Origin of the sequence: uncultured Sulfuricurvum sp., from assembly GCF_937936435.1 — a bacterium.
Lineage (GTDB): Bacteria > Campylobacterota > Campylobacteria > Campylobacterales > Sulfurimonadaceae > Sulfuricurvum.
Map to the genome: position 1 here is coordinate 1 of NZ_CALDDG010000027.1, position 55,319 is coordinate 55,319.

The 55,319-nt window shown below is 42.1% G+C and carries 69 protein-coding genes, 4 tRNA genes and 1 pseudogene (1 of these 74 running past the window's edge); 29 read left to right on the plus strand and 45 right to left on the minus strand.

Features of this window, described 5'->3' with window-relative positions; genetic code table 11:
• Positions 1-577, minus strand: a 577-nt coding sequence (locus Q0389_RS03015; protein WP_298691485.1) for a class I tRNA ligase family protein, incomplete at its 3' end; no start/stop codon positions are given.
• Between the two features lie 109 nt (positions 578-686).
• Here Q0389_RS03015 and Q0389_RS03020 point away from each other — a divergent pair.
• The 5 genes from Q0389_RS03020 to Q0389_RS03040 all read left to right on the plus strand — a co-directional run bounded on the left by Q0389_RS03020 (position 687) and on the right by Q0389_RS03040 (position 2,210).
• Positions 687-1,781 carry a CinA family protein gene (locus Q0389_RS03020; protein WP_298691487.1) on the plus strand — a complete coding sequence of 365 codons (1,095 nt, stop codon included), beginning with the start codon at positions 687-689 and terminating at the stop codon, positions 1,779-1,781.
• 78 nt (positions 1,782-1,859) lie between these two features.
• Positions 1,860-1,935 (plus strand) — tRNA-Lys (locus tag Q0389_RS03025).
• Positions 1,936-1,950: 15 nt separating this feature from the next.
• A tRNA-Glu gene (locus Q0389_RS03030) sits at positions 1,951-2,026 on the plus strand.
• A gap of 22 nt (positions 2,027-2,048) precedes the next feature.
• A tRNA-Val gene (locus tag Q0389_RS03035) sits at positions 2,049-2,124 on the plus strand.
• Positions 2,125-2,133: 9 nt separating this feature from the next.
• A tRNA-Asp gene (locus tag Q0389_RS03040) sits at positions 2,134-2,210 on the plus strand.
• 37 nt (positions 2,211-2,247) lie between these two features.
• Here the strand turns inward: Q0389_RS03040 and Q0389_RS03045 are convergent.
• Both Q0389_RS03045 and Q0389_RS03050 read right to left on the minus strand, forming a co-directional pair.
• Complete coding sequence (locus tag Q0389_RS03045; RefSeq protein WP_298691489.1) at positions 2,248-2,493, minus strand: hypothetical protein; 246 nt, start codon at positions 2,491-2,493, stop codon at positions 2,248-2,250.
• Between the two features lie 16 nt (positions 2,494-2,509).
• Positions 2,510-2,791 carry a hypothetical protein gene (locus Q0389_RS03050; RefSeq protein ID WP_298691491.1) on the minus strand — a complete coding sequence of 94 codons (282 nt, stop codon included), beginning with the start codon at positions 2,789-2,791 and terminating at the stop codon, positions 2,510-2,512.
• A 168-nt stretch (positions 2,792-2,959) separates the two neighbouring features.
• Here Q0389_RS03050 and Q0389_RS03055 point away from each other — a divergent pair, with 168 nt between their 5' ends.
• A complete protein-coding gene (locus Q0389_RS03055; protein ID WP_298691493.1) occupies positions 2,960-3,517 on the plus strand; it encodes a LemA family protein in 558 nt (185 codons plus the stop codon).
• A gap of 9 nt (positions 3,518-3,526) precedes the next feature.
• Positions 3,527-4,492 carry a DUF3137 domain-containing protein gene (locus Q0389_RS03060; protein ID WP_298691494.1) on the plus strand — a complete coding sequence of 322 codons (966 nt, stop codon included), beginning with the start codon at positions 3,527-3,529 and terminating at the stop codon, positions 4,490-4,492.
• On the opposite strand, the gene Q0389_RS03065 is transcribed toward Q0389_RS03060, so the two are convergent.
• Positions 4,493-5,068 (minus strand): YigZ family protein, encoded by a 576-nt coding sequence (locus Q0389_RS03065; protein ID WP_298691496.1) that lies wholly within the window; start codon positions 5,066-5,068, stop codon positions 4,493-4,495.
• 38 nt (positions 5,069-5,106) lie between these two features.
• Between Q0389_RS03065 and Q0389_RS03070 the strand changes: the two are divergent.
• From Q0389_RS03070 to Q0389_RS03085, 4 genes and pseudogenes are all read left to right on the plus strand, one after another.
• Positions 5,107-5,355, plus strand: a pseudogene (locus Q0389_RS03070) (A/G-specific adenine glycosylase); the annotation flags it as partial.
• A gap of 176 nt (positions 5,356-5,531) precedes the next feature.
• Positions 5,532-5,870 (plus strand): DUF6516 family protein, encoded by a 339-nt coding sequence (locus Q0389_RS03075; RefSeq protein ID WP_298691498.1) that lies wholly within the window; start codon positions 5,532-5,534, stop codon positions 5,868-5,870.
• Between the two features lie 10 nt (positions 5,871-5,880).
• Positions 5,881-6,255, plus strand: a complete 375-nt coding sequence (locus Q0389_RS03080; RefSeq protein WP_298691500.1) for a MarR family transcriptional regulator — start codon at positions 5,881-5,883, stop codon at positions 6,253-6,255.
• A gap of 360 nt (positions 6,256-6,615) precedes the next feature.
• Positions 6,616-7,140 carry an antirestriction protein ArdA gene (locus Q0389_RS03085; RefSeq protein ID WP_298691502.1) on the plus strand — a complete coding sequence of 175 codons (525 nt, stop codon included), beginning with the start codon at positions 6,616-6,618 and terminating at the stop codon, positions 7,138-7,140.
• A gap of 84 nt (positions 7,141-7,224) precedes the next feature.
• Here Q0389_RS03085 and Q0389_RS03090 read toward each other — a convergent pair whose 3' ends face one another.
• The 3 genes from Q0389_RS03090 to Q0389_RS03100 all read right to left on the minus strand — a co-directional run bounded on the left by Q0389_RS03090 (position 7,225) and on the right by Q0389_RS03100 (position 11,936).
• Positions 7,225-8,955 (minus strand): AlwI family type II restriction endonuclease, encoded by a 1,731-nt coding sequence (locus Q0389_RS03090; RefSeq protein ID WP_298691504.1) that lies wholly within the window; start codon positions 8,953-8,955, stop codon positions 7,225-7,227.
• Positions 8,955-10,835, minus strand: coding sequence for a Dam family site-specific DNA-(adenine-N6)-methyltransferase (locus Q0389_RS03095; RefSeq protein ID WP_298691506.1), 1,881 nt, complete (start codon positions 10,833-10,835; stop codon positions 8,955-8,957). Before Q0389_RS03095 ends, Q0389_RS03090 begins: the two co-directional genes overlap by 1 nt.
• A 144-nt stretch (positions 10,836-10,979) precedes the next feature.
• Positions 10,980-11,936, minus strand: coding sequence for a replication initiation protein (locus Q0389_RS03100; RefSeq protein WP_298691508.1), 957 nt, complete (start codon positions 11,934-11,936; stop codon positions 10,980-10,982).
• Positions 11,937-12,065: 129 nt separating this feature from the next.
• Between Q0389_RS03100 and Q0389_RS03105 the strand changes: the two genes are divergently transcribed.
• The 3 genes from Q0389_RS03105 (at position 12,066) to Q0389_RS03115 (ending at position 14,661) form a co-directional block, all read left to right on the plus strand.
• Positions 12,066-12,212, plus strand: coding sequence for a hypothetical protein (locus Q0389_RS03105; protein ID WP_298691510.1), 147 nt, complete (start codon positions 12,066-12,068; stop codon positions 12,210-12,212).
• 242 nt (positions 12,213-12,454) lie between these two features.
• Positions 12,455-12,901 (plus strand): hypothetical protein, encoded by a 447-nt coding sequence (locus Q0389_RS03110; RefSeq protein ID WP_298691512.1) that lies wholly within the window; start codon positions 12,455-12,457, stop codon positions 12,899-12,901.
• Positions 12,898-14,661 (plus strand): hypothetical protein, encoded by a 1,764-nt coding sequence (locus Q0389_RS03115; protein ID WP_298691514.1) that lies wholly within the window; start codon positions 12,898-12,900, stop codon positions 14,659-14,661. Before Q0389_RS03110 ends, Q0389_RS03115 begins: the two co-directional genes overlap by 4 nt.
• Here the strand turns inward: Q0389_RS03115 and Q0389_RS03120 are convergent.
• The 3 genes from Q0389_RS03120 to Q0389_RS03130 are packed head-to-tail and all read right to left on the minus strand — an operon-like array spanning position 14,656 to position 16,110.
• A complete protein-coding gene (locus Q0389_RS03120; protein WP_298691516.1) occupies positions 14,656-15,006 on the minus strand; it encodes a hypothetical protein in 351 nt (116 codons plus the stop codon). The two genes, Q0389_RS03115 and Q0389_RS03120, sit on opposite strands and share 6 nt — an antisense overlap.
• Positions 15,003-15,806 carry a hypothetical protein gene (locus Q0389_RS03125; protein WP_298691518.1) on the minus strand — a complete coding sequence of 268 codons (804 nt, stop codon included), beginning with the start codon at positions 15,804-15,806 and terminating at the stop codon, positions 15,003-15,005. The genes Q0389_RS03120 and Q0389_RS03125 overlap by 4 nt, the downstream gene beginning before the upstream one ends.
• Complete coding sequence (locus Q0389_RS03130) at positions 15,796-16,110, minus strand: hypothetical protein (RefSeq protein ID WP_298691520.1); 315 nt, start codon at positions 16,108-16,110, stop codon at positions 15,796-15,798. The genes Q0389_RS03125 and Q0389_RS03130 overlap by 11 nt, the downstream gene beginning before the upstream one ends.
• Positions 16,111-16,258: 148 nt before the next feature.
• Between Q0389_RS03130 and Q0389_RS03135 the strand changes: the two genes are divergently transcribed.
• The 4 genes from Q0389_RS03135 to Q0389_RS03150 all read left to right on the plus strand — a co-directional run bounded on the left by Q0389_RS03135 (position 16,259) and on the right by Q0389_RS03150 (position 19,047).
• On the plus strand, positions 16,259-17,614 hold the full coding sequence (locus Q0389_RS03135; RefSeq protein WP_298691522.1) for a DNA adenine methylase: 1,356 nt from the start codon (positions 16,259-16,261) through the stop codon (positions 17,612-17,614).
• 171 nt (positions 17,615-17,785) lie between these two features.
• Positions 17,786-18,202 (plus strand): hypothetical protein, encoded by a 417-nt coding sequence (locus Q0389_RS03140; RefSeq protein ID WP_298691524.1) that lies wholly within the window; start codon positions 17,786-17,788, stop codon positions 18,200-18,202.
• Between the two features lie 75 nt (positions 18,203-18,277).
• Positions 18,278-18,778, plus strand: a complete 501-nt coding sequence (locus Q0389_RS03145; protein ID WP_298691526.1) for a hypothetical protein — start codon at positions 18,278-18,280, stop codon at positions 18,776-18,778.
• A 35-nt stretch (positions 18,779-18,813) separates the two neighbouring features.
• Entirely contained in the window at positions 18,814-19,047 is a 234-nt protein-coding gene (locus Q0389_RS03150; RefSeq protein ID WP_298691528.1) for a pyocin activator PrtN family protein, read from the plus strand.
• 34 nt (positions 19,048-19,081) lie between these two features.
• Here the strand turns inward: Q0389_RS03150 and Q0389_RS03155 are convergent, their stop codons facing one another.
• The gene (locus Q0389_RS03155; RefSeq protein ID WP_298691530.1) at positions 19,082-20,368 is read right to left on the minus strand and encodes a tyrosine-type recombinase/integrase; all 1,287 of its coding nucleotides are present in this window, start codon (positions 20,366-20,368) and stop codon (positions 19,082-19,084) included.
• A gap of 150 nt (positions 20,369-20,518) precedes the next feature.
• Here Q0389_RS03155 and mutY point away from each other — a divergent pair, with 150 nt between their 5' ends.
• Both mutY and Q0389_RS03165 read left to right on the plus strand, forming a co-directional pair.
• The gene (mutY, locus tag Q0389_RS03160) at positions 20,519-21,505 is read left to right on the plus strand and encodes an A/G-specific adenine glycosylase (protein WP_298691532.1); all 987 of its coding nucleotides are present in this window, start codon (positions 20,519-20,521) and stop codon (positions 21,503-21,505) included.
• Entirely contained in the window at positions 21,499-21,939 is a 441-nt protein-coding gene (locus tag Q0389_RS03165; protein ID WP_298691533.1) for a hypothetical protein, read from the plus strand. Before mutY ends, Q0389_RS03165 begins: the two co-directional genes overlap by 7 nt.
• Here Q0389_RS03165 and Q0389_RS03170 read toward each other — a convergent pair.
• The 31 genes from Q0389_RS03170 to Q0389_RS03320 all read right to left on the minus strand — a co-directional run bounded on the left by Q0389_RS03170 (position 21,929) and on the right by Q0389_RS03320 (position 46,491).
• Entirely contained in the window at positions 21,929-22,660 is a 732-nt protein-coding gene (locus Q0389_RS03170; protein WP_298691535.1) for an ATP-binding protein, read from the minus strand. The genes Q0389_RS03165 and Q0389_RS03170 overlap by 11 nt on opposite strands.
• Before the next feature lie 16 nt (positions 22,661-22,676).
• Complete coding sequence (locus Q0389_RS03175) at positions 22,677-23,369, minus strand: 5'-methylthioadenosine/adenosylhomocysteine nucleosidase (protein ID WP_298691538.1); 693 nt, start codon at positions 23,367-23,369, stop codon at positions 22,677-22,679.
• 12 nt (positions 23,370-23,381) lie between these two features.
• Positions 23,382-24,140, minus strand: coding sequence for a nitrilase-related carbon-nitrogen hydrolase (locus tag Q0389_RS03180; RefSeq protein WP_298691540.1), 759 nt, complete (start codon positions 24,138-24,140; stop codon positions 23,382-23,384).
• A complete protein-coding gene (gene fabD / locus Q0389_RS03185) occupies positions 24,137-25,072 on the minus strand; it encodes an ACP S-malonyltransferase (protein ID WP_298691542.1) in 936 nt (311 codons plus the stop codon). The genes Q0389_RS03180 and fabD overlap by 4 nt, the downstream gene beginning before the upstream one ends.
• Positions 25,072-25,881, minus strand: a complete 810-nt coding sequence (locus Q0389_RS03190; protein ID WP_298691544.1) for a helix-turn-helix domain-containing protein — start codon at positions 25,879-25,881, stop codon at positions 25,072-25,074. Before Q0389_RS03190 ends, fabD begins: the two co-directional genes overlap by 1 nt.
• Entirely contained in the window at positions 25,829-26,350 is a 522-nt protein-coding gene (locus tag Q0389_RS03195; RefSeq protein ID WP_298691546.1) for a peptidylprolyl isomerase, read from the minus strand. The genes Q0389_RS03190 and Q0389_RS03195 overlap by 53 nt, the downstream gene beginning before the upstream one ends.
• An 85-nt stretch (positions 26,351-26,435) precedes the next feature.
• Entirely contained in the window at positions 26,436-27,311 is an 876-nt protein-coding gene (locus Q0389_RS03200; RefSeq protein WP_298691548.1) for a tetratricopeptide repeat protein, read from the minus strand.
• Positions 27,312-27,863 carry an OmpA family protein gene (locus Q0389_RS03205; protein WP_298691647.1) on the minus strand — a complete coding sequence of 184 codons (552 nt, stop codon included), beginning with the start codon at positions 27,861-27,863 and terminating at the stop codon, positions 27,312-27,314.
• A gap of 56 nt (positions 27,864-27,919) precedes the next feature.
• The gene (gene tolB / locus Q0389_RS03210; RefSeq protein WP_298691550.1) at positions 27,920-29,167 is read right to left on the minus strand and encodes a Tol-Pal system protein TolB; all 1,248 of its coding nucleotides are present in this window, start codon (positions 29,165-29,167) and stop codon (positions 27,920-27,922) included.
• Between the two features lie 4 nt (positions 29,168-29,171).
• On the minus strand, positions 29,172-29,915 hold the full coding sequence (locus tag Q0389_RS03215) for a TonB C-terminal domain-containing protein (protein ID WP_298691552.1): 744 nt from the start codon (positions 29,913-29,915) through the stop codon (positions 29,172-29,174).
• A gap of 35 nt (positions 29,916-29,950) precedes the next feature.
• Positions 29,951-30,340 (minus strand): biopolymer transporter ExbD, encoded by a 390-nt coding sequence (locus tag Q0389_RS03220; protein WP_298691554.1) that lies wholly within the window; start codon positions 30,338-30,340, stop codon positions 29,951-29,953.
• Positions 30,341-30,342: 2 nt separating this feature from the next.
• A complete protein-coding gene (locus tag Q0389_RS03225; protein WP_298691556.1) occupies positions 30,343-30,909 on the minus strand; it encodes a MotA/TolQ/ExbB proton channel family protein in 567 nt (188 codons plus the stop codon).
• Between the two features lie 3 nt (positions 30,910-30,912).
• On the minus strand, positions 30,913-31,305 hold the full coding sequence (gene atpC / locus Q0389_RS03230) for an ATP synthase F1 subunit epsilon (protein ID WP_298691558.1): 393 nt from the start codon (positions 31,303-31,305) through the stop codon (positions 30,913-30,915).
• A 26-nt stretch (positions 31,306-31,331) separates the two neighbouring features.
• On the minus strand, positions 31,332-32,732 hold the full coding sequence (atpD, locus tag Q0389_RS03235; RefSeq protein ID WP_298691560.1) for a F0F1 ATP synthase subunit beta: 1,401 nt from the start codon (positions 32,730-32,732) through the stop codon (positions 31,332-31,334).
• 14 nt (positions 32,733-32,746) lie between these two features.
• Positions 32,747-33,634, minus strand: a complete 888-nt coding sequence (gene atpG / locus Q0389_RS03240; RefSeq protein ID WP_298691562.1) for an ATP synthase F1 subunit gamma — start codon at positions 33,632-33,634, stop codon at positions 32,747-32,749.
• 8 nt (positions 33,635-33,642) lie between these two features.
• Positions 33,643-35,160 (minus strand): F0F1 ATP synthase subunit alpha, encoded by a 1,518-nt coding sequence (gene atpA, locus Q0389_RS03245; protein WP_298691564.1) that lies wholly within the window; start codon positions 35,158-35,160, stop codon positions 33,643-33,645.
• Between the two features lie 20 nt (positions 35,161-35,180).
• The gene (locus Q0389_RS03250) at positions 35,181-35,717 is read right to left on the minus strand and encodes a F0F1 ATP synthase subunit delta (protein WP_298691566.1); all 537 of its coding nucleotides are present in this window, start codon (positions 35,715-35,717) and stop codon (positions 35,181-35,183) included.
• A complete protein-coding gene (locus tag Q0389_RS03255; RefSeq protein WP_298691568.1) occupies positions 35,718-36,233 on the minus strand; it encodes a F0F1 ATP synthase subunit B in 516 nt (171 codons plus the stop codon).
• 9 nt (positions 36,234-36,242) lie between these two features.
• Positions 36,243-36,665: a F0F1 ATP synthase subunit B' gene (locus tag Q0389_RS03260; RefSeq protein WP_298691570.1), complete on the minus strand. Its 423-nt coding sequence runs from the start codon at positions 36,663-36,665 to the stop codon at positions 36,243-36,245.
• 68 nt (positions 36,666-36,733) lie between these two features.
• Positions 36,734-37,576, minus strand: coding sequence for a ParB/RepB/Spo0J family partition protein (locus tag Q0389_RS03265; RefSeq protein ID WP_298691572.1), 843 nt, complete (start codon positions 37,574-37,576; stop codon positions 36,734-36,736).
• A 9-nt stretch (positions 37,577-37,585) separates the two neighbouring features.
• Positions 37,586-38,368, minus strand: a complete 783-nt coding sequence (locus tag Q0389_RS03270; RefSeq protein ID WP_298691574.1) for an AAA family ATPase — start codon at positions 38,366-38,368, stop codon at positions 37,586-37,588.
• Positions 38,365-39,000, minus strand: a complete 636-nt coding sequence (locus Q0389_RS03275; RefSeq protein WP_298691576.1) for a biotin--[acetyl-CoA-carboxylase] ligase — start codon at positions 38,998-39,000, stop codon at positions 38,365-38,367. Before Q0389_RS03275 ends, Q0389_RS03270 begins: the two co-directional genes overlap by 4 nt.
• Positions 38,981-39,892: a methionyl-tRNA formyltransferase gene (fmt, locus tag Q0389_RS03280; protein WP_298691579.1), complete on the minus strand. Its 912-nt coding sequence runs from the start codon at positions 39,890-39,892 to the stop codon at positions 38,981-38,983. The genes Q0389_RS03275 and fmt overlap by 20 nt, the downstream gene beginning before the upstream one ends.
• Complete coding sequence (gene proB / locus Q0389_RS03285) at positions 39,889-40,662, minus strand: glutamate 5-kinase (protein ID WP_298691581.1); 774 nt, start codon at positions 40,660-40,662, stop codon at positions 39,889-39,891. The genes fmt and proB overlap by 4 nt, the downstream gene beginning before the upstream one ends.
• Positions 40,659-41,756, minus strand: a complete 1,098-nt coding sequence (gene obgE, locus Q0389_RS03290; RefSeq protein WP_298691583.1) for a GTPase ObgE — start codon at positions 41,754-41,756, stop codon at positions 40,659-40,661. The genes proB and obgE overlap by 4 nt, the downstream gene beginning before the upstream one ends.
• Positions 41,757-41,905: 149 nt before the next feature.
• Positions 41,906-42,163, minus strand: coding sequence for a 50S ribosomal protein L27 (gene rpmA, locus Q0389_RS03295; protein ID WP_015654103.1), 258 nt, complete (start codon positions 42,161-42,163; stop codon positions 41,906-41,908).
• Between the two features lie 30 nt (positions 42,164-42,193).
• Positions 42,194-42,502 (minus strand): 50S ribosomal protein L21, encoded by a 309-nt coding sequence (gene rplU / locus Q0389_RS03300; RefSeq protein WP_015654104.1) that lies wholly within the window; start codon positions 42,500-42,502, stop codon positions 42,194-42,196.
• Between the two features lie 61 nt (positions 42,503-42,563).
• On the minus strand, positions 42,564-42,935 hold the full coding sequence (locus Q0389_RS03305) for a RidA family protein (RefSeq protein WP_298691585.1): 372 nt from the start codon (positions 42,933-42,935) through the stop codon (positions 42,564-42,566).
• 10 nt (positions 42,936-42,945) lie between these two features.
• The gene (locus Q0389_RS03310) at positions 42,946-43,341 is read right to left on the minus strand and encodes a thioredoxin family protein (RefSeq protein ID WP_298691587.1); all 396 of its coding nucleotides are present in this window, start codon (positions 43,339-43,341) and stop codon (positions 42,946-42,948) included.
• A gap of 25 nt (positions 43,342-43,366) precedes the next feature.
• Positions 43,367-44,464, minus strand: coding sequence for a succinyl-diaminopimelate desuccinylase (gene dapE / locus Q0389_RS03315; protein WP_298691589.1), 1,098 nt, complete (start codon positions 44,462-44,464; stop codon positions 43,367-43,369).
• Positions 44,465-44,466: 2 nt separating this feature from the next.
• A complete protein-coding gene (locus Q0389_RS03320) occupies positions 44,467-46,491 on the minus strand; it encodes a hypothetical protein (RefSeq protein ID WP_298691591.1) in 2,025 nt (674 codons plus the stop codon).
• Positions 46,492-46,635: 144 nt separating this feature from the next.
• Between Q0389_RS03320 and Q0389_RS03325 the strand changes: the two genes are divergently transcribed.
• The gene (locus tag Q0389_RS03325; RefSeq protein ID WP_298691593.1) at positions 46,636-47,049 is read left to right on the plus strand and encodes a PAS domain-containing protein; all 414 of its coding nucleotides are present in this window, start codon (positions 46,636-46,638) and stop codon (positions 47,047-47,049) included.
• On the opposite strand, the gene Q0389_RS03330 is transcribed toward Q0389_RS03325, so the two are convergent.
• The 3 genes from Q0389_RS03330 to Q0389_RS03340 are packed head-to-tail and all read right to left on the minus strand — an operon-like array spanning position 47,046 to position 49,878.
• Positions 47,046-48,350, minus strand: coding sequence for an MATE family efflux transporter (locus tag Q0389_RS03330; protein ID WP_298691607.1), 1,305 nt, complete (start codon positions 48,348-48,350; stop codon positions 47,046-47,048). The two genes, Q0389_RS03325 and Q0389_RS03330, sit on opposite strands and share 4 nt — an antisense overlap.
• An 11-nt stretch (positions 48,351-48,361) precedes the next feature.
• On the minus strand, positions 48,362-48,640 hold the full coding sequence (locus Q0389_RS03335) for a hypothetical protein (RefSeq protein WP_298691609.1): 279 nt from the start codon (positions 48,638-48,640) through the stop codon (positions 48,362-48,364).
• A complete protein-coding gene (locus Q0389_RS03340) occupies positions 48,637-49,878 on the minus strand; it encodes an MFS transporter (protein WP_298691610.1) in 1,242 nt (413 codons plus the stop codon). Before Q0389_RS03340 ends, Q0389_RS03335 begins: the two co-directional genes overlap by 4 nt.
• A 61-nt stretch (positions 49,879-49,939) precedes the next feature.
• Between Q0389_RS03340 and Q0389_RS03345 the strand changes: the two genes are divergently transcribed.
• The 8 genes from Q0389_RS03345 to Q0389_RS03380 all read left to right on the plus strand — a co-directional run.
• Complete coding sequence (locus tag Q0389_RS03345; RefSeq protein ID WP_298691612.1) at positions 49,940-50,335, plus strand: flagellar protein FlaG; 396 nt, start codon at positions 49,940-49,942, stop codon at positions 50,333-50,335.
• A gap of 83 nt (positions 50,336-50,418) precedes the next feature.
• Positions 50,419-50,799, plus strand: a complete 381-nt coding sequence (gene fliS / locus Q0389_RS03350) for a flagellar export chaperone FliS (RefSeq protein WP_298691614.1) — start codon at positions 50,419-50,421, stop codon at positions 50,797-50,799.
• Complete coding sequence (locus Q0389_RS03355; protein WP_298691616.1) at positions 50,780-51,034, plus strand: hypothetical protein; 255 nt, start codon at positions 50,780-50,782, stop codon at positions 51,032-51,034. The genes fliS and Q0389_RS03355 overlap by 20 nt, the downstream gene beginning before the upstream one ends.
• Before the next feature lie 88 nt (positions 51,035-51,122).
• Positions 51,123-52,337 (plus strand): argininosuccinate synthase, encoded by a 1,215-nt coding sequence (locus Q0389_RS03360; protein ID WP_298691618.1) that lies wholly within the window; start codon positions 51,123-51,125, stop codon positions 52,335-52,337.
• Positions 52,338-52,351: 14 nt separating this feature from the next.
• Entirely contained in the window at positions 52,352-53,083 is a 732-nt protein-coding gene (locus Q0389_RS03365) for a ferredoxin-thioredoxin reductase catalytic domain-containing protein (protein ID WP_298691620.1), read from the plus strand.
• 12 nt (positions 53,084-53,095) lie between these two features.
• Complete coding sequence (gene rplI, locus Q0389_RS03370; RefSeq protein ID WP_298691622.1) at positions 53,096-53,542, plus strand: 50S ribosomal protein L9; 447 nt, start codon at positions 53,096-53,098, stop codon at positions 53,540-53,542.
• The gene (gene era, locus Q0389_RS03375; RefSeq protein ID WP_298691624.1) at positions 53,535-54,413 is read left to right on the plus strand and encodes a GTPase Era; all 879 of its coding nucleotides are present in this window, start codon (positions 53,535-53,537) and stop codon (positions 54,411-54,413) included. Before rplI ends, era begins: the two co-directional genes overlap by 8 nt.
• Positions 54,410-55,319, plus strand: partial view of a L,D-transpeptidase family protein gene (locus Q0389_RS03380; RefSeq protein WP_298691625.1) — the 5' portion only. It continues 41 nt past the right edge of the window; 910 of the gene's 951 nt are visible here — the first part of the coding sequence; the start codon lies at positions 54,410-54,412; its stop codon lies off the right edge, out of view. The genes era and Q0389_RS03380 overlap by 4 nt, the downstream gene beginning before the upstream one ends.

The window sequence follows — 55,319 nt, forward strand, 5'->3', positions numbered from 1 at the left end:
GTTCCGCCCAGCTCCAGTAGACCGGCTTGGAACGCTCGATCAACAGCCCTTTTTTCGCTACAGAGCAAAGGGTGCGGTAGATGTTGGCCTCAAATTTGGAATCCATCGTCAGATACGGATTGTCCCAATCGGCAACGACACCCAATTTTTTAAACTCTTCACGTTGGATATCGATAAACTCTTTAGCATGATCACGGCACAATTGGCGTACTTCCGCCGTACTAAGAAGCTCTTTTTTCTGCTTTCCGCCCAGTTTTTTCTCGACTTGTTGCTCAATCGGAAGCCCGTGGCAGTCCCAACCCGGTGTAAATCGTACCGACTTGCCGTTGAAATAGTGGTATTTGACAATAATATCTTTAAGAATTTTATTCAAAGCATGCCCGATGTGGGTGTGACCGTTTGCGTACGGTGGACCGTCATGCAAGGTGAAACTTTGGGCACCTTGACGGTTGGCTTTCATTTTGCCGTATACATCTTTGGCAATCCACGATGCATAGCGGGAAGGTTCGTTTTGGACTAGATTTCCACGCATTTGGAATTCAGTCTGAGGTAACAGGAGGGTCTCTTTGTAATCCATTCGGATCCCTTATTTCATAGCGTATAAAAAGTGGTGCATTATAGCGCTCAGGTGATTAAATTTTGCTGTCACTGTGCTATACTATCCCAATTTTATACAGGAAGTGACTATGAAAAGAGACGTTATTTTTGTCGGAAATCGGTTGATTCTCAATGACGCGTTTGAACGTTATATTCTCCGAAGTATCAAAAATCGCCTCACTTCTATCGATTCTATCAGCTATTTTGATGAATCCGACAAAGGGTTGTTTCTCCACCTCGAAGCTCTGTTGAAAAATGACTCCAAACTCATCATCGTTACCACCAAAAACACCTTTACTATTGTTGGAAAACTGCTCAGTACCGTAACCGCCGACAATCAAATTCTCAAAGAGCAGATGCTGATCCCTTCTCGTGCCAACATTCTCGAACATGGCAGTTATCTCTTAAACCACAATAATTCCGAGATCAATGTACTCCTCGCAACGGAGGGGAAAATGCTTCCCCCTATTTTAATCGACGACGAATCCCGCCTGGCGACCATCCATCTCTTTAATGAAGAGCTTCTCAGTGCTCAAACGCTGTTAGAACCTTTAGCTCAGAATTTCGATGTCCGACTTGAATTCAGCGAACTTATCGAGGGGTGGCTCAAAATTAAAATTCACACCCGACGCCACGGAAATCTGGCACAATTTATCGCTTCGGCACGAGGGTTGATGCACCATAAGGTGATTGCAGCATCCAACATCGCCGCATTCATTATCGAACGGTTGGGAAGTCACCATAAAAAACTCTCCTTTGCCGAGAGTTGCAGCGGCGGCTCGCTTGCCCACTTTTTTACCTCCCAAAGCGGCGCTTCGGCCATTTTTGAAGGTTCCCTCGTCACCTATTCCAATACTTTGAAAGCCAATTGGCTGGCCGTCGATGACGAATCGATCGAAACTCACGGTGCTGTCAGTGCCGAAGTGGTGCTGCAAATGTCCGAGGGTTCCATGAATGTCAGTTTTGCCGACTACGCATTGGCGATCAGCGGTGTCGCGGGACCGACCGGAGGAACCGATGCCAAACCGGTGGGCACCGTCTATATCAGTGCCCGTTCAAAAACTTCTGTCCATACTGAGCGGTTTCATTTCGAAGGAGACCGCAATTATATTCAAGAACAAAGCGTCCTGATGGCGGTTAAAATGCTTTTAAATATTGATCGGGAAATGTTTTTTGCCGCTTAAGCAAATTTTGCTTGACAAATAGGGACTTTTCCCCTATAATTTCGCCCTCACAATCACCGAGTTTGGTTGGTTGAAGAGGTCTCGTTAGCTCAGCCGGTAGAGCATCTCACTTTTAATGAGGGGGTCGATGGTTCGAATCCATCACGGGACACCATGTGCGGTTTTAAGTGACCCTTTCGTCTAGTGGCCAAGGACACTATCACTTCATGGTAGGAACAGAGGTTCAAATCCTTTAGGGGTCGCCATTTGTTCGATGTTATATGACACGGGAGTTTAGCTCAGTTGGTAGAGCGCTACCCTTACAAGGTAGATGTCACAAGTTCGAGTCTTGTAATTCCCACCATTTTAGGTTGCAGCGGTAGTTCAGTTGGTTAGAATGCCTGCCTGTCACGCAGGAGGTCGCGGGTTCGAGTCCCGTCCGCTGCGCCACCTATCCTTTCTTCTTTATTTCATCTATTTTTTAACATTAATGCGTTTCGATCATACCGCGCGGATATACTTTTTTTCGCATTTCCATCCGTTCTTGCTTTAAAGCATCCTGCTTGGGTCTTTGCGATTCTTTAAAACTCTGTGCACGCTGTACATAACTCTCTTGCTCTACTGCTTTTCGCTTCATCCATATTTCATTACGTTCTTGCATACTTGCAGAAGGAACCTCACTGGCCATCAACGATGCTATCGACAAAGAAAAAGCGATCATCCATTTTTTCATATTCGTACCGTTTCCCTTAACTGCTTTGATATGCACTTTGTGCTTGTACTTTTGCATTTGCTGCCTGATACGTACTAGCAGCCTGTTGCCCTTCACTTCCGGCTAAAGCGGTCAAATCAATCGTGACCTGATTGCCCAATGTCGGATTCACGGTCGATTGATTCGGCACGGATGAAGATGGTTTTGTACTCTCTTGCGGCACCTGCGAATTGTTTTGCTGCTGCGCAGCCGGGTCCGGACGCCCCATTTGCATTGAACTCGGATAGGGAGATTGATAGATATAGGATGATACCGTCATAATATACTCCTCTTCATTGGATCATATAAAAACTATAATCCCATCTGCTGAAAAATAGGCTTAAATTTCTTGTTTAAATATAGCGTTTGATAACGCAAAACAATGGACTCTAATCGCCCTTTCAGAGAAATTCCTTTACAATGACCCATCTATTAGAGGGAGCAATGCATGAATATTGTTTTGATCGGTATAGTCCTAATCGTCGTCGTCACGATTTTACTTTACAATTCTCTGATCGCCAAAAAGAATCAGGTAGAGAATATTTTTGCCGGTGTCGATGCCGTTTTAAAAAAGCGCTATGACCTCATCCCCAATATCGTCGCATCGGTCGAACGCTATATGGAGCATGAAAAATCGACCCTAGAAACGATTACTTCGTTACGTTCCTCAGCAATGAAACCGGGAATCAGCGATGATCAGAAAATAGCATTGGATGCAAAACTCAGTGCCGCGCTCGGTTCCATCAGCGTCGCAATCGAGAACTACCCCGATCTGAAAGCCAACGAAAACGTTATGCACCTTCAACGTTCTCTCAATGAAATTGAAGAACAGATTTCCGCAGCGCGACGTGCCTACAACCAAGCTGTAACCGACTTAAACAATGCGATCGAAATGTTCCCGACCAATTTTATTGCATCATGGATGCACCTGGAGCGAAGAGCCGTTTTTGAAATCACCGAAAATGAACGCCGAAGTGTCGATGTAAATGCTCTTTTTAAACGCTGATGTGCCGTAATGAAATCGATTACGGAACTGACCGATTTTTACTATAACGAGCTTTACCCTTCTCTCAAAGAGCTCGAAGAGCAACGCCTGCAAATGGTCTGGAAAATTAAGCTGTACGGTAGTTTTTGGTTCATTTTCAGTAGCCTGATTCTCATCTACATTCTGAAACAGCGCGGATTTATCGATCCGATATTTTTTTTATTCTTATTTGGAACGATTATTCTGGGAGGTGTCATCTATGATTGGTTTTCAAAAGACTATCACGGCATCTTCAAAACAACCGTTATTGCCCCTATTGTCCGTGCTATTGACCCCTCCCTCCTCTATAATCCCGGCTTTCCGATTGCACAATCGTTATTCGAACGAAGCGGCCTTTTCCGTCATTCGATCGATTACTATAACGGAAACGATTATGTCAAAGGGACGATAGAGGGGACAGAGCTGGAGTTTTCAGACGTCCACGCAGAATACGATATAGAAGATGCCAAGGGGAGAAAACATCGTCAGACGCTTTTCAAAGGGCTGTTTATCGTCTCCGGTTTTAACAAACATTTCAAAGGCAAAACAATCATTCTCCCCGATTCAGCCGAGAATAATTTCGGCTCTCTGCTAGGAGGGTGGCTGCAATCGATGAATTTCAGCCGAGGTGATCTTGTCCGGATGGATGACCCCGAGTTTGAAAAATATTTTGCGGTTTACAGCAATGACCAGATCGAAGCGCGATACATTCTTTCCCACTCGATGATGAAACGGATCACCGATTTAAGAAAAAGACTCAACGTCTCTTTGTATATCTCCTTTATCAGTAATCAGATGCACGTCGCTATCGAAACCCGCAGAGACCATTTTGAACCGAATGTTTTTACCTCTTTGCTCGACTATCAACAGACATTGGAATACATCCGAACGCTTCAAAATACGATCGGTCTAATCGAAGAACTCAAACTCAATGAAAAACTGTGGAGCAAAGAGTAGTTAGAGCTTTTGTACAGCTCGCCCTAGTACGGTATAGAACTGTTCTAAATTTTCCGTAGTCCCTTCGATCGTAAAAATCGCACCCTTCTCTCCGAACTCTTTGGAGAGGATTCGAATATTTTTTTGAATGCTTTCATATTCAACCATGGAGACATTAGAGTAGTTACATTCGATTTTTTTAATAAAGAGTTTCTCATATGGCAATAACGTTGCTTGAGCATGCGCCGCGTTTGCAGCCTCGGCATAGGCACGCACCAATCCGCCGGGTCCCAGTTTCGTCCCGCCGAAATAGCGAACGGTTATGATCGCCGCATTAATCATTTCATGCCCCTGCAGTACCGCTAATGTCGGCTTGCCCGATGTCCCTTTAGGCTCGCCGTCATCGCCGGAGGATTCAACGATTTGATCAAATTCATTGAGACTTCGTGACGCACTTACCCAATGGACTGCTTTAGGGTGGAGTTCTCTCAAACGCTCCATTTCACTCTCAAACATACTAATCGGCATAAGATGGGCGATAAACTTCGATCCTTTGATCTCGATTGTATCTGAGCTTATCGCATTTACCGTAACCATCAATCCCCTTCTTAAAGGTGTAATTATATAATACCCGAATGAAATATTCTCCTCAGCAATCGCTTCTGATCTGGTACGAAAAAAACGGCCGTCATACTCTACCCTGGCGTCTTACCAAAGATCCCTATCCCATATGGATCAGTGAAATCATGCTTCAGCAGACACAGGTCAAAACGGTCTTAGAACGGTTTTATTTCCCCTTTTTAGAACGTTTCCCCTCACTTGAAGCATTAGCCGAGGCGCAACTGGACGATGTCCTCAAAATGTGGGAAGGGCTTGGTTATTACAACCTAACAAAATCAACAATAAAGTCCTATTTATAGGGATTTTATAAATATTTTTGCCACTTTTTTACCACTTTTTACTTTTACTTGCAATCATATAATTTGCTGCTAAACTATCGTCATCAAATACACTTTTACCATTAATGTGTTATCATTAGATGATAACAAAAGGAGACCCATTGGGTGATTTAGAAAACCTGCTGTTGTTAGACGGTGAAATTTTTCCAATGGACAACGGTTATTGGGTCAAATTTGAAGCCAAAACCATCGAACCCAGTGAAAACATTCCACATGGAGTTCGATATTCATTAACCCTGCATGATAAAAGCAATCATCGGGTTATCGGTTTTGACAACGCACACAGTTTCAAGCCCAGTGGCTTTCGATATGGTGCCCGAAAAACGACTTGGGATCATATCCATAAAAAGGAAGAAACTTTTCCTTATGAATTCGATTGTGCCGGAAAGCTGATGGAAGATTTCTGGAACAGCGTCAATTATTATCTTGAAAACCATTAAAGGAGCGAAGATGACTTCACGAATACTCTATGTCGGTATTATGAGCAAAGCCGATTACATCAAACGCACCATTGCTATTGCCAAAGGGGAATACAAACCCAAAGCGAATGAACCGAAAGTTTGGTTCGAGTCAATCAAATCACTGGCTCAAGTCCTCAGCAATGAAAATCAGGAGCTTTTGAAAATTATCGATGAAAAGCATCCAAAATCCTTGAGTGAATTGGAATCTCTAACAGGACGTAAAAAATCCAATCTCTCCCGTACTTTGAAAACACTCGAGCGGTACGGCATCGTTGAATTACAAAAAGAGAAGAATAATCTGATTCCAAAAGTAAATGCAACTGATTTCCGAGTCGAATTTGGATTTGGAAGTTCTGCGGCATAACCATCCATCGGATTGACAATCCTCGATTGTCTTTCCATCAATAACACTTTTTTCCCTTTGAAACCATCTACCCTTTCCTCTATCAAACATAATCTCCTGTATCCCCTTAGACTTATCGTTTATCCCATCATTAGCAGTTTTCCTACAAAGAGGTTGAAACACTCGTTTAAAGGTGTTTAAACGGTGATTTAAACCATCTTTGAAACTTTCCCATTCGAGATAAACGATAAGCCTAACGGACGGAGAAAACTTTGTTTGAAGGATAAGGGTGTCGATGTTTTCGAAAAAAAGAAAATAATCGAGATTCCGAAAACCTTCAAACAGAGAAAATCGTTTTTTTAAGATGAAGGAGAAAAACCTATGGAAATTTATATCACTGACTTAGCGGCATATAACAACGGATACCTTATTGGAGAGTGGGTATCTTTACCAATGGATGAAGATGATTTAAAATCTAAAATTACAGAAATTTTATCGATTGGTGCGGAAGCGTGTGGAGACGATGAGCACGAAGAAATATTCCTCACCGATTATGAGTGTGATTACTTGGAAATCGGAGAATATGACAACCCATTCAAACTTAATGAAATGGCAGAACAAGCCGATGAACTGAACGACCACGAAGTTAAGATGATTCGCTTCCTTCTCCGCAACGGTCTAGTAAAAGACTTCGAAGAAGCCCTCGAAAAATATGAGGATGTCATTATCCACGAAGATTCGACTATGGAAGATGTCGCTTATGATTTTATTGATGGATTTTACAATCTCAAAGATTTGCCTCCAATAATTGCCAACGCTATCGATTATCGCAAAATAGGGAGAGCACTTGAAATGGACGGTAGGTATTTTGAAGAAGATGGGGACATCTATGAATATTTGGGGTGATTTTGCTCCGAATTATAGATAAATAATGCAATTATCATAAGCAATCTGTGTAATAAATTTTTTCATATGAACAGCAATCATATTTTATGTATTTAAGTGTTGAAGATATCCTGTTGTAATACTGGTGATATGACTGCGCCAATATGGTGCATCATATTCCTCTTTCCCTAAAAGAACTGAATCAAGTAGATTTTTAATGTGCATATTGTCAATTTGACCACTTTCAAACAATGCAGTAAAAATATTTTTGTAGTCTTCAAGAGTCATAGGCACAATTTTTAGATACATTTTCTCATCATTGGTGGCATACCACAATCCATTTCTAAATGTTTCGATGGTATTAGTATCTACCTTATTTGCAAGAAATAGACCATATACAGGTTTTCCATAGGAAGAATATTCCATCTGATATTTTGCAACATGTCGTCGAACTGGCTCACCTTCTGCGGCTTCTTGCCGGGAGTTTTCTGTAAGAGTAACTTCTAATACTAGAACATAATCATCAAATTCAAATATCGCATCTGCTCTTCCACCCGGTGCTGTATTCACTGGAAGAAAATCTTGGTCAAGTTGAAAGCTTCTAGCTTCATATGGTTGATTTTTGAGTTTGTTGATTGCTAAAAAAGAGCGCCACACTATCCATTCAAAGTAAGCCGGAAATTCTTCTTTTGGAACTTGTCCTTCTTCTTGACTAAATGGCAGAATGAAAGTTCTGCTGTTGCGTCTTATAATCGCATCCATATAAGCTACAATGTCTTGCCACTGCTCTTTTTGTTGTCGTGAATAATCAATTTCCTTCTGCATAAATAACTGTTGTTCCAGTGTGTAGCGTAAAGAGTTAATACTTTGAACATTTGAGTAATCAACAGCGGTCATATCAACAGCTAAACCCTTTGCTTCCACTTGTTGTTTAAGGTCTTCCAAAAGTTCCTGTGCGTGAAGAATATCATCTGAAGGTAGTTCGGCACCATTAAAAAGTTGTATTAAATATGCTTCATCCGAGCTTGGTCTTCTGTCATCGACAACAAGTTGTTTGGCTAAAAGTTCTTTTTCTGGAATGATGACAATTCCTCGTCCCCTACTTTGAAAAAGACCAGTTGCTTTCAGATATCGGATGTTTGAATCTGCATAGTCTTTAAGAGTGTCACCTTTTACCGTCGTTGGTTCAGCCATTCTTTCATACATATCACGGTCAAACGCTTTTTTATTGACAGCCCCAGCTCGATTGGTGCGATAAGTCAAAATATTCTGAATAATTTCGTCAATATTGTTTTGAGTGCTTGTAGTCTGAACAAACATACCTATTTCACGTTGATATAAGTGTGTATTGCCCGTCACATTTTTGAGTTGAAGCATAACATTTAATACATGTCGCAAAGGAGAGAAAACTTCATAATAGTTGTAAGATTCAATTACAGACGGGATATAATAAGCTGATAATGCCCGAAGAAAGCATTCATTAACAGCAGATATGTTATCAGCACTTAAAAGATTTTTCCCATTGTTCGTAGTTGTGTAAGGTTTGAAATTTGGATTTATTTCAGCAGCTTTTTCATGGACTATAAAACCTAGTTGTGAAAGTGCTGACCTCCATTTTCTACCCACATCAGAGGCATCCCCATTTTCAGAGTCTGCTTCTATCCGAGCTACTGAAACGACTTCTGATTCATGTAAAAGTTCTGCAAAAGCTTGTTCATTTTCTCTACCACTTAAATTTCCATGTAAAGAAGACTTATAAAGTGCTTCAAGCCCTAACTTTAATCTAAATGGGTTGCGAACTGTTGTGTTGCCAATATACCAAGGTTTATATGCCATTAGAATCCCACGAACAAATATTCTAGAACATCATTGTTATTGTCATTGATTTTGTGACTTTGATTCCCAAATGAATATTTGTGATTTATAGAAATGACTTCAACATGCTGTTTGTATTTTGACATTAAGGATACCATTTCGTCTAATGTTGGAAAAGAATTAGAAGAGTAAGAAACTACAATGATTGAATCTTTAAATTTTTTAAAAAGCTTATCGAAAGCATCAGAAGCACCCATACGCGATGAAAAAGGAGTAGGATAACTTTTGAACTTTTTGGTTTTGGTGTGCCACTGCATTTCAACACCTTGCCAATCACATGCTATCCCTTCAACAAAATGATATCGGCGAACATATTCATTGTCAGAATGAGGGCTATAATAAGGAGGATCCATATAAACCAAATCCGGTTTGACCCGAATGTCCATAGCATCTCCTCTACGAGATTTATTATGTCGATTGTTAGAAAAAACGGCATCATTGATTACTGCAACAGCATTTAAAAATTGCTCTTCTAACGAGAGTAGAAGGTCTTTCCTTCCATCATCATATCTATCCCCTGTATAAGTGAAAATTCCTCTTGGTCTTTTTTTTACACAAGCTCTAATAAGTGCTGAAGTCGCAATTGCTTTTTCATAAGGGTTTGTTAATAGTTTGATGTTGGCTCTAATTGTGTCAATGAGTTGATTATCTTCATCGTTGTAATAAATGTCTTTAAATGTATTTTGAACAAAACAGTCATTATGCTCATTAGGTTGTAAAAGTTGCTTTGCCTTGATTGGTGAAAGTGTTACTTCATTGTTTTCTATCATCGCTTTTGTAAAAGTAGCTCCCATAGCCATATAATCATTGCTAATAACTTCTTTACCTTCTGCTTTAAGCATGTAGCTAACGACACCTGAACCTGAAAAAAGGTCAAGAACCGTTTTGCATTCAAAATGAGATATTACTTCTTTGATATATGGTAAAAGTTTTGATTTTGAACCCATATATCTTGTAGGAGGATATTTTTCTGCTTGTTTAGATATTGGTGTAGGACATTCAGAACCAATTATAAACTTTTTAGGATGAGCAGTAACGACAATATCTTCGCCAGTTCGTTTATTGGAATCTTTATTGATATATCTCTTTGTTTGATACACTTCAATGTCGTAATAATCATATAATTCATGGACGAGGGGATGATTTGAATTGGTTAAAATAACATGACAACCTAAATCAGAAAGCCGTTTTACTTCTTGGGCTAAATCTACATGGTCTTCTTCATAAAATTGTTCTTTGGTGTATCGCTGAAAATCTGAATATTCAGAGATAGGAAGATATGGAGGATCCAGGAAAATTAAATCACCAGGTTCGGCATATTCCTTTAAGATTTTTTTGTAATCACCCTCAACAATTATAGATTTTTTTAATTGTTCCGATGCCGCAGTCAAATTGGGAATATCACATATTTTAGGGTTTTTATAATTTCCAAATGGAACATTGAATCCCCCACTTTTATTGACTCTATACAATCCATTAAAGCAAGTTTTATTCAAAAAAATTGTTCTTGCGGCGGCTTCTGATGCTGAAAGCTGTTTCCAATCTAACGAGCGAATCTCATAATAATAATCTTTGTCATTGTAATGCTGAGAAAGAAAGAAAATTACTTCATCTAGATTATTGGCTACACTTTTGTATAAATTGACAAGTTCCGGGTTTGAGTCAGCAATAATTGCTTCATCCGGATTAACAGCATAAAAAAAAGCACCTCCACCGAAAAATGGTTCAATATACTTGTTATATTGTTTGGGAAGTTTAGGGAGTAAAATGTCAAGCATTTGGGTTTTTCCGCCTGCCCATTTTAGAATTGGTTTTGCATCTTGCTGAACTTTGCTATACATTCTAGTGTTCAAAATTCTGTTCGTTTGTAAAGATGTCACGATATACCAGCTCTCTTAAAAAATCATTAAATATTTTACAGTTATATATCATTTGTTAAGCTGAAAATTGACAATTATTGATTGACCTGTTTGCATAACGGTTAATCAAAACCTCAAATCCTCACAATGATATTCCCATAGTTTCGCATCGACCGCCGTCTTATTCTGAATCAGGATTTCCCAAACGGTTAGAGCCTCTTTATCCGAATACCATTCGACCCCGTTAGGGGTTTTATAGCCGACCATGATTTTTTCCTTTTTGGGGTGTTTATCGACGACCACATCACGGTTTTTATAGACAAAAATAGGTCTCCCCCCTGCGGTTTTATAGACTTCTTCACGGTATCGAACAAACTGCTCTTTTTTAGAAAACTGCTTTTTCTGGTGTATCGCTTCGTCTTTGTAAATGAATCGAAATTCCAACGCCGTCACTTTCCTCCCCCGATAAATCGGCTCGACCGCTAAAGCGATGGAAGTCTTTTCGTTTATCTCTTTGATAGCAGGCGAAATCACCCTCGCATTCAAATCACAGAACCGTTTATAACCCTTTTGCGGGTCAATCCCCATAAGAACTTTGAAATCGTCCAAATAGACCCGTTTCTTGCCTATTTTTAGATAGTCGGAGATAAACTCGTAAAGAGCGACGGAGTGTTTGGACTGCATCCCCTTGATGACTTTCAAATCGACCAATCCATAGATATCGGGATGATTGATGGCGCCAATCAGCTCCTCCTCCATCGAGAACGACACGAACCCTTCTTCTTGGGTATCCGCATCTAAAATCAATCCTATGTCTTTTTTCCAGTCCTTCTTGGATTTCCCTAAAACATTGAACGACACCTTGACCTCTTGCATCTGTAAAATGCTCTCCTTGATGTGGGCGCTGTTCTGCGCTCCCGTATATTGTTTGATATCGGCGACGTTGGCTTCGAATCTCCGTTGTTCTGGATTGGTTCGTAACGATTCTTTGACTACGAACAGCAGATAGTTGTAAATTGCTCTTTGGGAGCGTGTCAGTTTATTGGTCATCTGTATAAGACCGCTGGCTTTTTTTATCATCATTTTTTCACCTCTTAAATTGAATTACGAACTTAGTTTAAAAAAGCACTCGAAGAAGTCAAATTTTTGCACCGCTTTTTCGTATTTCATATACAAAGTGCCGTTAATATGGCTTGATTCTGGGGAAACGGTTTGCCGTCAAAGGAATACGAACTGCCGTTGATGCCTCTTGAATACATCGTTATATGGGTTGTATTCAACGGCTTAAACCTGAATAAACAGATGATGCTGTTTTTATTGAATAAAACACTCCCAGAGTGTTTTCCCATGACATTGTGATTGAATTTTTTTGCGCTCCTTTTTTAAATCACCGGCGATGAGTTTTTTTTTGGATTTTTGGATGGCAAATTGGAAGCCAGATTGAGAGGATTATTCAGCAGGAAAAGTATTGTCTCCGTAATACGGTGTCAATAAGGTGGCTATTTTCTTTTTATGCTTCGAATTTTAGGCAAACAACATCGATTTCTTGTGTCCATTTCATTATTTTTTATAATAGTTGTATATGAGTTAAAGGATTTTAGATGAGCAAAAAACGATTATTGACCCGCTTCAATATCCAATCGGAGTTATTGGAACTGATAGAAGAACAAAGCAGAAACCAAAACATCACCAAGCACGATTATTTGAACCAGTTATTATACGACAAACTAATCAAGAAGGATAACCGATTATCCCACCATATCGCCCGCGATATTGAGAATCTTGTCTTGGTGCTATTGACCAGCGAGCAAACGTTCCCAAGCATCAAAGAAGCGATGGACGCAGGCATTCATATCGACCCTATCAAGCGAAACATCCTGATGGAGCGCAGAGAAGTGAAACGGGGACAATTTAAAAGCTTTTGGAACCAGATCCTGAAAGAAATCAATCCCGACCAGTTTTTGGAAATTAAGACAAAAGAAGCGGCAATAGAGAAATTAAAAACCATCTTTCGCATCGTGTTCGAGAACAAGGAGGTGTTCGCATGAGATACTCCGAGTCGAAGAACCTGAAACAGTTGAACACCGTCTTCAAAGACACCCAAAAAATCTACGATGGGAAACAAAAGACCGCTCTTATTACCTACGTCCAAAAACAGCACAACGTGTTCGAAAGCGATAAGAAATTAGGCGATGGCGGCGTTCATCACTACATCATTTCCCCATTATCACCAGAGTCCTATGAGAAACTAACCCCTGAGCAAAAAAAGATTATGGAGGAGGAGAGCATCCAATGGAGCAAAAACACGTTTGAGAAGTACGGATTCATCGGCGCATTGGAATACAACTCCGACAAAAGTGATAAGGAATACTCCAACGGCTTTCAGAACATCAAAGAGGGGTTTCATCTTCACCTTGCCGTTTCGGAGAAATACAGAATCAGAGGGCAAGCCGATTTGGTGAGTTTGAGGGAGTCTCTGGCAAACCATCTGTCCAACAACATCGATGGCGATATGAGAACCATCTTGGGAGTCAAAAACAAAGAGGAGATGGAATCGTTCAGACGCGAATCGATATCCCGAACCCAAAAGAGAAACGCCCTTGAAAATCTAAAAAACTCCCCTGAATTTATAGAGAACGACGCCGCGATTAAATCCCTAAACGGTGAGCTGTCCAAAGTATTTACCGCTTTTGGGGTGAGCCACACCGTGAAAAACGACCTGATCTCGATGAGCAAACACGAAAGACACAACATCCTAAGCAAAAAGGATGACCTAAAAACCGAAATCGGCTCCCTGCAAAAAGAGGTCAAAGGACGGCGCGACGAAATCAAGTTCCTTGATCGCTTGATTAAAGACGAACAGAGCAGCATGAGCGACACCGAGAGATTGTTTAACGACGAATACATCGCATTGAAACGCTATTATCAAAAAGACTTGATGGGTTTTAGCTATTGGGCAGAGGGTCAGCATCAATGGTTCCGAAAAATCAAATCCGACCAATTGAAGAACGGGGAAATCGACACGGCTCAATTTTTATATCAGGTAGCCCAGAATAAATCATACTGGCATTGGTTGAAAACCGACAAGAAAGAAAGACAAGAAGCGACGCTACGGGAACGACAACGCGAATTCAAAGCGAGATTGTTCGAGATGGGCGACATCATCCGAAATCTTCAACGAGACCGCTTGAGCGTTGCCGCAATCGCGTCGATGGACAGAAAAAAACTGAACGAGAAACTGGCGCAATACGAAGGGGTCGGGAAACTGTACGAATCGCACTACGAGGTGTTTCTAAAACGAATCGAGCAAATCCAACAGCACATCTCAAAATTGAGGGTGAAAAAAGTGATGCTTGTTCAGAACAAAAAACAAAAACAGTCCAGAAAACAGCAGATGATCGAGGACATCCTGAAACTGGACGCAACCGCTGGGGGCAAAGGTTTCGAGACTTTGACAAAGGGAATGGAGAAAAAATACGACGTTCAAATCACCAGAGGAGGAGCGCAACCCGATTCCATCGACGTGATGAACAAAACCATCCACATCAAAAAACCCAAAAAGGAAGGGGCGTTTGCCCACCTGCTTCGGGGAATCATGAAAATCACGAATTTCTCCGAAAGCTCGGTCTTGGATAGCCTGAAAACCAAAACGCTCTTTAGAACGGTCAAAAAGAGCATCTACGCTCAATATCCGACCTTCAAACCGAGTCTGGAACAGGCACAATCGCTGGAGGACTTCATCGTGGTGTTTGAAAAGCTGAAAGAAGTTCATAAAAGACGGGAGGAGGATTACTCGCCGTCATTATGAGAGTTGGGCGTTTTTACGATAAATCTCGATACGTTTGTTCAGCTCTTCGCTCAACCATTCCCCATCGCATTTGGGGAGGATTTTAATGTACTGCAAATTCTCCTGAACGACTTTTAAAAGACGGTTAGCTTCATCTTCCGCATCCACCAAAAAGTAATTGGCGGAGGGGTTGGCGGAAGTATCGCTCAAAAAGAGCCTTTGGGCTTCGATACCGTATCTCTCTGTAAAATCATCCTTATTTGCTTCAATCGAGACGAGAATAATTGTCATCTTCTGAAATACATCAAACCCATTGAAGTAATCGTAAATCAGCATATTCACCGCAAAAAGTGCTCTTTTTTTCATTCGATACCTTCTTCTGGAATGATGATTTTATCTAAGGTAGCCGTGAAAATATCGTCGCTGTCTTCGTATTTGTATTGAAAGACTTTTTCGTTATTCTCATCGATGGTAATTCCAACAGGGATGACCTCTTCGGGGGTATCTTCATCGATATCCAACCACACCATCCCCTCTTTTTCCATTTGCCAAAACACATGATAGGTTTGCTCGTATTCGTTGTTAAATTCAGCCGAATCCTTGAGAGCGAACCCAATAACTTTGCTCGTCGTTTCAAAAAAATGGTTAGGCGTTTTTCTCACTTCATAACGGATATGTCGAACAAGTGCGGGTGCCAATTCAGAGAGCAATTCGGTGTCTTTAATGCCGTACACTACCCCTTTGTTCCAAAGTTCCCTATTGAGCTTGTATTTACCCTTTTCAAAATGAACCAGTCTGTGGCACCGCAATATTTTTAGAGCATCTCGCAATAACACTTCTTTACGAGAGGGCTGACCGACCTTTTTTTTCTTTGTCTTGATCGTATCAGAATCTTTCATATCGTTCGATTCCTCATCGATACTTATAAAAGCGTCAAGATTTACCTTGGCAAGAGAACTTCGGTCAAACTCTTGTTTCAAGTAATTTTCAATCATATATTGCAAGACAACGACACTGGCTTCAAGGGTCTTATTAACCTCTTTAGAAAAAAACCGCTGGCATAAATTCAATTGCCCGATACTTCCATAGAGTGCAAAAAGATCCTCACCCTTTTTGATTTTTGACCAATCATGCACGGTGTGCATTTCTTTTTCTTCAGAAGCCAAAATTTATCTCCTCTCCATTGTCTTTTGGTGTAGAAGGAGTTTCAGCCATTATTTCTCCCGAACCGTCATATTCATCGTTATCGAGATAGCGTTTTTTCAATATTTCGAAATTTCTTCTAATTAGAGAATGGTACTTTGCATCATCACTGATGCTTTTGACCATATCTCCAATCTCGTCATAGCTCATCAATAAAGCGTCGGAGTTTTTATAGTATTTATTGGTTTTTTTCAGCTCTTCAATCGTTAATAAAACCGCTTCTATCAAGACATCTTCATAGGTGCGAACTTTTTTTCGTGCCGCCATACGACCCCCTAATACACAAAAAAGAGATTTCAAACTTTACATCTTTTTAAATCAAACTCCCCATTTTAGCATGTTTTTTCTTTGTAGGTAAATAAGCTCTTTTGAGAGTTTATTTTTCGTCCTGAAATCAAAATTTAAAGGACGAAAAATGAAAAAACTGGTCGAAAAAATCATTCAGGGTGGGAAATACCTGAAAGGAAAGGTTGAGTCTGTTGTTAATGGTATTGAAGCCAATGTAATGGACTCCATCGAGAATGTAAAAGAGTTGGTCAAATCGTTGGCGCTGGTCAATGCTACTCATTATTACAACAAACATAACGGTAAGGGTAAAAAAACCCTAGTTCAGGTTCTATTCGAATACGTGGGGAACAAACGATTGTTCTGGAGATGGGTGCAGTTGATTCTAATCAATCGTATCAATTTAGAAGTCATTAAAACTATCGTGATTGCGTTTACTGGTTCTGGAAGTGATTTTTTGAATATAGCTCCTTTTTTCATCGAGTACATGAAGAAAACTGGTAAAAAATTGACTGTCGTATTTAACGACTTGAACCCTTCGATTACAAATCTTTTGAACAAGCTTGTTAATCCAAAAAGTCGTGAATTGTTGAAAAAGGAAGTTAAAAAAATCATTGCGGAACAAGCAAAATGGTTGAGCGCGAATCCGACACTTCAAGAATTCCAAGAATTCCACCGTTGGTTGGTCGAAGAGTTGAACGAACTTGAACGTAAAGGGTATATGAACATCCGTCGCGCGGCATTGTTTCTAATCCTTATGAACACAACGTTCGGGGGAAACTATAAAATGAAAAAGGGTATCAGTAAAGTCAGTATCTCCAGTGACATCAAAAAATTCAAAAAATACGACAAAGTAATTGAGAAAATCGAAATGTTCGGATTTTTCCTAGACCACTTCAACGTCATTGTGGAAAACAAAGACTACAAAAAAGTGATGAAAAAATACGATGGTAAAAATACCCTTATGGTTATCGACCCTCCGTATTTGAAACAAGATGCCAATGTTCTTGAATCTACCAAAGTGGATTACGGTGTAGCGGACTTCCCTCACGAAGAATGTATCAACATGGTTAAAGGGCTGAGTGGTCAATTTATTTACCACAACTACCGAAACAACGTTCAAACCCGTATGTTTGCTGAAAACAAAGAGATTGGGATGATGGAAATCAACAAAGCGATCAACAACTCTAAATCGGTTGCCAATAAACCGAAAGCTCGATGTGTTGAAGTGATGTATTTTTCAACTTGGAACAACGAAACAACCGTTGAAGAACCAACAACCGAGGTTTCCACGGTTGTAACACAACCATCCGTAGAAGTGGAAACAATTATTGAACCAACGGTTCAAATTGTTCCAATGGCTCCAGTGTTTCCAGTCGTTCCCGTTATCCCTATGGTTTCGGTGAGTTTATCAGGAGTTATCAACAATAACATCCATTTTCGACATTCAAAAGTGGTCATCCCATTTTTAAAGTCGGTATCGTAATAGTTGATACACACCCAACAATTACGAGGAATTTAACTGTTTATGAGTGTGTTAAACCCCTTTGGAACCCCGAAACCGACCCTTGATGGTATGAGTGGTCGGTTTAGACGGGTTTTAATGGGTTAGGGGTCTTGATTGACGGGCGAATATTAAAAATTAAAAGGACAAAAAATGAAAAATTTATCTAATCTAATCGAGTTTAAGGGTATCCATATCAATGAGGATGGTGTAATCCACCTTTCCTATACGGGTGACGAAGGTGTTCTGTTCGATGTTTCAATGAGTATCTATGAAGATATGGAGATGATTAGTGCGAAACATTTTGAAATTATTTCAAAAAAAATCCGTCAAAACTATTCTCCCATGGAGGTTTTTGAGTTTATCAATACAGACCTTCAGGGGTATGTGAACCTGTTGAGTCAAATCGTTTTATCTATTGCTTCATTGCAAGAAGATATCGGTGAGAAAGTTGTGTGTATTGATTCGTTGTTTGGAATCCAAAAATTCTACGACATGGAAGGAAATCCCCTTGCAACCAGTACGAATCTACTTGATAAAGATAAATTCACAATTTACAAAATGCTGTAACGGTTGTTCATGCCTTCATAAGGTTGAACAATCTCTATATTTTCAAGAAAAAAATCATTTGACAAAGGACATACAATGAGATATTTTGATAACTACAAATTTAAATCCCTATCTGACGGCGGGTTTGATGAACAACACCAATTGATTTTGGATCAAATCAACTCTATTAAACAAGAAAAGAATTTACCTGATTTGATTGATATTTTAGAGGTATATACATCGAAAAAAGACATGCCCGTGCATCTGCAATGTATCGAAGTTGATATCCATGAAGAAATAGATGGTTCTTTGGATTTTTTCAATGAAGGATTTGAGCATACACTACAAAATCCTGAGGATGTTTTTAGAATTGATTTTTGGCGGTATTGGACATTTTGGGTAGGTATCAGTATCTATGTTGTCGACAAATTTAGTTCAAAGAAATGGCTATATCTAATCGAAGATGAAGACGAATTAGATGAGATGTATCGTTATGAAGCAACCTATCCAAACAATGATTCGAGTGCTTTACTTCAGTCTAGTGATCAAGATATGATCGAGGTGTTTATTGTAGGTAAATTGACTTTTGTAGAATGAAATAATCTCATTATCAAAATTGAAAAGGATGACCAATGAATGAATTCGTTCGCAAAACATTACTCGAAAAATACAACAAATTGACCCTCACTCGGGAAGAAGTGAGTCGGGAATTGTCAATTTCTATTTCGTATCTTGATAAATTGGTAGCGGCAAACCAACTTCCAATTCGTTATCACCGTTTGGGAAATAGTCAACGGGCAAAATACGCTTTTTCACTCCAAGATGTGGCAGATTATTTGAGTTTTGTTCAATCTCAAGTCGCATAATCTCCCTTCCTCCTTCTTCTCCCCTTTTTTTCCATCAATCTATTTTAATCCCCTTGACATAATCCTTAATCGCAACCGTGGCAACGTCAGGCATCAACTGTGCATATCGCTGTGTCGATGTAATTGATTTATGATCAAGCACCTTACCAATATGAGACAATGGAACCCCTGCAATCGCTAAATTTGAAGCTAATGAGTTTCGAAGATCTCTAAGCGTCATACGGTCATCTTTTTTACGATGTATGTTGACCGTCAATTCAAGTATCTTATTCATTACACGGGGATATCGATAAATTTTTTCATTCGGTTTTCTACTCGATGTAAAAATATAATCATCAGGTTTTTTGCCGTAAGAAAACTTTTTCAAGAGCTCTTTAATTTCATCGGATGCAATAGAGGAAGAATACCAGTTATCATCAATTTTAAAATTACAGAGCTTGATTATCCCATTATCAAAATCGATATCCCCTGCCCTAATCGATAAAATGGTTTTTCTACGCGCCGCTGTTGTAATCGCTAATAATCCGATAAGATATACGTACCTATCCATTAGCTCAAACGATTCACTTTGCTCTTTTAATTGTCTTAGGAAGGCAACTGTCTCGTCATTGGAGAGATATTTCAGCTTTATATTGTTGTTCTTTAATCGGAATCCGCCATGAAAAGGATTTCGCCCCATGTATATTTCTTCTTTTAGAGCATAATTGACTATGGTTATAATCATCCCGTAGATAGCATTAACGGTCGAACTCGTTAATTTATACTGCCTTGCCTGATTCTCTTCTTCCGACTCGATATATTCCACAATACCGCTTTTATCTCTTGTAGGACGCTGTTTGCGTTTTCGTTGCATGCCATTTTTTCTAACGTACGTATTTTGTTTTTCTTCAAGAAATTGCTTGATGTCTTCTTTTGTAATGAGAGCAATAGGTTTGGAAGCGATTGCATGATCTTTAATGTGAGTGTTGTATTTGCTCTTGATATTAAAATAGTCTTTGGTGTCTTTCTTTTTTTCCATATACACTCTAGCAATATCATTTAAAGTGAGTCTAACGGTATTCTGTCGAGTAGCTTTTGGAATAAAAAAAGAACTGGTGGATCCTTTTTTGAGATGGGCTCTTTGTTCATTGAGTTCTGATTGTTTTTTACGGAGCAGATCCCTTGCTTTGGTTTGCGTCATTTCAGGAGAATCACCCACTTTCTCTCTAACGGTTTTATTATTAAGGTCTTTATACTTGATGTAATAAGAAATAACCTTGTTCTTTTTTTCGTATTTTTCGACACCTGCAAATTTTCCACCGATAGAGACGAATTTACTCATAATTTGCCTTTATTTTTTGCCTACTATTTTACCACCAATGTCATATTTTTACCACCATTTTTTAGCTTTCTTAGCTTTTTTGTGCCTTTATGGCATTTTTTTTACCACCAGTAGCATTTTATAAAAATAGTGATTTGGATACAATATCATATGTATAAAGAAGTCCATAAATCACTTTTAGACTGGTATGAGAAAAACGGCCGTCACGAGCTACCTTGGAGACTTACAAACGACCCATATAAGGTATATGTGAGCGAAATAATGCTCCAACAGACTCAAGTAAAAACTGTCCTTGAACGGTTCTATTTTCCCTTCCTTGAAGCGTTCCCTACAATGGAGGATTTAGCCTGTGCGAGCCTCGATGATGTCCTAAAAAAATGGGAAGGATTAGGCTACTACACCCGTGCGCGCAATCTTCATACCGCCGCACGAGAATGCAGAGGAACCTTCCCCCGAACAGCCCACGACATGATCTCTCTGCCGGGCATCGGCCGTTCAACTGCCCATGCTATAGCCTCATTTGCCTACAATGAGCCCCTTCCGATTCTGGATGCCAATGTCAAAAGAATTCTCCACCGTTTTTTTGCTCTCTCTAAAAGGGATGAAAAACAATTATGGACCTATGCCTATCAGCTTTTCGATCCAAACCATCCCTTTGAATACAATCAGGCGATGATGGATGTGGGTGCAACGGTATGTCTTGCCAAAAAACCTCTGTGCGACGTTTGCCCGTTTAAGCCGGCATGTCTTGGCAAAGGGTCTCCCGATGCCTATCCTGAAAAGAAAACGACCCGATCCAAACCGATTCGAACTTCTGTTATTCGCATCTATCGGCGGGATAACCGTTACGCCCTGATGCAGCGGAGCAGTCGTTTTCTGCACGGATTATGGGGCTTTTCCGAAACAGTCAATCTGCCGATAGGATCAACGGATCATTTTTTAGGGGACATCACTCAACACTATTCTCATTTTACATTGGCCGGAACGGTTTATTTATCAGACGAACCGTTTGAAGACGAACGATTCGAGTGGTTTAGCCTCGATGAAATAAAAGAGCTCTCTCTCAGCCGTGCCGATCATAAGGCCATGGCGTTATTACGGTATAATTTAGATCAAAAAAGGGAGGATGGATGTTAAAGAAAATCAAAAACTACTTTTTTGGCGCATTTCGGGCGATTTTCGTTTACCACCATACCTCACTTGAGTTTCGCGCCAAAATTTATACGGTTGTCATCGCCGGAGCCAATGAGCCGTTAAATCACTACCAATCAACACTGGAAGAGATTGTCAGAGAGATTTATCATGAAGCGGATCGGGCAGAAGCTTTGCTCCTAACGGTAAAAGAGTATTTAGTCGCTATCCAAAATAAAAAAACAATGAGCGATGAAACGCTTCTGATCGATATTATCAAAGAGCTGCGTCTCGTACCACGTTATGCACTTAAAATCGAACCCGAGCACCTTCGTCGGCTGCAAGAATGCACTCATGAGCACGATTCTAAAATCTATCAGGACAGGCTCATCGAATTTTTAACACGAAAACGGAACGAATACGAAGAGCTTAGACGATAAACCGCTTCGGATCGAAAAAAGTATCGTCGCTTATATGGCCGAATGCCGAGTTGATCGATACGAACAAATCGGGGTATTTCTCTTCCATATCATGAAGCATCGCTTTCATAGAGGCGCGGGCATGAGGCATTTTAACGTCAAAACGCATTGACGGGCATGCTTCATCTCCGATAGTAGGCATCTCATTTTCCAACGCACATGCAGCCAGTTGACGTTCCCGTAACTGGATCAGAGGGCGTATAACGATCAGTCCGTTCCCTGCTTTGTATTTTGGAGCCAGAGCCCGCATATGACCGTTATAAATAAAGTTCATAAAGAAACTCTCTGCCGCATCGTCCAGATGATGCCCAAGTGCGACCTTGTTGCACCCGAACTCTTTTGCGGCACTGTAGAGAGCACCTCGTCGCATGCGGGAGAAGAAACTGCAAAACGAAGAATTTTGGCGAATCTTCTCCCCTGCGATTTCATAGGTATTGGTCTCATAAATTTTATGGGGAATCGCATGTTGGACACAGTGCTCTGCCAAAATGCTCAAATCTTCCCCCATACCGTACGTGACTGTTACGGCAAGAATTTCAAATTTAAAAGGAGCTCGGCGTTGCTGCTCCATCAACGCGTGAACCATTGTTAGAGAGTCTTTCCCGCCGCTGAGACCGACGAGGATTTTATCCCCCTCTTCAATCAAACCGAACGTTGCATTCGTGCGCCCGATTTGACGCATAATTTTTTTACTCAGTTTAATGCCCAATGCGTGCTACCATCTCTAAAATAAATTTGGCACTGACGGAAGCCGAGCTTTTGAGGAACGTGTCAAAGTCCATTCCCGCTTCACCGTCAGCCGCATCGCTGATCGCCCGCAACACAAAAAACGGAACATTGAAGTTCTGGCATACACATGCGACACTTGCCCCTTCCATCTCCAGAGCATCCGCATTGAATGTTTTTTCGATCCACTCTTTACGCTCGGCACTGGCTACGAACTGATCGCCGGTAGCAATGATGCCTTCATACAGTTCAATCCCCATATCAACTGCAACCTCTGCGGCAAGAGAGCGTAGATCGCTATCGGCTTCGATCATGACGCTTCCCTCAGGAATAAATCCGTACGGATGTCCGAAAGCAGTGATATCGACATCGTGTTGACACAAAGCGCTCGCCATTACCAGATCGCCGATTTTCAAATCTTTGCTGATTCCACCTGCAACGCCGCTGAACAAAAGTTTTTGCGCTTTGTAGCGTTCAATCATGACCGATGCGGTAATCGCCGAAAATACTTTACCGATTTTAGAATAGGCGATCACCAATTCATGACCGCCATACTGACACTCATAAAAAGTATTACCGGCATATTCGCTCGTCGTATATTCGTTTACAGCTTCAAGAATCGGATCGATCTCTTCACGCATCGCACCCATCAGTGCTAATTTCATATGTACCCTTGTTTAAAAAATTTTTGCAATGTAGCGCCCGAGTTTTTGCAGGTGATGATTTAACTCTACGCTAAGTCCTTCAGCCTCGAAAAGCCCCATTTTGTATTCGATACTTCCCATCGGAGTGACGACACGGCTACCGCCCCAAAAGCCTAAGCCGTCTTCAAATCCGACCCGATTGACGAAAATGACATAATTATGACTCAAAAGTGCAGCCGCTTTCAAAAGGGCATCCCACTGCGCTTCGATCCCGATCCCCTCCTCTTGGAAATCACGAGCCGGCGACGATGCCAATACATAAACGATCTCGGCATCCGATTCGGCAATGGCGGCAATCGTTTCAGCCCGCCATAAATCCTCGCACACTACCATGACAGCTGTCCCGTTTGGAGTCTCAAACGCACGAATCTCATTTCCTGCGGCGAAATATCGCCCTTCTTCAAACATTCCGTAGGTCGGCAAATGGTTTTTATGATGGATGTGGAGCAATTCTCCTTTGGAAAAGTACAAAGCGCTGTTATAAACCTTGCCGTCATCCCACAACGCGGCACCGATAACGATGTCGCATTGACGGCTCTGATGGGCCAGAGTTTCCAGTTCTTCTACCCGCCATGCGTCTTCAAAGAGTTTGTCTTGCAGTAAATACCCGCTTAATGCGAGTTCGGGAAAGACTATGACGTCCGCGTCTGAGTACTGGTCAATCATTGTAGAGACTTCTACCAGATTAGAACGGTTCAGTTTCGGTGCGGACTGGATTAAAGCAATTTTCATGCTAATACTTCACAAACCTTTGCCAGAGATTCCATATCGGAAATCCCCAATGTCTCAGTATCTGGGGCATTGCGTTTATTAAGCCCTTTCAGAACGGCTCCGTTACCGAATTCAATCATCAAATCGATTTCAGAGGTGATCGCTTCAATCGATTGTTTGTATTTCACCGGCTGGATCAATTGTACTTTGAGAAGTTTCAAAGCCTCTGCTTTTGTCGCATATTTTTCTGTCGTTACGTTGGAAACGATCGGCGCGCTGAAGGTATCATTGACCATTGCCTCCATCGCTTCTCCTAACGGCTCCATAGCACTGGAAAGAAGCGGACAGTGGCTCGCAATCGACATATTCAACAGAAGTGCCCGTTTTGCACCGGCTTCTTTAAAAACGCTCTCCATACTTTGAAGGTCTTCTTTGATTCCTGCGACAACCAATTGCCCGGCTTGATTATAGTTTGCCGGCCAGACACGTTTACCTTCGCCGTTAGCCTTGCTGCACAACTCTTCGACAACTGCGTCATCCAATCCTAAAACCGCCATCATCCCGGCATTGATATCTTCACATGCTTTTTGCATCAGCATACCGCGTTTATGGACAAGCTCAACCGCATCAACATAATCGATTGCACCGGATGCGCATAAAGCGCTGAATTCACCTAAAGAGTGCCCGAGAAACATCACCGCTTCACACGGATTGGCTTCTTGAAACAGGCGATAAGCGATCATCGATACGAGTAAAATTGCTGGTTGTGTATACGCCGTTTGATCGAGTTGCTCATTTTGTTCAAACAAAAGTTTCGCGAAATCGACTCCGATACGTTCACCCGCTTTTTCAAACATTTCACGTCCCAGAGGACTGTTATCGTAAAATGATTTTCCCATACCGATACTTTGACTCCCCTGTCCGGGGAAAATCATCGCAACTCTTTTTGACATTAATTCTCCTTGGTTTCTAATTGATAATCCGCATGATCCGCAATTTTTTTGCGTAATGTGTTCCGGTTCAATCCCAGCCGTTCAGCCAATTGCAATTGGGATTTAAACCGTTTAATCCCTGCACGGATAAGAGGAACTTCATACAGATGAAGGAATTCGCGGTAGTCGTTATTGCTGCCTAATCTCTCGACCAGATAGTGTTCCATGATCCCCATTAAATCGTTTTCATTGATACTGTCAAACAAATAATGCAGATAGACCTGCCGACGAAGTGAAATTGCATTTTCGCTTAGATCGGGTATAAACCCTTCTAGATCAAATGGCTCAGATTTTCCGAGTGTTTGACGCGCCTCTTTTACAAAAGCATCGATCAAGACATTTACATCTTCGCTCCGTTCACTCAGTGGCGGCAATGCGAGTCGAATCGTAAAAATCTCATCCAGTTGGTCTTGCGAATAGCGCCCGCCGCCGGTTGCGATGACGCGGGTACGGGTTTTTTGAATCGTTTCGATTAGACGCTTCAGATTGGCAACATTGTCCAGACGATGAATAATAACGTCGCTATTTGATTCTATAGCATCCAAAAGTTCATCGAAATGACCCGCATCGATAATAGGTGCATGGGGGAGGATATAACGGGCCAGAGTCAACTTCCCGGTCCCGCGTTCTCCTAAAATGATGGCATTTACCCCTAAACCTTTGAGTAAATTTGCCGTTTTAAACGCTTCGATCGAAGCGTTTGAAGCCGTTAGAAAATTAGTGACATCCACAGCCGTGATTACCGCCGCTTCCACAACATCCGCTATCATCCACTTTGTTTTCTGCCGGGATACCCGTCATAGCTTCTTCAGCAGACGCGTCACGGATATTTGCGATCGTTACACTGAACATCAAATCTTTTCCGGCAAGTGGGTGGTTGAAGTCGATAACAACGGCATCATCTTTAACCTCTTTAACGGTTACTTGTACCGTACCGCCGTCTTCACCTTGTCCGTAAAGAGTCATCCCGACATTCAAATCGATACCGGCAAATTGTTCACGAGGAAGTTCTTGTTGAGCTTCTTCGTTGTAATCACCGTACGCGTCGGCCGCTTTTACCAAAACATCGCCTTTGTCACCCATGTTCATGTGTGCGATTCCGGCTTCAAGTCCTGGAATAATTTGTCCTTTACCGAACATAAACGTTAACGGATGTCCACCTACATTACTGTCGACGACTGTTCCGCCGTCACGCACTTCGTATACGATTGATACGACTTGATTATTTTCAATTGCCATTTGATGAGCCTTCTTTTAAGATTTTGCGATTGTATCACATTTACCTATGGGGACGCTGAAAACGTACACTTAGAACGATAGCCGATTATTTCAGCTTAGCTAAATGTTCCTGAGCCTCTTTCGCCGCTCCGCTGCTGCCAAACTTAGAAATAGTTGCCTGAAAAAATGCTTTTGCAGTAGCAGTATCCCCTGTTTTTTCCATTGAGATTCCCGAATGAAGTAATAAAGTAGGCATATATCCCGCTTTTTCATTACGTGAAGCGCTCTCTTTATAATAATACACCGCTTCTTTATACGCCTTGCGTTCAAACTGGGTTTCGCCGATCATAAAATACGCTTCCGGAACCTTATATTTTCGTTGAACCATTTGCTCGAAATAGCTTTGTGCATCTGCATATTTTTTTTGAGAAAACAATTTATTAGCTGCTTTTTCTAAATCGGCTTTATCCATTTTTGCCGGATCGACCGTACTTGAAGCCGGTACTTTCACTTTGAGCTCTTTGATCAAAGCCGAAAATTGTTCTTTTGTGACATAGTTACCGTTGATTTCATCAACAACCTGAGTGAGTTCTTCTAACAACCCTTTAAACTGGGCGATATTCGCCGTATTGGCATCAACTGATTTTTTAATCTCGTCGATACTCGTCGTCGTATTGTCATCGGCACTGCTTTGTGTCAGTTTTTGCAATGCGATTTTATTCTCATTACTTGCTTGTGCAAGTCCTTCGACAATCGTCTGCAACCCGTCCAAGCGTTCGGTAACCGTTTCGACTTTCGCGTTTTGCGTGTTGTTTTTTTGAAGTACGGCCTGGATCTCTTTCTTATTTTCGAGAATCAGCTTCTCTTCATTAGTTAAACCGTAAGGATTTGGATGATTCAGATCACCCGCTCCGAACACCGAAGGTTCAGAAGCGGATGCGACCACGCACAGGAGGAATGAAAATGCGATTAGTGAGCGCATTTACGGAAGTTTGAAATCAACGCGGCGGTTTTTAGCCCAGCACTCTTGTGTTTTTTCCAAGCATACAGGGTTTCCTTCCCCGAAACTGACCATAGTGATCGAATCCGGGTTGGCACCGCTGTTAACCAATGCCGTTTTAACTGCATTTGCACGTTTCAACCCAAGAGCATAGTTGTATTCATCGCTTCCGAATTCATCGCAGTTTCCTTCAAGTTTCACCGCTTTGTCTTTGACCAATGCACTGTTTTTGCTCATAGGTTCTTGCATATCTTCACGAATATTAAATTTATCGTAGTCAAACAGGATACTTACCAATTGCCCGTCCGAACCGTTTGTGCCGTTTGTTGCAGATGCGTCGTTTGCATTCGCATTCGTCACCGGAGCAATAACCGCATTGCTGTCAGTTCCGGTTGTACTACCGTTTGCATTTGCGTTTGTACCTACGGATGAACCGTTTGCGTTTGCCGTCGCATCGATAGCAGGCTCTTTAGAGCTACATCCGCTTAAAATCAACATTGCTACTGTCGCACTCAAAAAAGCAACATTCTTCATCATGATATCTCCTCCGAATTTAAATATGCCATTATAATATCTAAAAAATGTTAATACTACCAATCGATAGATTGAATTCGACCTATTTTTAACGGGAAAACGAAGCTTTTATTAACACCGAAACGAATTACTCCGATTGCACTGCGTGAGCCTTCTTGTTTAATATATAAAATTGCTTCGCCATCCGGAGAAAAGCGGGGAAAGTCATTTTCTCCGCTTGCCGTCAAACGCTTGATACTGCCCGAATCAATCGATAAAAGATGAAGGTTAAAGCTGTTACCCGCAAACGTCGCACCGTTTTCACGTGCTTTGTAAACCAGAAAGTTTTTATAGGCGCTGAGTGACGAATTATTTTTTCCCTGATATACCAACGGAACCACGGCACTGCTTCCCGGACGCATGGAGTAAATATTCGGATTCCCCATACGATTAGAGACAAAAGCAATCGAACCGTCTCCCATGAACTGTCCGTTCACATCGATCCCCGAATAGTCGGTCAAACGGGTTTTCCCCTGCGTCGTGAGATCATATAAATAGATATCGGGCTGACCGTTGGGTGCCAATGTCAGTAAAAGCTTTTTTCCGTCTTCGCTTACATCCGAACATACCGCCATACCGTCAGATACAATCAATTTGTCTTTATGCCCCGTCATGAGGTTCATTTTATAAATCGTAGGTTTATAATCCGACAACGAGGTGTAGTACAAGTCGGTTTGTTCACGATTGGCCCATTTCGCAAAGCCGTATAATCCACCGCTTAGGATCACCTTTTGGTACGAAAGTGTATAATCCGCCGCAACAATATCCGAACGTCTTGGACCGCTTAAACGGATAAAAAGGACTTTGCGTTTCATCCATTCTACCGGTGCACCACCCAATTTTCCGTTAATATCATAGGCTATCGCATGTGATAAAAATACTGCCATTTCACTTTGTTTCAAGACATAGCTTTTTAAAAATACATCCATGCCGTTTTGCATCAATTTGATATCGGCTTTAACTCCGCCCGAACTGTCATTTGTCAACCGATAACGAAGCAAATATTGGGCATTTTTATGGTTGGCTGCGGGGTTAAGTGCATCAAACGGTGCAGTTGCATAGCTCTCATCAACAGTAAACAGTGAAAGAACATTCATATCTGCTGCTAACATTTTCGAAAATTTTTGGCTCAAATCGTTACTAACGGGCGATGCGTCTTCAATAGCTATCGGAGCAGGCCCTTCTACACCTTTAATCACTTCGATCGTCGCATCAGCTCCCCATAACAATTGGATTAATGCGAGAAAAAAAAGAACGCTTTTCAAAAAACTACTCCTTAGCCGTTAATATAAATTCCAAAATAGCCTCTTTGCCTTCAGGGTGTTTTGGAAAAACAATCGTGTTTAAACGCTCTTTCAACCAGTCAACCTCTCCGTTAAACATAGTATTTCCTGAATATGCCAACACTTTATATGAGAGCAGTTTCCCATCGGCACTGATATTCATTCGGACACGGGCAATTTGTCCTACAGTCCCTGAGGGAGGGTGAAAATAGGTATAAACCAATCCCTGAATCTTAGCATGGTATTCGTTAACAACCGGACCTGAAGATCCGCCTTGGGCGATCATTTTTACAGAAGGTTTAACCAATTCCAATTTATTCAATTTATCGGTGAAACGGGGAGAATCAGTCCGCTTGTTGAGCTCTTTTTCCAGTACATTCAATTCATCGTTTCGTTTTGTGTTATCCGCCTTTTTTGGAGGAACTTTCTGCGGTTTCACCTGAGAAAATAGATCGGATATGTCCGGAACCGTCTCCGGCTTGGTTTCGGGCACCTCTTCCTGAACTGGCTGAGCTAAAGGGGTAGACGCGACATTGACTGGTGGAGGCGTCTCTTTTGGTTTCGCAGCCGGCATGATAGAGACGGATATATAGTCACTTTTTGTCATAGCGAACTGTTGAACTTTCGGAGAGAGCACAATGCCGTAGCCTGCTAAAAAGAGAACGATAATAAAGAGAGAGAACGAGATCACTCCGCTGAGAAAAAAGTAGCGTTCTTGGTGTAAATTCATTTTACAGCTTTGCTTACAGAGACTCTAAAATACATTTAACCGCTGGTCGCTAATGAGACTTCACGAAATCCTGCTTTTTTGACGGCACCTAAAACCGACATAACCTGACCGTAATCCAAACTTTGATCCGCGCTAATTAAAACCGTTGCTTCATGATCCAACGACTGAGAAAAAAGATAGAAATTATCTCCGAATGTATTTAAATCGAATACCTCTTTATTCACCGTAATTTTTCCCTCTTTAGATATTGCGATATTAACGGGAGGAATTTTAGAAAGCTCTTTTTGTGTAGAGCCTTTAGGTAGCCGAATTAACTCTTCGTAAACGATATTCGGAGAAATTACCATTAAGATAGCTAACAGCACAAGCATTACATCGACCAAAGGGGTGATGTTTAATTCCGGTTTTTCATCCCAATCAAACAATCTCAAACCCCTTTAGAGAGAAGCGCATCACCCTGCATACGAATTAATCCGGACAATTCGTATGCTCTGCGTTTTAGGATTTGATGATAGGTATACGCAAAAATAGCCACGAAAATACCCGATGCGGTCGCAACCAAAGCATCCGATACCCCGCTTGCAATCACACTCATCGTTCCGCTGGCTTGTCCGATGTGATCAAATGTCCCCAAGATCGACACAACCGTACCGAATAATCCGATGAAAGGGGTTGTAGATGCTACTACAGAAAGGAACATCAATCCTTTAGTCGCTTCTTTGGTTGCGGCATACGACGCCATATCGAATAATGCTTTTGAAAGGGAAGATGATGATTTTGTAAAATGGCTAAGATACGCATACTCAGGTATTTGACGTGATCCCAGTAAAAGTGATTCCAGCGATTTGTTTTCAGCAGATATCCATTGATTTAGAGAAAAAAAGCGATAGAAAAAAGTCCAATTTACGGCAATAAAATAGAGAGAAAGAACCAGTAACACGATGAGTGTTACCGGATGACTTTTGTCATAAAAATCGGCAAATGTCTGAAACATGGTTTAGACGAGATTGTGTGCCGCAGATTCGATACGCGCAGAAACGGAAGCGATCATAGCATTAGAATCGGCAACACTGCTGATCAATGATTTTGCTTCGTCTAGCGCTTTGGCGATGTCCCCTTCGCTATCTCCGCGGATAGCGACAGCACCGTCGACCAAAACAACCACTTTATTATCCGTAATTTGGACTACGCCCCAATTCACGACGATTGATTCGGTTTTACCGTTCTCTTTTTGAACATCAACTACTCCGGCTTGGAGTAATGTTGTCAAAGAGACGTGTTCCGGGAGAACACCGAATTCCCCCTCTTCACCCGGAAGGGTGACGCTTTTAGCAGGTCCGTTATAGATAGGACCGCTTGGCGTTAGCACTTCTAATTGGAGTGTTTCCATAGTGTTTCCTTTAAGGCGAGAAGCAATTACTTGCTTTTCATTTTTTCAGCTTTCTCGATCGCCTCGTTCATATCACCGACCATATAGAATGCACCTTCCGGCATATGGTCATACTCACCCTCAAGAATTCCTTTGAACCCTTTCAAAGTGTCTTCAAGTGAAACATATTTTCCCGGTGAACCGGTAAATACTTCCGCAACGAAGAAAGGTTGTGAAAGGAATTTTTCGATTTTACGTGCACGTTCAACCGTTGATTTATCATCTTCAGACAATTCGTCCATACCGAGAATCGCAATAATATCTTGCAAATCTTTGTATTTTTGAAGTGTTTTTTGAACACCGCGGGCAACACTGTAGTGTTCCTCACCGATGATTTGCGGATCAAGCAAGCGTGATGTTGAATCCAATGGGTCAACCGCAGGATAGATCCCTTTTTCAGCGATTTTACGGTTAAGAACCGTTGTCGCATCTAAGTGAGCAAATACTGATGCCGGAGCCGGGTCAGTCAAGTCATCCGCTGGTACGTATACCGCTTGAACCGAAGTGATCGAACCTTTTTTAGTCGATGTAATACGGTCTTGGAGAGCACCCATCTCACGAGCCAATGTCGGTTGGTAACCAACGGCTGACGGGATACGTCCGAGAAGCGCTGACATCTCAGAACCTGATTGTGCAAAACGGAAGATGTTGTCGATGAACATCAATACGTCAAGCCCTTTTTCATCACGGAAATATTCCGCCATAGTAAGACCGGTAAGAGCGATACGGTTACGTGCTCCCGGTGGTTCAGACATTTGACCGTAGCACAGTGCTACTTTGTCCAAAACGCTTGATTCTTTCATCTCGTGGTAAAGGTCATTACCTTCACGTGTACGTTCACCGACACCCGCGAAAACAGAAAGACCGTCATGTCCGTGTGCAACGTTGTGGATCAATTCCATGATGATAACGGTTTTACCGACACCGGCTCCACCGAACAAACCGACTTTCCCCCCTTTAGCATATGGAGCCAAAAGGTCAACAACTTTAATACCGGTTTCGAACATTTCAGTTTTTGTACTTTGATCGACGAGAGCCGGAGGATCACGATGGATAGACCAGGTGTCGCAATCGGTTACTTGATCGCCGCCGTCAATAGTTTCACCGATTACGTTGAAAATACGTCCGAGAACTTTTTCTCCAACCGGAACTTTGATCGGTCCGCCTGTAGCTGTAGCCGCCATTCCGCGAACCAAACCTTCAGACATATCCATAGCGATCGTTCTTACACGGCCGTTACCAAGGTGTGCAGCTACTTCAAGAACAAGACGAGTCGTATTCCCTTCAACACTTACGTTTACTTCGATCGCTTCGTTGATTGTCGGAAGGTAACCTTCGAAATCAACGTCAACGACCGGACCAATTACTTGAGCAATTTTACCAATCATTCTTTCCTCCATAATTATTTCATCGACTCGACGCCGCTGATAATCTCAATAAGTTCAGTCGTAATCGCTTCTTGTCGCGCTTTATTAAACTTGACTTTAAGCGAGTTAACCATCTCTTTAGCATTGTTTGTAGCAGCATCCATAGCCTGCATACGTGCACTGTGTTCAGCAGCAACAGAATCTATCAAGGCATAGTACATGTTATACTCGGCATACTTTGTAACCAATGAATCGAGCATTTTCTCTTCATCCTGCGCTTCTAGTTCAAGCATCGTATTGCCTACTTTTTCGCAGTCATAGTCATCTACGTTTACCGGTAATACTCGGTTTACATGTAATTCTTGGGTAATTACGTTTTTATATCCGTTGTAAATAATATAAACGGCGTCGATTTTCCCCTCTTTGAAATCGTTGATCGAACGTGTCATGAATTCGCTTGATCGTTGCATATCCGGAGAAGAGCTAAGGTTCTTAACTTGATCAAGCATCTCTACTTCATTATAGTTAAAAAACTCAATCCCTTTTTTCCCGATACCGCGAAGACGCACTTTTACTTTTTTATTTTTGTATTCGCTCATCAAGCGTTTTACCGCTTTGATGGTTTGCATGTTAAAACCGCCGCAAAGACCTTTGTCGGCAGTTACAAAAATAATATCGATCATTTCAGGAGCGTCATTTTCGATAAAACAACGGTTTTCGATTCCGCCGACTTTATTGCATTTTACGCGACCTGCGATTTCAGCTATCACTTGATTCGTTTTTTGTGCAAACAGACGTGAACGTTTCGCAAGCTCTTCCGCACGGCGAAGTTTCGCCGTAGAAACCAGCTTCATCGCACGCGTAGTTTTTTGCGTGTTCGAAACACTCTTGATCTGTCGTTGAATCTCTTTCAAGTTAGCCATAAAGATCCTTATTCAGCAACGAAAGTAGATTTAAACTCTTCGAGTGCTTTTCTCATCATTGCCATTGTCTCATCATCGATTTTCGATGTGCTACGGATATTTTCAAGAATTTGCGGGTATGACGCTTCGACGAACGGATAAAGATCCGCTTCAAATTTTACGACTGAACCTGCAGAAAGATCATCTAAGTATCCTTCATTCCCTGCGAAAATAATCAATGCTTGTTTTTCAGCGCCAAGCGGAGAATATGGAGGTTGTTTCAATACTTCCACCATGCGTTGACCGCGTTCAAGCTGTTTACGGCTCACTTCATCCAAATCGGATGCGAATTGAGCAAATGCTTGAAGTTCACGGTATTGCGCAAGGTCAAGACGCAATGTTCCGGCAACTTGTTTCGTCGCTTTGATTTGCGCCGCACCACCGACACGTGATACGGAAAGACCTACGTTAATCGCAGGACGGATACCTGAGTTGAACAAATCGGTTTCCAAGAAAATTTGACCGTCGGTGATCGAAATAACGTTGGTTGGGATATACGCCGCAACGTCACCCGCTTGAGTTTCGATAATCGGTAGAGCTGTCAATGAACCCGCACCCATATCGTCGTTCAATTTTGCTGCACGCTCTAGCAAACGAGAGTGTAGATAGAAAACGTCCCCAGGATACGCTTCACGACCCGGAGGACGGCGAAGGATCAAAGACATTTCACGGTATGCAACCGCATGTTTAGAAAGATCATCATATACAATCAAACCATGACGTGCATTGTCACGGAAATATTCACCCATCGTTACACCGGTATACGGAGCAAGGAATTGAAGTGCAGCCGCTTCAGACGCAGGAGCATTTACAATGATAGTGTATTCCATAGCGCCGTGGTCTTCAAGACGACGGATAACTTGTGCAACTGTTGATTCTTTTTGACCGATAGCAACGTATACACAAACAACGCCGTTACCTTTTTGATTGATAATCGTATCAAGGGCAACCGTTGTTTTACCGGTTTGACGGTCACCGATGATCAACTCACGTTGACCGCGACCGATCGGAACGAGCGCATCAATCGCTTTAATACCGGTTGCCATCGGTTCGTGAACCGATTTACGAGCCATGATACCCGGAGCTTTTTCTTCTACGAAACGTACTTCAGTCGTCTCGATCGGACCTTTACCGTCGATCGGCTCGCCAAGAGCATTAACAACACGGCCGAGAAGCGCATCGCCGACAGGAACGCGTAAAAGACGTCCGAGACGTTTTACAGACATACCTTCACGAAGTTCTTTCCCTTTTCCGAGAACAACAACACCGACACTGCTCTCTTCAAGGTTCATGACCAATCCGCGTGTCCCCTCTTCAAACTCAACCATTTCACCGGCCATAACATTGTTAAGACCGTAAACTTGAGCGATCCCATCTCCGTATGAGACGATTTTTCCGGTTTCATTAATATCTACGTTAAGTTCGAAATTATCAATTCGCTCTTTAATGATTGAACTGATTTCGTCTGCTTGTACTTTTGCTACCACTATTTCTCCTTTCCCGAGGGTTAAATTGCTTTTAAAATGTGCTCAACGAGTTGAGCATTGAGGCGATTTTTTGAAAAATTGATCTCGACGTTAAGATCGTCTACTTCTACACGTACGCCGTCGTATTCGGAAGGAACGTAGGTCAACGAAATCGTTGCGTCCATTTTCCGTCCCAAATCACGGGCAATTGTCTCAACCGAAGTTTGATCAACCGTACTATTACTATAGATACGACCGACATACGTACGTTTTGATTTTGAAATCTCACGCGTCAATTCAGCCGCTAATACAGGAAGCAATAAAAGACGGCCGTTTTCTGCCAATAGTTTGATAAGGTTGTTTACCATTGTACTGTTAGCCGGAGCCACCATGTCCAAAAGCAATTGGCATTTTGATTCCGTATTGACATCGTTGCTATGCATAATCAACATGAATTTATCATTTTGATATGCTTTTGCCACATCTGCAAGAAGTAGTGCCAGATTTTCCAACGACACTTGGTCGCAGCTTTCGATTAAAGGTTTGATGTAACGTTTTGCTATGAGCTCATACTGCATTTACGCCACCTTCTTTTTCAAGATTTCGGTCATCGCTTCTTTGCCTAAAGCGTCATTGCTGCTATTCATAACATCATTCATTACTTCTGAAACAACTTCGCGAACCATTTTACGTTTCTCTAGCTCCATCAATGCTTCATTTTGTTTCTCGATAATCTCAAGTTCTTGTTCGCATTGCGCCAAAATTTTGTCATTCAAAATTTTGTTCTCTTTTTTGCTAGATTCGGCTAATTCGCTTGCGAATCTTTCCGCTTCTTCAATTTTATGTTCAGCGGCATCTTTGAGTTTTTTTGATTCTCGTAGACGTTCTTGAACTTTCTCAAGTTCATCGGCAATTGCCGCTGTCCGTCCGCCAAAATAATTTTTTAACGGTTCGGCCAATACATAAAACAAAATCCCGGCAAAGATCAGGAAGTTTACCGTTCGTTGAACGATGTCCGTAGAGCCCTCTGCAGCAGCTTCTGATCCAAATAGATAGGCGCTGAGCAGTAATACTGTAACGATTATTTTACCCATTGCATACCTTTATATTTGACTTAGTTTTGCTGATACAGCAGATTGGAATGCACTCTCTTCGTTTTGAAGCGATGCTTTCAACCGTGTTCTCTCTTGCGACAATTCGCTTTCGAACGTTGCATACTCAAGTGCCATTTCAGCACGTTTTGTCTCTATTTTGCTATTTGCCAGCGCTTTGGCCTCAGCAATAACTTTTTCTCTTAATGCTGCTGCTTCCAGTTTAGCATCACTCATAATCTTTTCAGCTCTGGCATGAAACGCGGCGATCTCAGAATCGTTGTTGCCAACTTGTTCTAAATCTCTTTTGATATCTGCATCCCGTTTTTCCATATAGCTGAAAAGAGGTTTGTAAAGCAAACTGTTTAGCAAGGCAATAAGGACAAGGAAGACAATCAGTGTGCTGCCAAGCAGCATCGGACTTATATCTAACATACCACCTCCTAAAAGTTGCGTGATTATACAACTTATAAATTGAAGGGACAGTTAAATGTCGAGAAATATCAGGAAAGTGCGTCTAAAAATGACTCAATCTGTAAATCATTTTCAAATTCTAGGGTCATTTTGTAACCTTTTGTGCTACATTTATAACCAAGTTCGGTCAATCGTTTTTTCAACACTGAAAAATCGAGTCCCTGAGATTCTAAAGGAGTCGAAATAGGAGCGGAAGGGGATTTGATTTTTTTGACCATGCTCTCAACATCGCGAACGCTAAGCTTTTGACCAATGATCGAATCGATCATCATCATTTGTTCCTGCGGTTCGAGTCCAACGATCGCTTTTGCATGTCCGGCGCTGATTTTTCCCTCAATTAGCGCTTTACGCCCTTTTTCACTGAGCTGTAAAAGACGTAGTGTGTTGGTAATCTGAGCACGACTTTTGTGAACCGTTTGAGAGAGCTGATCGTGTGTTAATTCATGAATATCGATCAATTCCTGATAGGCCTGAGCCAAGTCAATCGCATTCAGTTCATCGCGCTGAATGTTTTCGATCAGTGCCTGCTGGCGCATCTGTTCGTCGGTAACCGAAACAATAATGGCTTTGATCGTCTTATATTTCGCTAATTTACTGGCGCGTAAACGCCGTTCGCCGGCAATGAGGATGTAACCGTCTAAATCTTCTTTAACAACAATCGGCTGTAAAAGCCCATGTGTTTTAATGGATTCGGAAAGTTCCGCCAGGGATTCGGGATCAAAATGTTTTCGAGGTTGATAAGGATTAGGACGGATTTTAGAGATGACGATCTCTTCTACTCCCCCTTTTTTCGGCAATTCGTTATCATACGCTTCTTCAATTTCGCTTAACAGCGCCCCCAAACCTCTTCCTAATGCCGATGCTTTCGCCATATTTTTCCTTTAGGCGATAATAGCGTGTGCCAGATCTTGGTACGCCATAGAACCGCTCGATTTCACATCGTACAATATTGCAGGCTTACCGAAACTCGGTGATTCGGCTAATTTAACATTGCGCGGAATCACAATGTAATCATCTGCACCCGATTTAAAAAGCTTAGCCTGAAAATGCTGACGCAAGTCGGCAAAAACCTGCCGGGAAAGGTTGTTTTGTGCGCTGTACATCGTCGGCAAGAAACCTTTAATGGTTAGCTTCGGATTGATCGTTTTACGCACCAATTTAACGGTATTAAGAAGTTGTGCCAGCCCTTCAAGCGCAAAAAACTCGCACTGGATCGGTATAATGACCGAATTGGATGCTGAAAGTGCGTTGATCGTCATCGGCCCGAGTGCCGGAGGCGAATCGATGATGACGTAATCGTATTCATCTTTGACCTGAGCAATAGCACGTTTCAGGATTAATTCGCGCCCTTTTGCGTTATCTGCATCATAATATTCTTTCTCTACTCCGACCAAACCGATATTGGAAGGTGCGATAAAAAGCTTCGGCAAAGCCGTCTTCAGAATGATTTCACGCAGTTTTTTAGCTCCGATGAGAACATGGTAAATATTAAACTCGTAATTGTTACGATGATACCCTAATGAAGTTGTTGCATTGGCCTGAGGATCGGCATCGATCAAAAGTACTTTTTTTTCTGCAACAGCCAACGAAGCGGCCAGATTTACGGCGGTTGTGGTTTTCCCCACTCCCCCTTTTTGATTTGCTATAACAATAACTTCACTCATCGTAAACTAAATATCCTTTGGCCATTACACTCTAATGAGCCGTCTTCTAACAAGACGGCATCTTCTAGTGCAACTTTGTCATTATTGTTGTGGGTAAAATAGATTCTGCTGTTCTCAAATTCTAACTGGAATTTACTAAAAATCTGCTTCCATGACGGTAAATTTTTAAACAATGCACAGTAGCTCTTTGTTAAATCGTATGGAACTGCCTCAATATCGATTCTCGAAAAAGTCTCCGGTGCCGACAAAAGATTAATCCCTATCCCGCAAACAAGAAGATCGTTATATAAATTCGTGATCACACCACCGATTTTTTTGTCATCCAAATAAAAATCGTTTGGCCATTTTAGCCAAACCCGCGATCCCAATTCATTCAAAATTTCTTTCATGAGAAAAGCAAAATAGATCGATGATGATTCTAATTTCAAGTCATCAGGCAGCATAGTACGATCAATAGCAAGCGAAATAAAAAGATTTCCCTCCATTCCGATCCATTGATTTCCTCGGGAGCCTTTTCCTTGACTTTGAACCGTTGCACCTATACAGACAGGGGCAGAAACTTTTTTTTGCTTCAACGCCTCCAATAAATAGCTTTGCGTCGATTCAAGCGAATCAAACCAAAGGATTTCCACACCCTATCCGTTTCCCGTTTAGATAATCAACGACTAAAGTCTCTTGTTTCGAAGGGGCTTGAACCCTAAATATACGAAGTGAACCTTTCGTGCATTGAACCAAAACACTCTCTTTATCGATCCGTGCAATGATCCCCGCTTCACCGACACTGCTCTCTTCTTCTAAAAGCATCTTTTTTATTTTGAGTCCGGATACGGTAAATATTCCCGGCCACGGCGTAAAAGCCCGGTATCGATTATAAATTTCGCGTGCATCTGAAAAGTCAATCAAACCGTCGGATTTCAAAATCTTCTTACAATGCGTTGCTTCGGCATTATTTTGTTGAATCGCGGATCGTCGATCCCAATGTCGAATGACCTCTAGGGTCAAATGAACCGCTGCCTCGGTAAGGCGCCCATATAACGATTCTACCATCTCGTCCGCACCGATTTCAAGTGTCTCGATTTTGATAATTGCTCCGGTATCAAGCCCTTCGTCCATCCACATAGCGGTAACACCGCTTTGAGAATCGTTGTTTAACAAGCTTTGCTGAATCGGGCTGGCACCGCGGTATTGCGGAAGAATAGAAGCATGAAGATTGATGCACGGAGCATGTTCCAAAACCGCTTTCGGCAAAATCTGGCCGTACGCCGCAACAATAATCAAATCACATCGGATTGTTTGCAGCTCGTTTACAACCTCTTCATCGCGTAATCGTGTAGGCTGTTTAACCGGAATATGTGCTTTTTCGGCTAAAACTTTAACAACAGGCGGAGTCAGCACCGCTTTTCTACCCACCGGTTTGTCGGGCTGAGTATATACGGCAACGACCTCAATATCGTCTGCCTCAATCAAAGCTTCTAAAATGGAACCCGCATAATCGGGTGTCCCCATAAAAATCACGCGAGTCATTCGCTTTGTCCGTCGGCCTTAAATAAACTTCCTCCGCGATGCTCCCCGTCTATCAAAAAGCTTTTGGCATCACTGAGATCAAAGCCGCTTGCTAAAAACATCGCACCACCGCGTTTAAGGAGAAAATCGGCCGCTTTAAGTTTGGTCACAATACCGCCTGTCGCAAAATTGTGGTTCGGCGAAACCTGCATGGAGAGCTCATCGACAGAAATTGATTCAATACGTGCACGTACTTTTGCATCATTGTAGGTACGCGGATCTTTGTCATAATAGGCATCAATATCGGAAAGAATCACTAATAAATCTGCTCCGAAGTGGTATGCCGCATAGGCAGAGAGCTGATCATTATCACCTAAAACCAACTCTTCCGTCGCCGTAGCATCATTTTCGTTAATAATAGGAACTACATTGTGTTTCAATAGTGTTTCTATCGTATCTTTTGCTTTTTGGGACTGTTCAATCGTATTAAAATTGGCAGCCGTCACTAAAACCTGCGAAGGGAGAATACCATGTGCTTCAAACATCTTTCGGTATTTGTTCATCAAAATCGGCTGACCGATGGATGCCAGAGCCTGTTTATTGGCCAATACTTTTTTATCCAGTTTTAACTGCGTATATCCTGCAGCAACAGCGCCCGAAGAGACCAAGATCACCTCATATCGTTCTTTTAGCTCGGCAATCAAATCAACTAGATTTTGCATCCGTTCTTTAGCTATTTGATTTTGTTCGCTTAAAACCGCACTACCGACTTTTACGACGATCCGTTTCATGCCCGCTCCGTGACAACCATATGATAAAGTGCATACGTCAAAGGTTTGATATTGAGATTGATAGCTGAAGAGATAGGAGCGATAAACGCCGGTTTCGTGTTGTCATAGAACGCTTTTTCAAAACTCTCCTGCTCATAGACCGGATACTCTTCGCTAAATGCAAAACGGCTTTTTTTCACCGCTTCCACGTTAAGCAGTTTTAAGAACTGCTCTGTTTTTTCTACCGCTTCTTCAGGAGTCATCGCATCGGCACGTGTCAGCGCAATCGCGTAATTACGTTCCGCCAGTAAAGGCGAAAAGTTTTGCAGCTCTTTTTTCAGCGTCTCGTATTGATATTCGAGTTCATGATACGATGCCAGATCGATCATAAACAAAAGCGTTTTGGTACGTTCGATATGACGCAAAAATTTGAGCCCTAGCCCTTTTCCCTCGGATGCTCCGCCGATAATCCCCGGGATATCCGCCATGATATACGAATCGAACTCGCCGATATTGATCTGCCCTAGTTTCGGCGTCAAAGTCGTAAATTCGTAGTTTGCCACTTCGGGACGGGCATTGGAGACGGTAGAGATTAATGTGGATTTACCGACATTCGGAAATCCTACAAGACCGACATCCGCGATCAACTTCAGATCGAGCCGAACGACACGTTCGATTCCCGGTTCGCCGGGTTGTGCATACATCGGTTTTTGATTCGTTGAAGACTTAAAATGGACATTTCCAAGACCACCGCGTCCCCCCTGTAAAAAAAGGACCTCTTTTCCGTCTTCCAACAAATCTAACAACACTTCGCCGGTTTCGACATCCACTACCTGCGTTCCCGGAGGGACAATGACGACCAGACGTTTACCTGCTTTTCCTGCCATATTTGATCCCATGCCGGGCTGTCCCTTATCGGCTTTGAGATTTTTGTTTCCCTGGAAATGAGCCAAGGTATGGGTATTATTATCTACTTTAAAATAGACATCTCCCCCTTTACCGCCGTCACCGCCGTTCGGTCCGCCTTGAAGAACGTATTTTTCCCGTCTGAAGGCAACACATCCTGCTCCCCCTTTTCCGGATGAGACGGTAATTTCTACACTATCACTAAACATGGATGTCCTTCACATTGTTTTGACAATCAGCCTCGAAACGAGACGACTATTATTTGCTTAACACTATACTTTATCGTTCAAAGTACACGATTAAAAAGATAATTTTGGATATTGGTTAAAATCGGGCGAAAGCCCGATGGAAATGAAAATTAAGCGGCAGGGATGATAGAGACTTGTTTGCGTTTTTTGTCTTTGCGTTCGAACGCAACGACACCGTCAACCAAAGCATACAAAGTATGGTCTTTACCCATTCCCATGTTTTTACCCGGGTGAACTTTTGTTCCGCGTTGACGGATAACAATGTTACCCGCTCTTACGAATTCACCACCGTATTTTTTGACACCGAGTCTGCGTCCCGCTGAGTCCCGGTTATTCTGTGTACTACCCTGACCTTTCTTATGAGCCATGTTATTCTCCTACTCTTATTTTATATGAACTTACGCAGCGATCTTAACGATACGAACACGCGTATGGTCTCTTCTGAAACCACGTTTCAATTTACTGTCTTTACGGCGACGTTTTTTGTAGATCACGACTTTACGGTCACGACCTTCATTGATAACTTCAGCAGTAACAACAGCACCCTCTACAAATGGAGTACCGGTTTTAAGTTCACCGTTATTCACGGCAAGAACTTCTTTGATTTCGACGGTAGTTTTAGGATCAAGTCCCATTTTATCGAACAAAAGGATATCGCCCTCTTGAACTTTATACTGTTTTCCGCCGTTTTTGATAATTGCGTACATTAGCGTTCCTTACTTACAAGTCTACAAAAAGTGGCGAATTATAGCCAACGTTTATTTAAGCTTAAATTAAAGCGATTGCATCGATCTCGACAAGAGCATTTTTCGGTAACGTTTTAACCGCTACCGTCGAGCGTGAAGGTTTATGTGTACCGAAAGCTTCGGCATACAATTCGTTGACAGCCGCAAAATCGTTCATGTCCGCCAAAAAAATCGTCGTTTTAAGCACTTGCCCCAATGAACTGCCTGATGCTTCCAAAACTGCTTTTAAATTGGCCAAAACCTGAATACACTGTTCTTTAACATCTCCATCAACCATTTCTCCACTCGGTTTGAGGGCAATCTGCCCTGATGTAAATACCATACCGTTAGCAACCGTGGCTTGCGAATAAGGACCGATTGCGGCAGGGGCGTTTGGAGTTTGTACAATTGTCATAATATTTCCTTTATTTTTTATATCTTTGCAGCGCATCGTCTAGAATCGATTGATAATCTTCTACCGGCCAATATCCCGGAATAGAATAGATCACTTTTCCGTTACCGTCGAGAAAATAGTTCATCGGAACCATCGGGGCACTCAAAGTTTTCGGATAAACACTCTTGTCGCGTGTTACATGCACAGCTACAAATTTTGAATTTAACCGCGAAATTACGCTTTCATCTTGAAGAGTCGTCGCCTCAAACTTGCGGCACCAGCGGCATTGCTCGCTCGTGATAAGAACCAATAACGGCTTAGACTCTTTTTTTGCTTTTGCCTGTGCCTGATCAAACGTATCGTTCCAAGCGATTTCCGCACCAAAAAGATGAGCCGTTAAAAATGCCATAAGTACTATTTTTTTCATTGTTTGGCCTTTTAAAAAAATAATTTTACCTAAAATTATCGATCAACTTTGTAAAAACACTATAAAGATTTTTGACTTCTTCAATCGATGTCCGTTCATTCGGAGCATGTATCGTATCGTTGATAACACCGAACTCGATTACATCTATCCCGTATGCAGCGATAAAGCGGGCATCGGATGTCCCTCCGGCCGTAGAGTTTTTTGGTCTGATCCCGCATACTGTCTCAATTGCACCGGATAATGTCCGTACGATCGGCGTATCGGCATCAGTCACAAACGGCTCAGCCGATTGGTCCAGTTTGAGCGAATAATTCAAGCCTCTCAAATGCTCGGACATAAATATTTCGATCGAGTCTTTATTCGTACGGGTCGAATTACGGACGTTAAACATCATTTTCAGTTTCCCCGGTGAGACATTGGTTGTTTCGATACCGGCACGGATATCGGTAATTACCACCTGACTCGGAGCGAAATACGCGTCCCCTTCGTCCAAGAAAGCACCCGCGATACGGGAGAGTAGAGGAGCGATTTGATGGACGGGGTTGAGTGCTTTCTCCGGATAAGCGGCATGTCCCTGTTTCCCCATAATTTCAATAACCCCGTTGATCGATCCCCGCCGTCCGACTTTGATGGCATCTCCGAAAACCTTTTCACATGTCGGCTCTGCCACCAATACGGCATCCGGGAGTAACTGATATTCTTTAAGATATTTTAGAACTTCGACCGTTCCGAATTTCGCCGGTCCTTCTTCATCCGAAGTCAATAGAATCGACAAGATCCCCTGATGCTCTCGCGCGTCTTTCAGAGCTTGCGTAAATGCCGCGACACCGCTTTTCATATCCTGTGCACCGCGGGCATAGATATAACCCTCTTTTTCAGTCGCTGTAAACGGATCGCTCTCCCACCCTTCCCCTGCGGGGACGACATCGACGTGACCTGCGAAACACAAATGGGGCCCTTCGGAAAAATGACGATAGGCAAAAAAATTTTTTACCCCTTCCCGATCGATTCGAACCGTCGTAAAACCGGTTAAATAAGTTTCCAGAAAATCGAATATCCCTCCATCTTCGGGGGTGACGCTCGGAGACTCCAAAAACTTTTTAAATAATTCAATAACTTCCAAGTCTAATCCTCTTTTAACTGCGTCTCATATTCCAGACGCAAACCTTGCGGCGTCATTATAAAACCTCTGAGTTGTATTTTGCCTTCAGAAATCTGCCGAGAGTGGGTCTCACATAACGGAATAAGATGATGATGCTCTTTCGAAGTGATGGCGTGTCGGTTGTTTCGTATCAATGTTCCGCATACGACACATTCACAGGCGACAATATCGCGGTAGCGTTTAATATACTCTTTTTGATGACCGAGTTCGAGTACGTCATACTCTTTTGCCAAGTTCTCACGCAAACGCTTCGCATTTTCCAAAAAGCGCGAACTCATATGGAGCGACTCGGCAAATTCCAATCCGTAGACACTGCTCCCCCTGCCTGGTTTCAGCAAACGGTCATAAATCAACCGATCACTATTCTCGTCGTATCGGACACTGAGATGCAGACTCACGACCGGACGAAGTTTACTCAACTCCGTAATCATGGAAAGCTGATGCAGATGGGTGGTCATCAAAAACAAGGCCCCTTTCTGCGAGAGTTCCATGATCGTACTCGCCACAATCGATACGGCAGAGAGGGTCTCCGTACCGTGACTGATCTCATCGCCGATAATCAAAGATTTGGCGGTTGCACGATTAAAAATAGCATTGAGTTCCAACATCTCAACACCGAATGTCGATAAAGATTTGGCCACGTTATCACGAGATTGGATACGGGTGTACACTCCGTCAAATAATGAAAATTTCATCCCTTTTGCCGGAACAAAAAAACCGGCCTGCGCCAGTGTCACAGCGATACCGATACTTTTCATCAACGATGACTTCCCGCTAGAATTGATACCGTATAGCAATACTCCGCGGATATTTTCTCCGTCATGCACCCTCGAATCCAGCATCACCGTCGTCGGGTACGGCAGATCAAGATAGTCACGGTCCCCCATAACAATATCATTGGGAACATAGGCGAGTCCCTGTGTCTCAACTAAAAGGTGGCGCAACCCCATCATCTGCAAAAAGTTTTGACCGGTTGTCGACACTATCATAGGACGGCATAAAGCGAATTTTTGTGCGTTCAATGCAGATGCTACAGCCACATCGATTTGTCCGATCCAATCGATAATTTCACGGACAAAGGCTCCTTGTTCTTTGATCCACCCAAAGTTTTGCCCATTGTTGATCAGCTCTTTCTTCCAATCGCTTAATAGAGTATTGAAAGTTAAAACGTTAAAAATCCGATGACGTTGGAGGAAACTTTGTATCTCAATCGCCGAATCAAGCGCATACAGAAAATGCTCGGCGTCTTTCTGATTACGATTTTGAAGTTCCCACCAATACAATTCAAAATCGCCGATTAGACGTAACTGTCCCAGCAACCAAGATGCATGGGGAGAAAGCGCTTCAATCCAATCATAGCGGCGATTTAATTCCTGCAAATCTTTAATTGGCAAAAACAGACGGAATCGCCCTGCTCTTTTACCCATCGGGGTAACCATATTTAAGAACAGTTTTGCAATACTGGGATTTCTTTCGTCTACGCTCATTATTTCGAGCTGTTCAAGCGCATTGTTTCCCAATTCCATGAAATTTTCGACATCCAACACCGTTGGCAAAGCATAAATGTTCGCTTCATCCCGTCGCATCGTAGTAGCTAATAACGCCAATGCCTGCGCGCTCAGCGGTCTGAATTCCAAGCACAGATGCTCGATCGGTGTCAAAAGCGAATGGAGATCAAAGGTCTCTTTAAAAAGCAGATTTAGCTGGACAGCATCGAAAACTCTCTCATCATAACGATACTCGTACATCGAAAAATTATCGGCTATCTCATCAAAAACCGAACGGGAGGATGCACCGATTACCAACTGACGGCTTCCCGTTACGAACAATAAATGGAGGAGCTTGTCGATAGCACTGTAAGGATGGGATTTATCCGATTGTATTTCACAAAGCCATCCGCGTAAACCATATGGTTCCATCATAGCCAAACCGATAGAGTACATATTGTCTTGAAAATCGATAAAAATAGCTGCTTGAGATTTTTGCATTGGTTCGTTACCGTCTACTTTGAAAGTTCTTCTCTGAATTATACTTGCAGAGATAGAAATCGGTTCTTATTTAACTTTTATTTTAGTAATAATCAAGTTATAATCACAAACTTATACTAAAATCTAAGTTTAGGATCTATTTTTATGAAGCGCCCCACTCCTGTAAACGAAGAAGTTTTATTCGACGGACGAAGTCTAATCTCCGAAACCGATACAAAAGGGATCATTACCTACGTCAACCGCAAATTTACGGAGATGACCGGTTATACTGCTCTTGAGGCGGTTGGCCAACCTCACAGTCTCTTGCGTCACCCCGATATGCCGAAAGCCGGCTTCGAACAAATGTGGAAAGTGATTCAAAGCGGAAAAATTTGGGAAGGATATGTCAAAAATCTCCGCAAAGACGGAAAATTTTATTGGGTTGTCGTTCATATCGTTCCCAAGCTTGACGAAGAAGGCAATATCATCGGTTATATCGCATCGCGTAAAATGCCGGATAGAAACAGATTAAAAATTGTCGAGCAACAATATAAAGAGCTTTTGGATCAAGAGCATTAAACCTTTATTCCCAACCACTTTCTTTGGCGGAAAACCCGCCAGAACCACCACCCTTTAATAAAGGTTTCCACGGTCATCGCGATATAAACTCCTAAAATTCCTCCTCCCATAACCATCACAAGGTACGATGGAACAATCCGGAATACCCATAATGACCCGATAGAAATCTGCATACTGAGTTTTGTAGCTCCAGCCCCCCTGAACGCACCGCTTAAGACAAATGTCAGAGCCAATGGAACCTGTGCGATCCCTACCAGCCGCAAATACATTGCAGCTTGTTCCGTCGTCGCCGTATCGTCTGTAAAAAAGTGGATCAGATATTCAGGAAACAATAACAAAACAATCCCGACACTTCCCATAAACATCATGGCAATCTTTGCACTTAGAATCACTGATTCATACGCATAATCCAACTGTCGCGAACCGATATACTGTCCGGCCAATACCATTGCCGCCACCGAAAATCCGAACCCCGGCATAAAGGCCAAAGCTTCTATCCGCAAACCGATCTGATATCCGGCTAATGCATGGGTTCCGTACGAGGTGATCATCATGACAAATAGCAAAAAGGAGCTGACACCCACAACCCGCTCAACCGCGGCAGGAAAACCGATCGTGAGCATCTTGATCGCTTCGCCGATTCTTACAATCGGATAAATATTCAAAACGCCCCCTTTACGGATCAATATCCATCCATAAATAAATACATTGAACCCGTACGCACAGACCGTAGCCAATGCGGCCCCTTCGACTCCCATCGCACTGAATCCGCCGTGACCGAAAATAAAAAGATAATTCAGGGATGCATTCAACACGGAAGAAAGGATTTTTATAAAGAGGGATGAGCGTGTATCTCCGGCAGCGGACAAGGCATTATACGCCAGGGTATCCAGAAAAATCAGGACCATTCCCATAGAAAGGATTTGAAAATATCCGTTTCCGAGAATAATGACATCCGGCCCCGATCCCATCCATTTGAACAAGTCCGCAGAGAACCACCATCCAAGAATTCCGGCAAAAATCCCACCTATCAAAGCAATCCAAACGCCAACAAACACAACGGCTGATGCACGGTTTTTTCGTCCGCTTCCGATATAACGGGATATCAATGCACTCGAACCGACGGCATACACCGTCATGACAGCCTGAATAACCATCATAAATTGCATCGTCAACCCTACCGCCGCCAGCGCGGCAACCCCCAGAGAACCGACCATAAGCATATCAATCAGTATTTGAATAATGTCGAGCAAATGTTTAAGGGCGGCAGGGATTGCCAAACGCAAAACACGTTCATTCATAGTTGAGCGGCTCAGGAGTGAAACCTTGCAGATATTTCCCGTATCGCTTCAAATAAAGCTTCTTTCGTCTCATATCGTAATTCGATACGATTTAGCGGAACCTCGCCTATCGGGTCCGTATCGCACACCAGAAGATAAGCTTCAATATGAATTACATCGGCTTTCATCTCAGCCCACTCCAATGATACCGATGCGGACTCTCCTCCGGCACTAATCAAAACCGCAGGATATATGCGGGTTATCTTAGACAAATCAATTTGCCGATCGCCGCTTTGATACATAGTATTCATCCGATTTCCTTTAAACTATAACGTCGTCGTACCCACTCGTAATATATTCCGGCCAAGACAAAAAAAACTCCTAAAATCACCGTTATGACTCCTAAAGAAATACCGTATTCATATAAATATCCTATGAACAAAGAGACGATCGCCCCGACTCCTAGAAAAATCATATCGTTATAGGCAACGACACGTCCGTAAAATTCATTATCGGTATGATGCTGAATCAATGTATAGGTATACGACCATAGTGTCGTCGTCACAAAACCGACTGTGACCGAAGCGATTAGAGACCAGTAAAAATGCTCAATTACCATTGCCCAAAATAAGATGGACAAAGCTTCCGCTAAAAATAGTAATGCCAATCTATTGTTATTGATTCGGTGTCCTAACACCATCGGTCCTATCACCAAACCGACTGCACGTGCCGCATTCAATAGTCCGATTCCCAATGATACCGCTACTACATGGACATAAAAATGTTTTGCGGCAAGTGCTATCAATGCATCAAACGCGGTAAACCCTACTGCGGCATGCAATAACATCAGATGAAAGACCAGCGGATTCGCGCGAATGTATCCAAACGTATCAAACATCATACGGACGAACCGTGAATCATTCGGTAACATCTCCAGCTCTATTGTAAGACCGCTCACAAGTACTAATACGACAACAAATAGCGACGCGTCCAGTAAAAAGGCCATTTTAATCCCAACCCAGTAAACAACCAACCCGCTTAATGCCATCCCGAGTGTGTAGGAAAGCGACCAAATTATCGAATGTATTTCATTAGCGATCTGTAACGACTTTCCTTCAAGTACACGCGGTAATAAAGACATCTCCACCGTGAAATGAAAACTCGAAGCTCCCATCCGGATAAAAACGAGCAGATATAAAAGCCATAACATCCCGATATCGTTGATACTAACCAATAAAACGGTACACGTTATCTCAGTTATAGTCAAAATGACCATTAACCGCTTCGGATGAATCCGATCCAATAACACACCACTGAGAGGAGCTTGAAAAACTCCGGGTAAAAAATGCAATGCCGCTACTAATGCTATAATCGTAGCGTCAACACCCATTTGTATCAGTAGCGTATAGATAGCAACGTTGCTAAACCATGCACCGAAATAGGCAATTAACTGGATTAGCGACAGACGTCGCAATAATGGTTCGTTTTGTAAAAGTGTCCAATAACGTTTCATGAACGCAAGAGTATCATAGAAGATTAAAGTTTTCATTTTGTTTGACGATTTAGAAGATAGAAAATGTCTCATACGCTCGAAGAAGGAGAATAAAAAGATGGAAATTTTGCAAACGACTGCAAAAATGCAGCAGAGTCAAACCAGCATGCCTAAGACAAGCGGTTCTGACGTACAGATCACTCAAAGTGTCCAAGAGATTCAAAAAGCGCAGATCAATCAAGATAAAGTTTCACAAATCGACAGCGACCAAAAAACATCGAAAACAAGTTCGCAAGAAGATATGAGCAAATTGATTGACGAGTTAAACCAATCGCTTAATCCGTTTAATACCTCATTACGATTCGGTTTTGACAATCAATCGGAGGATTTTTATGTTTCTGTTGTCGATACAAAAAGCAATCGGATGCTTCGACGTTTCCCTGTCGAACAGGCAGAGCAGCTTTTGCCTAAAATTCAGGAAGTTAACGGATTGTTATTCGATCAAAAAGGATAAATTTGGCTTGACTCCATTGAACGACATCATGTTGTAGTGCCCATTTTTCGAGTTTTTCACAATTATAAATTAAGGTTTTTTCTATGTATAACAATCTCGCTTACAACACTTACAATCAAAACAATATTGGGGTGGAATCACCTGAAAAATTAATCCAAATGATGTATGAAGGGATTTTGCGTTTCAATATGCAGGCAAAACGTTCCATTGCCGAAAATGATATTGAACGACGCACTTACTGGATTAATCGTTCTAATGCCGTATTTACAGAATTACTGAATAGCTTAGATTATCGTCACGGAAATATCGCTCACTATCTTTCCGGTCTTTATACCTATCAGCTTCGACTCCTTGTTGAAGCGAATATTGCCAATGACAGTACAAAACTGGATGAAGTCAATAAAGTCGTTAAAGGCCTACTTGAAGCATGGAAAGAGAGTACTGATGTGGCTGATAAAGTTTAAAAAAGCGCTGATTCTTGAGGAAATTAGCCAAATTTCATCCTTACTGGATGAAATGCCTCAATTTAATACCTTACAGGAAATCGAAGAAGCCGCTTATTTGCTCATCGAAGGGCAAAAGCTCCTTGAGCGTAATAAACGTAAAACCGCACTTGCCATGCAACAGCTCAAAAATACAATCGATTTTCTAAAATCTACCCAAAATATCCAAGCCTCTTCATTAAATCTAAAACTTTAACGTCATTTTCACCCTTTTTTTGATAATATCGCGATATTAACTCCATCGATACGTATGGGGTAACGGTAGTTATGACAAGGATACGGACATGAAAAAAGAAGTTAAAAAAGTTGTGCTCGCCTATTCCGGCGGACTTGATACAAGTGTCATATTAAAATGGCTTCAAGACGAATACAAGTGTGAAGTTGTCACGTTCACTGCCGACATCGGTCAAGGCGAAGAGGTAGAACCGGCACGTGCCAAAGCAGTCAGCCTCGGAATCAAACCGGAAAATATCTATATCGAAGACTTGCGCGAAGAATTTGTACGTGATTATGTATTTCCTATGTTTCGTGCCAATGCGATTTATGAAGGCGAATACCTTTTGGGAACATCCATCGCACGTCCTTTGATCGCCAAACGTCAGGCTGAAATTGCGCGTATTACCGGAGCCGATGCCGTCAGTCACGGTGCTACCGGAAAAGGAAACGACCAAGTTCGGTTTGAAATGGGATATTTAGGCCAAAACAGTGCTCTAACCATTATTGCTCCATGGCGTGAATGGGATTTGAACTCTCGCGAAAAGCTTCTTGCCTATGCTGCCGAACATGGCATTAAAATCGAAATGAGCGGCAAAAAATCGCCGTATTCGATGGATGCAAATTTACTCCATATCTCGTACGAGGGAGGAATCCTCGAAGATCCTGCCGCAGAACCGGAGGAGAGTATGTGGCGTTGGACCGTGTCTCCGCAAAACGCACCGGATGAACCCGAATATATCGAAATCGGGTACGAAGCCGGAGATCCTGTCAGCCTAAACGGTAAAACTCTTTCGCCTGCTGTCATGCTTGAACAGCTTAACAACATTGCAGGACGCCACGGTATAGGCCGCGCCGATATCGTCGAAAACCGCTTTGTCGGAATGAAAAGCCGCGGTTGTTACGAAACACCGGGCGGAACGATTATGCTAAGAGCGCATCGTGCTATCGAGTCTATCACATTGGACCGTGAAGCCGCACATCTTAAAGATGAAATGATGCCTCGCTATGCCAAACTGATTTATAACGGATTTTGGTTCTCACCGGAACGCGAAATGCTTCAAGCCGCTATCGATAAAACGCAAGAAAATGTACGGGGAACCGTCCGATTGAAACTTTATAAAGGAAACGTAATGGTTGTAGGACGCAGTTCCGATGTTTCTTTATTCAATGCCGACTATTGTACGTTTGAAGAAGATGCGGTTTATGATCAAAAAGATGCCGCCGGATTCATTAAACTGAATGCATTACGCTTTATTATCGCCGGTAAAGCGCGAAAAAAATAATACAAGGAATCCTAATGAGCGATACTATTAAAAAAATTGATCCGGAATCGGAAGAATTTAAACTCGAACTCGAAAAAACCGTTAAATTTACAGATAAGGTCTGTGCCCAATTCGGTTTTGTTTACAATCCGGATCCTGAAATCAATCAAGGAATCCAATACGGGCTCACACGTAATAAACTCATGCACGGAAAACGTTATTGTCCTTGTTTCTTCATAACAGGCAATAAAGAAGAAGACCGCATCTGCCCATGTAAACCGGCACTGGAACATGAAATTCCGGAAGACGGTGTATGCCATTGTCAAATTTTTTGTACACCGGAATATGCGGCGTCTCAGCTGCAAAATGAAGAGATTGAGGCTATCGTTCATCAACATTCTCGCGGCTTGACCGCAGAAGAGTGCCAAGTTCTCTTACATAAAAGCGATATCGACAGTGATGAGCTCGTGGCATTATTTGAAGCACGCGAACTCGGTATGGTTAACTTTAAAGTTGTCGACGTACGTGAATGGATGGAGTGGAAAATGGGACGAATCGCGGGTGTGGATGTCCTGGTTCCTACCAGTAATTTCTTCCAAACACTTACCGACTCGAAATTGGATAAAGACGAACACATAATCGTATATTGTCATGTCGGAAGCCGAAGTGCACATTGTCAACGCATTTTACACGATATGGGATATTCTAAAGTTTCTAACCTTGCACACGGAATCGTCTCTTACAGCGGCGAAATCGTTCGAGGATAACGAAAGGACTCTATGAAAGTTTTATTAACAAAAGATGTCAAAGGCGTCGGAAAAGCCGGTGAAATCAAAGACGTTGCAGACGGTTACGGCAAGAACTTCTTAATCGGCAAGGGGCTGGCATTAGCCGCGACAAACGAAGTATTGAAAAAATACGAATCGGACCAACGAAAAAAAGCGGCAAACGAAGCGGCTGAAATCGAACGTCTTAATGAGCTGAAAGCTAAACTCGCTGATATCAAAGTGGTAATTACAAAAAAGCTGGGAGACACCGGGCATCTTTTCGGCTCCGTTACGAAAGATGAAATTGCGCATGCTTTACTTGAACAACATGAAATTGAAATCGATAAAAAAGAGCTCGATGCCAAACACGGAATCAAAACAACCGGTTTGCATGATTTAGATCTCAAACTCGGTCATGGGATTCATGCGACACTTCACCTTGAGATCAAAGGTGAGTAAAGCCGGTTTCGTAGCCCTTATCGGGCGTCCGAATGCCGGAAAAAGCACGTTGATGAATTGGCTGTTAGGTGAAAAAATTGCATTAGTTAGCCAAAAAGCCAACGCCACGCGAAAACGTGCCAATGCCATCGTGATGCACGATGATGATCAAATTATCTTCGTAGATACTCCCGGTCTGCACAAAGCCGAAAAACTTCTTAATCAATATATGCTCGAAGAAGCATTGAAAGCCATCGGCGATTGCGATATAGTTGTATATCTAGCACCGGCTTCCGATGCTACGGTTCATTATGAAAAATTCTTAGAAATGAATGCGGATAAACGAAAGCATATTATCGTTTTGAGTAAAATCGATCAAATTTCTCAGGGAGAACTTCTTAAAAAAATAAGTGACTACAATCGGTTCAGCGATCATTTTCTCGCTCTCATTCCGATGTCTGTGACAAAAAATGTCGGGAAAAAGGATCTTCTTGATACTATTGTCAAGTACCTTGATGAATCTCCCTATCTTTATGATCCCGAAAATATCACTACCGAAATGATCCGTGATATTTATAAAGAGTTCATACGGGAAGCTATTTTTGAAAATATTAGTGACGAAATTCCGTATGAATCCGATGTTATTATCGATTCAATCGATGAAGATGCCCCCGTAGAACATATCCGTGCAACCATCATTATCGAAAAAGAGTCTCAAAAAGGGATTATCATAGGAAAAGGTGGAAGCGCAATAAAGCGGATCGGAAAAAATGCCCGTGAAAAAATTGAACGACTTACTTCTAAACCGGTTTATCTCGAACTCTTTGTTTCTGTCAAAAAAGGGTGGACGACCGATAAAAAATTTTTAAGTGATTTAGGATACGACTGGTGAAATTCATCTTTGTTTTTATGTTCTTGACTTCTGCCCTCTTTTCCGAGGACGTTTTAACTTTCTATAAAAGCGGCGGCAAAAAGCTGATAGACAGTGAAATGGGTAAGCCGTCATATTGGGCAAGTTACATAATGAACAAAGATCTCCGTTTCGGATATTTTGAGCGAGCCGTATCTCTCCTCGCTTGCAGTAAAGAGAAAGGAGCGTTGGAACTTTATACTCCGAATGCTCAACAGCAATTCTCGCTTAAAAAGCGCTATAGTGCGTTTACCGGGAAAAATCCCGGCGATAAAAATACACGGGGAGATTTGAGAACACCGATAGGCGTTTATACTTTTACCGAAAAGAAAAAGAATGTCGACCCTTTCTATGGGCCTATGGCATTTGTAACTTCATATCCCAATCTATACGACCGTATTCGAGGAAAGGACGGCGATGGAATATGGGTACACGGTGTCCCTTCAAACGGTACACGAGACCCATTTACAAAAGGGTGTATCGCGATCAATAACAATGATCTTATTCAATTAGATCAAACCATTAACCCTTACAACACCGTACTGATTATCGATACTTCTATCAAGCAATCAGTCAGCCCATCCGCCTATTCCTCGATTCTTTCCGCTCTTTTTCAGTGGAAATATGCATGGACCTACAATGATATCGATGATTACCTCTCTTTCTATGATCCCACATTTAAACGTTACGACGGGATGAACTTTGAACGTTTTAAAACTTATAAAGAGAGAATCTTTAATAAAGATGAAGAAAAAAACATTACATTTAGCAATTTTACGATCATCCCTTATCCAGGAGAAAAAAAGAATTTATATTGGGTGGCCTTTCATCAAGTCTATACGAGTGAAAGCCACCGTTTCGAAGGTGAAAAATCTATTTTATTGCGTT

Excerpts from the sequence above, each read along its gene's own strand:
- Q0389_RS03020 (WP_298691487.1), top strand. The coding sequence starts at position 687 with ATGAAAAGAGACGTTATTTTTGTCGGAAATCGGTTGATTCTCAATGAC.
- Q0389_RS03045 (WP_298691489.1), bottom strand. The coding sequence starts at position 2,493 with ATGAAAAAATGGATGATCGCTTTTTCTTTGTCGATAGCATCGTTGATG.
- Q0389_RS03050 (WP_298691491.1), bottom strand. The coding sequence starts at position 2,791 with ATGACGGTATCATCCTATATCTATCAATCTCCCTATCCGAGTTCAATG.
- Q0389_RS03055 (WP_298691493.1), top strand. The coding sequence starts at position 2,960 with ATGAATATTGTTTTGATCGGTATAGTCCTAATCGTCGTCGTCACGATT.
- Q0389_RS03060 (WP_298691494.1), top strand. The coding sequence starts at position 3,527 with ATGAAATCGATTACGGAACTGACCGATTTTTACTATAACGAGCTTTAC.
- Q0389_RS03065 (WP_298691496.1), bottom strand. The coding sequence starts at position 5,068 with ATGGTTACGGTAAATGCGATAAGCTCAGATACAATCGAGATCAAAGGA.
- Q0389_RS03080 (WP_298691500.1), top strand. The coding sequence starts at position 5,881 with ATGACTTCACGAATACTCTATGTCGGTATTATGAGCAAAGCCGATTAC.
- Q0389_RS03085 (WP_298691502.1), top strand. The coding sequence starts at position 6,616 with ATGGAAATTTATATCACTGACTTAGCGGCATATAACAACGGATACCTT.
- Q0389_RS03090 (WP_298691504.1), bottom strand. The coding sequence starts at position 8,955 with ATGGCATATAAACCTTGGTATATTGGCAACACAACAGTTCGCAACCCA.
- Q0389_RS03095 (WP_298691506.1), bottom strand. The coding sequence starts at position 10,835 with ATGTATAGCAAAGTTCAGCAAGATGCAAAACCAATTCTAAAATGGGCA.
- Q0389_RS03100 (WP_298691508.1), bottom strand. The coding sequence starts at position 11,936 with ATGATGATAAAAAAAGCCAGCGGTCTTATACAGATGACCAATAAACTG.
- Q0389_RS03110 (WP_298691512.1), top strand. The coding sequence starts at position 12,455 with ATGAGCAAAAAACGATTATTGACCCGCTTCAATATCCAATCGGAGTTA.
- Q0389_RS03115 (WP_298691514.1), top strand. The coding sequence starts at position 12,898 with ATGAGATACTCCGAGTCGAAGAACCTGAAACAGTTGAACACCGTCTTC.
- Q0389_RS03120 (WP_298691516.1), bottom strand. The coding sequence starts at position 15,006 with ATGAAAAAAAGAGCACTTTTTGCGGTGAATATGCTGATTTACGATTAC.
- Q0389_RS03130 (WP_298691520.1), bottom strand. The coding sequence starts at position 16,110 with ATGGCGGCACGAAAAAAAGTTCGCACCTATGAAGATGTCTTGATAGAA.
- Q0389_RS03135 (WP_298691522.1), top strand. The coding sequence starts at position 16,259 with ATGAAAAAACTGGTCGAAAAAATCATTCAGGGTGGGAAATACCTGAAA.
- Q0389_RS03140 (WP_298691524.1), top strand. The coding sequence starts at position 17,786 with ATGAAAAATTTATCTAATCTAATCGAGTTTAAGGGTATCCATATCAAT.
- Q0389_RS03145 (WP_298691526.1), top strand. The coding sequence starts at position 18,278 with ATGAGATATTTTGATAACTACAAATTTAAATCCCTATCTGACGGCGGG.
- Q0389_RS03150 (WP_298691528.1), top strand. The coding sequence starts at position 18,814 with ATGAATGAATTCGTTCGCAAAACATTACTCGAAAAATACAACAAATTG.
- Q0389_RS03155 (WP_298691530.1), bottom strand. The coding sequence starts at position 20,368 with ATGAGTAAATTCGTCTCTATCGGTGGAAAATTTGCAGGTGTCGAAAAA.
- mutY (WP_298691532.1), top strand. The coding sequence starts at position 20,519 with ATGTATAAAGAAGTCCATAAATCACTTTTAGACTGGTATGAGAAAAAC.
- Q0389_RS03165 (WP_298691533.1), top strand. The coding sequence starts at position 21,499 with ATGTTAAAGAAAATCAAAAACTACTTTTTTGGCGCATTTCGGGCGATT.
- Q0389_RS03170 (WP_298691535.1), bottom strand. The coding sequence starts at position 22,660 with ATGCGTCAAATCGGGCGCACGAATGCAACGTTCGGTTTGATTGAAGAG.
- Q0389_RS03175 (WP_298691538.1), bottom strand. The coding sequence starts at position 23,369 with ATGAAATTAGCACTGATGGGTGCGATGCGTGAAGAGATCGATCCGATT.
- Q0389_RS03180 (WP_298691540.1), bottom strand. The coding sequence starts at position 24,140 with ATGAAAATTGCTTTAATCCAGTCCGCACCGAAACTGAACCGTTCTAAT.
- fabD (WP_298691542.1), bottom strand. The coding sequence starts at position 25,072 with ATGTCAAAAAGAGTTGCGATGATTTTCCCCGGACAGGGGAGTCAAAGT.
- Q0389_RS03190 (WP_298691544.1), bottom strand. The coding sequence starts at position 25,881 with ATGATAGCGGATGTTGTGGAAGCGGCGGTAATCACGGCTGTGGATGTC.
- Q0389_RS03195 (WP_298691546.1), bottom strand. The coding sequence starts at position 26,350 with ATGGCAATTGAAAATAATCAAGTCGTATCAATCGTATACGAAGTGCGT.
- Q0389_RS03200 (WP_298691548.1), bottom strand. The coding sequence starts at position 27,311 with ATGCGCTCACTAATCGCATTTTCATTCCTCCTGTGCGTGGTCGCATCC.
- Q0389_RS03205 (WP_298691647.1), bottom strand. The coding sequence starts at position 27,863 with ATGAAGAATGTTGCTTTTTTGAGTGCGACAGTAGCAATGTTGATTTTA.
- Q0389_RS03215 (WP_298691552.1), bottom strand. The coding sequence starts at position 29,915 with ATGAATTTACACCAAGAACGCTACTTTTTTCTCAGCGGAGTGATCTCG.
- Q0389_RS03225 (WP_298691556.1), bottom strand. The coding sequence starts at position 30,909 with ATGTTTCAGACATTTGCCGATTTTTATGACAAAAGTCATCCGGTAACA.
- atpC (WP_298691558.1), bottom strand. The coding sequence starts at position 31,305 with ATGGAAACACTCCAATTAGAAGTGCTAACGCCAAGCGGTCCTATCTAT.
- atpD (WP_298691560.1), bottom strand. The coding sequence starts at position 32,732 with ATGATTGGTAAAATTGCTCAAGTAATTGGTCCGGTCGTTGACGTTGAT.
- atpG (WP_298691562.1), bottom strand. The coding sequence starts at position 33,634 with ATGGCTAACTTGAAAGAGATTCAACGACAGATCAAGAGTGTTTCGAAC.
- Q0389_RS03250 (WP_298691566.1), bottom strand. The coding sequence starts at position 35,717 with ATGCAGTATGAGCTCATAGCAAAACGTTACATCAAACCTTTAATCGAA.
- Q0389_RS03255 (WP_298691568.1), bottom strand. The coding sequence starts at position 36,233 with ATGGGTAAAATAATCGTTACAGTATTACTGCTCAGCGCCTATCTATTT.
- Q0389_RS03260 (WP_298691570.1), bottom strand. The coding sequence starts at position 36,665 with ATGTTAGATATAAGTCCGATGCTGCTTGGCAGCACACTGATTGTCTTC.
- Q0389_RS03265 (WP_298691572.1), bottom strand. The coding sequence starts at position 37,576 with ATGGCGAAAGCATCGGCATTAGGAAGAGGTTTGGGGGCGCTGTTAAGC.
- Q0389_RS03270 (WP_298691574.1), bottom strand. The coding sequence starts at position 38,368 with ATGAGTGAAGTTATTGTTATAGCAAATCAAAAAGGGGGAGTGGGGAAA.
- fmt (WP_298691579.1), bottom strand. The coding sequence starts at position 39,892 with ATGACTCGCGTGATTTTTATGGGGACACCCGATTATGCGGGTTCCATT.
- proB (WP_298691581.1), bottom strand. The coding sequence starts at position 40,662 with ATGAAACGGATCGTCGTAAAAGTCGGTAGTGCGGTTTTAAGCGAACAA.
- obgE (WP_298691583.1), bottom strand. The coding sequence starts at position 41,756 with ATGTTTAGTGATAGTGTAGAAATTACCGTCTCATCCGGAAAAGGGGGA.
- rpmA (WP_015654103.1), bottom strand. The coding sequence starts at position 42,163 with ATGGCTCATAAGAAAGGTCAGGGTAGTACACAGAATAACCGGGACTCA.
- rplU (WP_015654104.1), bottom strand. The coding sequence starts at position 42,502 with ATGTACGCAATTATCAAAAACGGCGGAAAACAGTATAAAGTTCAAGAG.
- Q0389_RS03305 (WP_298691585.1), bottom strand. The coding sequence starts at position 42,935 with ATGACAATTGTACAAACTCCAAACGCCCCTGCCGCAATCGGTCCTTAT.
- Q0389_RS03310 (WP_298691587.1), bottom strand. The coding sequence starts at position 43,341 with ATGAAAAAAATAGTACTTATGGCATTTTTAACGGCTCATCTTTTTGGT.
- Q0389_RS03320 (WP_298691591.1), bottom strand. The coding sequence starts at position 46,491 with ATGCAAAAATCTCAAGCAGCTATTTTTATCGATTTTCAAGACAATATG.
- Q0389_RS03325 (WP_298691593.1), top strand. The coding sequence starts at position 46,636 with ATGAAGCGCCCCACTCCTGTAAACGAAGAAGTTTTATTCGACGGACGA.
- Q0389_RS03330 (WP_298691607.1), bottom strand. The coding sequence starts at position 48,350 with ATGAATGAACGTGTTTTGCGTTTGGCAATCCCTGCCGCCCTTAAACAT.
- Q0389_RS03335 (WP_298691609.1), bottom strand. The coding sequence starts at position 48,640 with ATGAATACTATGTATCAAAGCGGCGATCGGCAAATTGATTTGTCTAAG.
- Q0389_RS03340 (WP_298691610.1), bottom strand. The coding sequence starts at position 49,878 with ATGAAAACTTTAATCTTCTATGATACTCTTGCGTTCATGAAACGTTAT.
- Q0389_RS03345 (WP_298691612.1), top strand. The coding sequence starts at position 49,940 with ATGGAAATTTTGCAAACGACTGCAAAAATGCAGCAGAGTCAAACCAGC.
- fliS (WP_298691614.1), top strand. The coding sequence starts at position 50,419 with ATGTATAACAATCTCGCTTACAACACTTACAATCAAAACAATATTGGG.
- Q0389_RS03355 (WP_298691616.1), top strand. The coding sequence starts at position 50,780 with ATGTGGCTGATAAAGTTTAAAAAAGCGCTGATTCTTGAGGAAATTAGC.
- Q0389_RS03360 (WP_298691618.1), top strand. The coding sequence starts at position 51,123 with ATGAAAAAAGAAGTTAAAAAAGTTGTGCTCGCCTATTCCGGCGGACTT.
- Q0389_RS03365 (WP_298691620.1), top strand. The coding sequence starts at position 52,352 with ATGAGCGATACTATTAAAAAAATTGATCCGGAATCGGAAGAATTTAAA.
- rplI (WP_298691622.1), top strand. The coding sequence starts at position 53,096 with ATGAAAGTTTTATTAACAAAAGATGTCAAAGGCGTCGGAAAAGCCGGT.